Genomic DNA, 57671 nt, shown 5'->3' on the forward strand with positions numbered 1-57671 from the left:
CGTACTAATATATTATTTTCATTAAGTATATATATCCCATCAACCACATCAATTCATTTCGGACAGTGTTTAATCATATACTGTCCTTCATCTTTCTCTTTTTTGCGTCGTTTGTCCCAACCTTTCCTTATACGAGTAGACTTTAGACAAGACTCTTCGTAAGAACGTTCGGCGATCATGGTGCAAAAGTTAGACTATTAGAGTGCTTGCGGCTAATGATAAGCCGCTTCTCAAGATTATACAGTTCGATTTGAGCACGATCTAATTGAGAAATTTACTCGACACACTTGAAAGGTTTTTCGCGAGAGAACCGATCGAGACTTTCAACGATGAGTACCGAGCCTTTCGCTATGTCACCACCATTAACACGCTTGAAAAATCGTCCGAATCCTGCACTCTCATGCCAATGTTCGGCTTTGAATGCTGAACGCCCTTCATCGATAATTAGCTCGTAGTCTGGATCGAAATCCTGCACTGGGGCATTATCTTCAAAATACTTAATGAGCAGTGATTCCTGATGGTTTAGGCCATCGCCGGATACCTGTTGCTCTGAACTTACCCTGATATAGAGGTAACATTTTTTCATGAAAGACGATGCTCAAAAAAGTTTGCTTAAGCTCTATGGTATCAAAAATTGTGACACCATCAAAAAAGCACGCCGCTGGCTGGAAGAACAGGGTGTGGCATATCACTTTCACGACTACCGCGCCGACGGGCTGGACGAACAGCAGCTGCGCGCTTTCGTAGAACTTTTGGGCTGGGAACCGCTGCTGAACACCCGCGGCACCACCTGGCGCAAACTGGACGAAGCGCAGCGTAACGCCTGTGACAATGCCGATGCGGCCATCGAACTGATGCTGGCCCAACCGGCCATCATCAAGCGCCCGCTGCTGAGCGACGGCAAGGGGCATGCTCTGCTCGGTTTCAACGCCGACAGTTATCAGCAATTTATTTCCGAGGTGGCCGCATGATTTGCCCGGTAATCGAACTGGCCCAGCAGCTGATCAAACGCCCTTCCCTCAGCCCGCACGACGAAGGCTGTCAGGCGTTGATGATTGAACGTCTCGAGGCCATCGGCTTCACCGTTGAGCCCATGCCTTTCGGCGATACCCTGAATTTTTGGGCCTGGCGTGGCGAGGGGAAAACCCTGGCTTTTGCCGGCCACACCGACGTGGTGCCGACCGGCGACGAGAAACGCTGGGACAACCCGCCGTTTGAGCCGACCATCCGCGACGGCATGCTGTATGGCCGCGGCGCGGCAGATATGAAAGGCTCACTGGCGGCCATGGTGGTGGCGGCCGAGCGGTTTGTGGCGGCCAATCCTCATCATCAGGGGCGTTTGGCATTCCTGATCACCTCCGATGAAGAGGCCAGCGCAACCCACGGCACGGTTAAAGTGGTCGAAGCCCTGATGGCGCGCAACGAACGCCTGGATTACTGCCTGGTTGGCGAGCCATCCAGTACCGAACGCGTCGGTGACGTGGTGAAAAACGGCCGTCGCGGCTCAATCACCGCCAACCTGCACATTCACGGGATTCAGGGCCATGTCGCCTATCCACACCTGGCGGATAACCCGGTACATCGTGCCATGCCGGCGCTTAATGAGCTGGTGGCGATAGAGTGGGATCGCGGCAATGAATTCTTCCCGCCGACCAGCATGCAGATCGCCAACGTGCAGGCCGGCACCGGCAGCAACAACGTGATCCCGGGCGAGATGTTCGTCCAGTTCAACTTCCGTTTCAGCACCGAATCGACCGACGCGACGATCAAACAACGCGTGGAAGAGCTGCTCGAGCGTCATCAGCTGAACTACAGCATCGAATGGCGTCTGTCCGGTCAGCCGTTCCTGACCGCACGCGGCGCATTGGTGGATGCGGTGGTTAACGCCGTCGAACATTATTCCGAACTGACGCCGCAGCTGCTGACCACAGGCGGGACTTCGGACGGTCGCTTTATCGCCCAGATGGGGGCTCAAGTGGTTGAACTGGGGCCGGTAAACGCCACCATCCATAAGGTTAACGAATGCGTACACGCCGCCGATCTGCAACTGCTGAGCCGCATGTATCAGCGCATCATGGAGCAATTGATCGCATGATCACGCCAGAAATGCTGACCGGGCGATCGACCGACCATCTGGCACCGCTGAGCGGCAACCACCGCATGCAGCCCGCCGCCGTGACCGCGTTTCTCGCCATGCAGCAGGCGGCACTTGCCGCCGGGTTTAATCTGCAACCTGCCAGCACATTTCGTGATTTCGAACGGCAACAGGCGATCTGGAATGGAAAATTCTGCGGCGAGCGACCAGTATTAGATAAGGACAGTCGACCGATCGACATCATGCCGCTGTCTGCCGCCGAGCGCTGCGAAGCGATTCTGCGCTGGTCGGCCTTACCGGGAGCCAGCCGCCATCACTGGGGCAGCGACCTGGATGTCTACGATCCCTCGCTGTTGCCCGAAGGGCAAAAGCTGCAGCTGGAGCCGTGGGAATACGAGCAGGGCGGCTACTTTTACCCGCTCAATCAGTGGCTGACGGCACACATGGCCGAATTTGGCTTTTATCGCCCGTTCACCGAAGACGGCGACGGCGTGGCGGTGGAACCCTGGCACCTGAGCTACCGCCCGCTGGCGCAGGAAGCCGAACATCTGCTGACGCCGGCGCTGCTGTTGGCGGCCTGGAAAGATAAGGATATTGCCGGTGCTCAATGGCTTGAAGCCCATCTGCCAGCGATATTTTCGCGTTTTATACGCGCTGAAGGAAAGGAGTGAATATGGAATGGTTAGCGGACTACTGGTGGATTATCCTGCTGATTCTGGTGGGAATGATCATCAGCGGGATCAAAGAGCTGCGCCGCGTCGACGTGAAAGGCTATCTGGCCGATAAGCCGAAGCTGCCGCCACACCGCGACAACAACGCCGAGTGGGACGACGAAGACGATTGGCCGAAGAAAAAATGACATCAGGGCGCATCATGCGCCCTGAAGCTTATTTAAAGGCGATCAAATCGCCACGCTTGCCAAACAACGCTTCTTCCCAGTAACGCTGCGGCACGTAGTAATGCAGCCGTTCAAGCGCACTGTCCATCATGCCCTGGTTAATGGCGTGTCCTACATCATCTTCCACATCCAGCGTAAAATCGACGCCGTTGGCCTGTAGCCGTTCTGCCGCCGCCTGGGCATGTTGCACCGAAATCACCGCATCCTGTTCGCCGTGGATCAAATGCACCACGCTGTCACCGAACGCCTGGTCGGGCAGGCTGGCAAAGCGCCCGCTGAAAGCCACCACCCGGCCGGCCAACCTGGGCTCCACCTTCAGAGCTTCCAGTGCCATGATAGCCCCCTGAGAGAAGCCCACCAACGCCGTGCCGGCGTCATTCACGCCGCTGTGTTGCTGCCAGTAACGCACGGTTTCGACAAACTGCGGCATCACTTCGGCAATGCGCTCGGCGCGGTTTTCTTCGGTTACGTCCTGTACTGAAAACCACTGGCGGCCGCTGCCGTTACCAAAAGCAGAGGGACCACCCACGCTGACCACCAGCGCCTGCGGGAATTCTTTGGCGAAATAACGGCCAATCTCCCCCATCGCTACCGGGGTATCGCCGACACCGTGAAACAGCAGGATCAGCTGCGCAGCCGGTGTTGCCGGGCTCTGGACAACGAAATGCTCATGTTTCATCGGTGACTCCTCGCGTGATTAAGATCCAGTCCGGCGCCAGATGCCCCGGTTTCTGCCAGCTACTATACGCCGCTGAGAAATCAGGAAAATCGGGTTTTATTGAGCAACATCTTCAATTTATTGCAACGACTGCGACCACGCTTTCCAGCGTAGGCCGTGCTGAGCATCCAGCTGTTCGAGCGCCAGTCCCGCCTCCTGACGCCAGCGGCGCAGTAGCAGTTTCTGTCCGCTCAAGCCAAGCAGCTCCACGCAAATTGCCGCCGTCAACTGCTGCTGCAGATGCATGCGCAGCGCGGGCAGCGGCAAGGGACTGGCCAACAGCAGACGTTGCAGCGCCCCCAGGCTGGCCTCCAGCGGCCGGTGAGCAAAGGCAAATCCGGCCAGCTCACGCCAGTCGTCCTCCCCCAACTGGGTATCGCCGTCATCGCCGGGGATCTCTATTTGCAGATCAATACGTGGCTGCAACCAGCGCCAGTCACGCGCCAGGTGCTTATGGGCCGCATGGCGCAACGCCTCGCCCTGTTCGCTCAACGGCAGGATGGCCATTGCGGTATAGCAACCGCTGCTGGCCTCGGTCTTGCTGCCGATGCGAACCAGTTCAAAACCGCAAGATTGCCAGAAACGCCACAGCGGCTCGGTGTAGCCAAAGCTGACCGAGAGATAATCCAACCCTTGGGCCAGCTCGCGCTGCTGTGCGATCAGGTCGCGAGCAATGCCCTGTTGGCGCAGTGCGGGTAACACCGCAATGCGGGTGATGCGCCGCGATCGTAGCGTCGGTGCCCACCATTGGCCCCCGTGTGCCGCCAGCGATTGTGCCACCAGGTTGCCACGTGGACGCCGTCGACCGGCCCAGACTTCGTGCGCCAGTTCGGCGCTCAACCCGCCTTCTTCCACCAGCCACAGGGCACCGACAACTTCATCGTCTACCTGAGCCAGACCAAAGTGCATGCCCGGCGCGTCCATCAACCGCCGTAAATCCAGCGGTGAAGTACGGTAATGGGCGCTGCTCAACAAAGCGTAAAAACGCGCTAGCCTTTGCGGGTCGGCGCACAGCATGGCTTGCTCAGCCCCGCTGATGCTCACCGGCTTATCCGTTACCTGCCAGGAAGGTTGCTCGTTAAACAGCAACGCGTTATCTATGATGCGCTCCAGCGCATCGCCCTGCGCCCAACGCATCGGTTGATCTAACCCCAATGACTGATACGCGGGCAGTCCGGCGCAGAATTTAAGTAAAAAACCACGGCCGGTGCCTTCATAACCCTGCACCGTGGTGGTCAGCAAAACTCGCGGGAAATAGCTCACCAGTTGCTGCAGCTGCGGGCCGGGTATCGCCGCCGCTTCGTCCACCAGCAGCCACCCTACGTCGCTGACGTCCTGTTCACGGCAATGGGCCAACAGCGCATCCGGTGCCCAGAATTGCGCACGCCCCTGCGCCCATTCGGCAGCGACTTCGGTAGCGGCGCGGCTCGGACCGACCAACCAGCAGGTCTGCGAGGTGTTCGCCACCAGCATTCCCGCCACCGTTGACTTGCCGCGCCCACGTGCGGCGGTCAAAACCCAGATGCCCGACGCCGCATTCAGTAATTGTGCCAGCAGCCGCTGCTGCTTGGCGGTGGGTTGGCCATCCGGTGCCTGCCACTGCGGGCGCAACAGCAATGGTGCCAGCGTCAGCGCCTCACCCTGCCGCCAGACGGTGACTTCGCTGTCCGCCGCCAGATGCCGCTGCAGATGATGAATAAAATTCGAGGTAGTGATGGGCTGCGGACAATCGCTCCAGCGCAGGCTGTCGTGATCCGGTTGCTGAGGCCACTGCTGCCACGGCGGCGTCAGCAACAGCAGCCAACTGCCGGCTCGCAGCGTGCCCGACAGCGCGGCCAGGGCTTCAACATCCAGCCCTTTCGTCGCATCAAACACCGCGTGCAGGCGTTCTTGCCCCAGCAGCGTCCGCACTGCACCGCTCGCCACTGCCTGCAGACCCGGCGGCGGGTTTTCCCCCACCCAGGGCCAGTCGCCCGGCAGGGTATCCGCCAGTTGTAGTGCCTGCTGGCGACACCATTGCGGCTCGCCACCGATCACCAGCAGGCGCCTGATGCCCTGCTGCTGCATAAGTTGTTGCATTGCCAGTAACATAACCGTGGATCCAGACCTGAAAAAAATGCCGGAGTCAGGCTCCGGCATTGCATGTTAACGGGATGCGAAGGTGTTGCAGGTGTTAGGATCGCCGCTGTCGAAGCCCTGTTTAAACCAGGTGTAGCGCTGCTGCGAAGTGCCGTGGGTGAAGCTGTCCGGCACCACGCGTCCCTGCCCTTGCTGCTGCAAACGGTCGTCGCCGATCGCCTGCGCAGCGTTCAGGGCCGCCTGCAAGTCGCCCTCTTCCAACATCTGCTGTTTCTCGGCGTATTTGCCCCACACGCCGGCAAAGCAGTCCGCCTGCAGTTCCATTTTCACCGACAGGCGGTTCACTTCCGCCTGGCTGGCACCCTGCTGCATCTGACGCACTTTCGGCTCGATGCCCAACAGGTTTTGCACATGGTGGCCGACTTCGTGCGCCACCACATAAGCCTGGGCAAAGTCACCGCCGGCCCCCAGCTTGGTTTTCATATCCTGATAGAACGACAGGTCGATATACACCGTTTTGTCACCCGGGCAATAGAACGGCCCCATCGCCGCCTGGCCGGTGCCGCAACTGGTACGGGTTACGCCGCGATACATCACCAGTTTGGGTGGCTGATAGGTTTTGCCCATGCGCTGGAAAACTTCTTTCCAGTTATCTTCGGTAGACGCCAGCACCACCGAGGTAAATTTAGCCAGTTCATCGTCTTTTGGACTGATGCTGGCGCTTTGTTGCTGAGTTTGCGGGCTCACGTCCCCACCGTTCAACAACGGCGAGAGATCGATGCCGTAATAGCCGGCCACCAACACCACCACCAGAATGGCGATACCGCCCTTGCCGCGAGGAACACGAAAACCGCCACCGCCGCCCCCCAGACCTGAAGACTGCCCGCGACGATCCTCAACATTGTCACTTTCCCGACGCCCTTGCCAACGCATAAATAAACTCCAGATTAGGTTTTTGTCATGTTACGTTGATCATTATAAGTGCTGAGCAGCGGAGGAAATGTAGAATTTTTCCGGAAATGCAGTCTGAGAGAAATATTGCAGGGGATAACGGGGCCGAATGACCCCGTAGAGCGCGAAAACGCTTAGTCGAGCTTGACGCCGATGCGACGGGCCACTTCTTCGTAAGCTTCGATCAGGCCACCCAGGCTCTGGCGGAAGCGGTCCTTGTCCATCTTGTCCAGGGTGTTTTTGTCCCACAGGCGGCTGCCGTCCGGCGAAAACTCATCGCCCAGCACTACTTCGCCGTTGAACAGGCCGAACTCCAGCTTGAAGTCGACCAGGATCAGGCCGGCGTCGTCAAACAGCTTGCTCAGCACGTCGTTTGCCTTGTAGCTCAGCTCGCGCATGCGCGCCAGGTGCTCTTTGTTCACCCAGCCGAAGGTTTCACAGTAGGATTCGTTGACCATTGGATCGTGCATGGCATCGTTTTTCAGGAACAGGTCGAACAGCGGCGGGTTCAGTACCAGGCCTTCTTCAATGCCCAGACGCTTCACCAGTGAGCCGGCAGCACGGTTGCGGATCACGCACTCGACCGGCACCATGTCCAGCTTCTTCACCAGCACTTCGTTGTCTGACAGCAGGCGTTCCATTTGCGTCGGGATGCCGGCCTCTTCCAGTTTGCTCATAATGAAATGGTTAAACTTGTTGTTCACCATGCCTTTGCGATCGAACTGCTCAATGCGCTGACCATCCAGTGCTGACGTATCGTTGCGGAACTCCAACACCAGCAAATCAGGGTTTTCGGTGGTGTAGACGGTTTTTGCCTTTCCGCGATACAACTCAGCTAGCTTTTGCATCTTACATACTCCAATAAGAGAATACCCTTCACCTTTCAAACGACAGCGTTGTTGGCTGCCACTTGAAATCTCTTGGGTATAGAATTTATACAATTAATTCTTTAACAACACACATGGGTATATTGTGCCAAACCTGCGACGCAAACGATACCGTATTAGACAAAGAAAAAGGGGCCGTAGCCCCTTTTCAATCAGTTAACGCTGGTTTTACTGAATGCTGCCTGGAAGGCCGCCACCAAGCCGTCATTTTGCGACTGGGTCAATGGCTTCCCTTTAGGATCGATAAATTGCAGGCTGGTGCGGTTGTTCAAGTCCCCGACCTGCAGTTTGTAGTCGCCCTCTTTCAGTTCAGGATCCTTGGCGCCCAACGCATCCCAATCGCTTCCGCTCAGGGATTTGTAAGTTACGGCGACGGTGCCCTGCGGACGGCTGCGGTCACCCACTTTCATCCCCAGTTTCTCCAGCGCCGCAGGCAGGCGATCCCACACTACGGTGTAAGGGCCGCGCACGACCAGCATCGGCAGGCCGGTGTCATCGGCGCTGCTCTGTACGTCCAGCGCGCCGAAGCGGTTGGCCGTCTGGCTGCTTGCCAGGTTGTCCTGCTTGTCCAGACCTTCTACGATGGTGTTCATCATCATGCCGTTGTAGCGCTGCACTTCAGACGGGTCGGTAATCTGTTCGGTTTTACCCTGCTGCTGCAGGCCCACGGTTTTCACCGTCAGCGCCTGCTGGTAACCCTGCTGTTGCACGCTGATCTGGTAGCGACCTTCGTACTGGTTGTCTTCATCCAGACGGTTCCACTTCACCCAGTCGGTGGTCAGCGTCTGACCGGCGTCCTGACGTGAGGCGATTGCGATATTTTTCGTCTGCAGCATGCTGACAACGCGCGACCACAGGTTCTGGTTCTGCGGGTTATTTTCCAACAGCAGCGTACCGCTGTCGCCGGCATATTGCGCGCGTGAACCGCTCAGCAATGCCAGTGGCTGCACCGGCGGACGAATATCCAGTTGCTTGCCGACGCCGCCTTTCAGCGTGGTGGCCGGAACATCATAATTACCGCTTTGCACCGGCAGGATCATACCGGCTGGAGCGTTCAGTGGCTTGAGCACCGACGCATCGAGGTAAGACTCATCGCCGCTCACCTGGCGTTTGTAACGCTGATCGGTGGTGCAGGCGGCCAGCATCATAACCAGCGAAATACCCACGACTTTTGCTACCGTCGACTTTTGCAATGAATAAACCATCAAATTTCCCTTAGAGTTACAGCAAACCGGCGCTTTTCAACGCGCGTTCCACTACCGGACGGGCAGCGTCGGTCAACGGCGTCATAGGCAGACGCATCGTATCGGTTGCCATCAATCCCAATGCCTTACAGGCCCATTTCACCGGAATTGGGTTTGCTTCTACAAACAAATCCTGATGCAACGGCATCAAGCGCTGATTTAAGCGGCGTGCCTCAGCAAAGTCGCCCTGTGCTGCCAGCGCGCAAAGCTGCGCCATTTCACGCGCCGCCACGTTGGCCGTCACGGAAATCACCCCTTTGCCGCCCAGTTGCATGAAATCCAGACCGCTGGCGTCATCGCCGCTCAGCAAAATGAAATCTTCATCATCAAGCAGCACTTGGATCTGACTTACACGACTTAAGTTCCCTGTTGCCTCTTTAACAGCAACAATATTCTTAATTTTTGCCAAACGCGCAATCACCGGCGGCAGCATGTCACACCCGGTGCGCGAAGGCACGTTATAGAGGATCTGCGGCAGTGCAGTGCTTTCGGCAATCGCCTTGAAGTGCTGGTACAGCCCTTCCTGAGTAGGTTTGTTGTAGTAAGGCGTGACCGTCAGGCAACCCACTACGCCGGTATTTTCAAAGCGCTGGGTCAGCGAAATGGCTTCGGCGGTGGCGTTGGCGCCGGTACCGGCGATCACCGGAATACGGCCTGCGGCCAGTTCCAGCGTCTGCAATACCACGTCAACGTGCTCGTCATGGGCAAGCGTTGCGGACTCGCCGGTAGTCCCTACGGAAACGATGGCCGCAGTTCCACTGGCTACATGATAATCAATCAATTTTTTTAGGCTCGCGCGATCGACAGCACCTGTGTCGTCCATCGGCGTAACCAGTGCAACAATACTTCCCGTAAACATTGGCCGTCCCCTCCACAAACAAGTCACTCATGGTACTTTTGCTGCCTATCCAAAAGCAAGCAAACAACGGCGTTGTAAGCGCTTGGCAGGCGGTTTTTTTTATGTTTACCATGGTAACCCCATTGAGCACGACAGGAAGCTCCATTTTGCCTAAGCCAGATGAACACTATCTCGTGATTACCGCGCTCGGCGCCGATCGCCCCGGAATCGTCAATGCCATCACTCGCCACGTCAGCAGCTGCGGGTGCAATATCGAAGATAGCCGTCTGGCCATGCTGGGTGAAGAGTTCACTTTCATCATGCTGCTTTCCGGCAGTTGGAACGCCATTACCCTGATCGAATCAACCCTGCCGCAAAAAGGCGCGGAGCTGGAACTGCTGATTGTGATGAAGCGCACCAACTCGTCGCACGAAAGACCGCCGATGCCGGCTACGGTGTGGGTGCAGGTGGAGGTGAAAGACTCGCCGCACATCATCGAGCGCTTTACCGATTTGTTCGACTCCAGCCAGATGAACATTGCCGAGCTGGTATCGCGCACCCAGCCTGCGGAAGGCGACCTGCCGCCGCAGCTGTATATCCAGATCACCGCGCACAGCCCCGGCAATCAGGATGCCTCAAATATTGAACAAGCCTTTCATCGCCTATGTACAGAATTGAAAGCACAAGGCAGTATTAGCGTTGTGAACTATCCACAGCATGATGAGAAAGATGGAGAGTAGTGATGAGCCCATTGAAAGCCGGTGACACAGCGCCGAAGTTTAGTTTGCCTGACCAGGACGGTGAGGAAATTAATTTGGCCGACTTCCAGGGACAGCGAGTGCTTGTTTATTTTTATCCCAAGGCGATGACGCCGGGCTGTACCGTACAGGCCTGCGGTTTGCGGGATAACATGGATGACTTGAAAAAAGCGGGTGTCGAAGTTCTGGGCATCAGCACGGATAAACCAGAGAAACTGTCGCGTTTTGCCGAGAAAGAGTTGTTAAATTTCACGTTGTTGTCTGATGAGGATCATCAGGTAGCGCAGCAGTTCGGCGTTTGGGGTGAGAAAACCTTCATGGGGAAAACCTATGACGGCATTCACCGCATCAGCTTCCTGATCGACGCCAAAGGCAAGGTTGAAAAAGTGTTTGATGATTTCAAGACCACCAATCATCACGACATCGTTCTGGATTACCTGCAAAAATAATTCTCACGAAGCGCAGCGGCCTGCTGCGCTTCGTTATCCCCGCTTATTCCTGTTCCGTTTCTACCCGCAGTTCGTCCGGCCAGGCATGGATCACCGCCTTCACCAAGGTTGCCAGCGGGATAGCGAAGAACACCCCCCAGAAGCCCCACAGCCCGCCAAAGACAATCACCGACAGAATAATCACCAGCGGATGCAGGTTGACCGCTTCAGAGAACAGAATCGGCACCAGCAGGTTGCCATCCAGTCCCTGCACCACCAGATAGGCGACGATCAGCGTCCAGAAATCGGCGCCGACGCCCCATTGGAACATCGCCACCACCACCACCGGAATGGTCACCAGTACCGCGCCGATATAGGGGATCAGCACCGAGAAACCGACCAGCACCGCCAGCAACAGCGAATAACGCATATCCAGCACCGCGAACACCAGATAGGTCGCCACCCCGACGATCACCATCTCCAGCACCTTACCGCGAATGTAGTTGGTGATCTGCTGGTTCATTTCGATCCACACCTGCCCGGCCAGCCCGCGGTTGCGTGGCAATACCCGGCGCACCGCATTGAGCATCTGTTCCTTGTCCTTCAACAGGAAGAACATCATCATCGGGACCAGGATCAGATAAATCGCCAGCGTCAGCAGGCCCACCAGCGACGCCAGCGAGAATTTCACCACCGACTCGCCCATGCCCGACAGGCGTCCGCGCAGGTTCTCCGCCATCATGTCGATGATGCCGGCATCCACCAGCGCCGGGTAACGCTTCGGCAACGTCGCGGCGAAGTTATAGAACTGGTTGAGCATGCCCGGCAGATCGGTCATCAGGTTGATGCCCTGTTGCCAGGCGGTCGGCGCCACCACGAAGACCAGCAGCATCGCGATACCGGCAAACAGGATCATCACCATGCTTGCCGCCCAATTACGCGAACAGCCGATGCGCTGCAACCGCGCGGTCGGCCACTCCAGCAGGTACGCCAGCACGATGGCCACCAGCAGCGGGGTCAGAATGCCATGCAGAAAATAGAGAATGAGGAACCCGGCGAGCAGGATCACCAACAGCGCGATGGCTTGCGGATCGGTAAAGCGGCGGCGGTACCACTGTAATAACATCTCCAGCATCAGAGAGGGCTCCTAGAGGTTTGACTGGCAGGCATTGCTGTTCCTGTAATAAGTATTATTGACCCTACGCTGGCTAAGCCAAAAGAGGAAAGGCTGAAGGCCGGGTATTCAGCGTATGGTTGTACCATGCCGCCCCTTCGCCATCCAGCGATTGTCAGCACAGACAGGGGGGAAAGAAAATGATCGATTTACTGCGGGGAAAATCGCGGCGGTTTAGCTGTAGGCCAAACCGCCGCTATGCCATCAGGCCTGAGAAGATCAGAAGTCGTAAGTCAGCGAGGCTTTAAGGGTGCGCGATTGCCCCTGGAAGATATAGGTGCCGTTGCTCTCCACGCTGGACCAGTACTTCTCGTTGGTGACGTTATCCACGCCAACACGCCAAACCATGGTGTTTTGATCCGCGTTCATACGCATGCGGTAGCGCACCCCGAGATCCAGCGTGGTGTAACTGTCGAGTTTCTTGGTGTTCGCCGCATCGGCAAACTGCGAGCCGGTATGGCGAACCCTGGCGGTCGCGGTCAGGCCTTCAACCGGTTGAATGTCATACTCGGCGCCCATCACCATATAGAAATTCGCAACGCCGATAGCATCCTTGCCGTCGTTGGTGCCGTTTTTGGTTTTGGTCAACTCGGGTGACAACCAGGTGGTGCTGCCGTTAAGGCGTAACCCGAGCATCGGCTCACCGAACACGTTCAGTTCCACACCGCGGTTACGTTGCTCACCATCCAGCGCATAATAATTCTCGCTGTTGAGCATGGCCGAAGGTTTCTTGATTTCAAACAGCGCCAGCGAACCGCCCACACGTTCGAAATCAACCTTCACCCCTACTTCATTTTGTTTGGAACGGGCGATGCCGGTGCTCTGGCCGAAGTTAGTGGCTTCCTTCGGCGCATTGCTCCCCGGCTGCAACGCTTCGGTATGGTTGGCGTAGAACGACACATCTTCCCACGGCTTGTACACCAGACCCAAGGTGGGCATCCAGCGGCTTTGGGTATAACGGGACGAGGTATCCTCCAGACCGGTGGCGTTGCTGTAGTTGCGCACCACCACTTTTTGATGGCGCGCAGCTGCGGTTAACAGCACGCGATCGCTAAAGAACCCCAAAGTATCACTGAACAGCCAACCCTGGGTGCGATTACGGGCGGTGGTTAACGGATCGGAATAGTTGCCGCCAAAGTAAGCGTTATCCGGCACCGCCACATCGTGATTGTCGTAAATATTGGTCGTCGGGTTGTTAGCCGACATGCGCCAGGCGGTTTTGTCGCGTTTGATTTGCGCAGAGTAACCCACGTTGACCTTGTGCGAGACATCCCAGGTATTGAATTCGCCGCTGACCCCGGCCATGCCGCTGAACGCATCGATAATACGGTTGGTGTCCAGACGCCCTACCGTGGCGTCACCGTTGGCATTAATCAGCTTGGGTGCGCTGTAGAGCCCGGTTTCATGGGCATGCTGCGCGCCCAGCCCTGTGTAGACCTTCCAGCGTTGAGTGAGGTCATATTCCGCCTTCACCATACCGAATTCGTTTTCGATATCGCTGTAGCCCCATTTCTGGCTGTAATTCTTGGCCGGATCCGGCACCGCAGGAATAAAATCAACGCCGCTGATGTTGACCCCCATGGTACCGCCATGGAAAGTTTTTTTCTGATAACCGAAATCCAGCGAGGTGCGGAAGCGATCGCCACGGTAATCCAGCCCCACCGAGGCCAGCGTGGTACGGCGTTTATCGTCGTTGGCGGCAGCTTCACCTTCACGATGAACCAGATTAACGCGAGCCCCAAACTGGTTGTCGTCACCAAAGCGGCGGCCTACATCCAGCTTGCCACCGACCTGAGAGTCAGAGGTGTAATCGATGCCCACCTGCGTGGTAGGCGTCTCTTCCGCGCGTTTGGGTTCGAGGTTTATCATACCGCCCACCCCACTGGTGGCTACGCCGTTGAGCAAGGCGTTAGCGCCTTTGAACACCTCCACGCGCTCCAGCATTTGGGTATCCATAACCTGACGCGGTACCACGCCCGACAGACCGCCCATGGTCATGTCGTCGCCATCCAGTTGGAAACCGCGAATGCGGTAGGTTTCGGCGAAGTTGCCGTAACCCTGCACCGCCTGAACGCCCGCGTCATTGCTGATGACATCGGCAATGGTTTTCGCCTGTTGATCCTGCACCAGCTTCGCGGTGTAGCCGACCACGTTAAAAGGTACGTCCATGGCTTTTTGTTCGCCCAGCATCCCCAGACGTCCGCCATGCGCGATTTGCCCATCGAGATAAGCGGGAACCAGATCTTCGCCGCCGGCTTTAAAGTCGCTCTCTTTGGTGGCCTGAACCACCAGGGTTTCTTCCTGATTTTTTTTGCTGCTTTCTGCCGGAGCGGCCAGCGCCCCCTGGCTTACCGCACCGATGGCCAGCGCCAATAACGTCAGGCGTTGCGGAAATGATGTTGAACTGGTGTTGTGCATAATTCACTCATGTACGAGGAGAAGTGGAACAAAAATGGCCCGTTACCGGGCCGGTGTGGCTTATTTATTTAAATCAATGCGAACGACGCTGTCCGGCCCCTGAGTAGAGTGATCCTTATTAAAGGGCTGTTTGACGGTGACAAACAGCACCTGGCCGTCGGCCGAGAGTTGAAGGCTGTTTGGATTTGGCGTTACCGCCCAGCTCTGTTTCACGGCATAGGTTGTGGCATTGAGGCTCAGCACCTTGCCGGACTCACGCTGCGAGAGGTAGATTTCATTGCGTTTGGCATTGAACACCACCGCCAGAGAGTCGCCAACATCCAGCTGCTTGAGCAGTTTTCCAGTGTGGGTATCCAGCACCAGCGTAGTTTTGGCTTTGGAATTGTCGGTCACAAACAGGCGTCCGGTTTCGCTGTCTTCCGCCAGGTTAAGCAGCAGCGCCGGCTTATCGCCCAGCGGCTTCCAGCGTTTTTCGATTCGGTTGTTTTTCGGGTTGATGACCAGAATTTCACCGCTGCCGTTCGCGGCGTACAAACGCTGGGTTTGTTCCGAGTAATGCAGGCCGGTCATCCATTTGCCGGTGTTTTTTATCCGCGCTTTTAATTTCAGCGTGTTGGCATCCACCACCCAAATCAACGCCGGGTCGGCCACTGCGCCTATGTACAGCGTATCTTTGTGCAGCAGAATTTGACGCGCGCCATACGGCAGGCCTTTCTCGTTTCGTTCACTAAACAGCAAGCGGCCTTTCACTTTGCCGTCGGCGGTATTGATCGCGCTGATGCCGCCGTCCAGGGAGTTAGTGACATAAAGAGTTTTGCCATCAGGGGAGATCTGCATGGCGAAGTTTTTCAGGTCGGTGTGGGTAGCGCCGAGCGTTTTCAGCGTTTTCGCATCCAGCTTATAAACCACCCCGCCCTGCACATCTTTAAAACCTTCGGAACTGGCCACGTACAAGGCATCGCCCACCGGCGTCAGCGCCATCTCGTACAGACCCTCCGCCAGATCGCGTCTAACCACGTTGTCGGCAGATTGAGCCGCCGGAGCGGCAGGTTGGGCAACCGGGGAAGCAGCGTTTTGCTTAGGGGCGACACAGCCGCTCAACGCCAGTGTCATCACCACGGCGAGCGCAGAAACTTTCATCTTCATCAGGAAATCCTTGGCCATATAAACTGATTGAGTGGAGGCTCTTGCGGATTATTTTTGGCTTTCTCAACAGGAGAAATGAGCTCCACCGTACATTCTCAATGTTTCCTTGTGACTGGGGGTCACTTTATCGCAGGCGGCTGGACCGCCTCAGTTACGAATAGCAAAGAGAATAATAATCATACTCATTACTTTTTTGGCAGGCAAATGCAATTGGTCCGCTTAATCATGCGAAAGCACCATAAAGCGAATACCCCCATCGTTCACATAATGATTCCGCCGCATTGGCAAACGAGACGATAAATGGTCATGCTGTAAGGCTATCTCATCCTCATGTCTGACCAAGGAGAATTTATGTCAGTTTCAGCCCGTAACCAGTTATCCGGCACCGTGTCTGCCGTCGCTAAAGGCGCCGTTAATGACGAGGTGGAAATCACTTTGCCGGGCGGCGAGAAGCTAGTCGCTATTGTGACGGTGCAAAGCCAGCAGTCGCTTGGCCTGGTCACCGGAAAGGAAGCGGTGGCGCTGATTAAGGCCCCCTGGGTTATTTTGGCTTCGGAAGACTGCGGGCTGCGTTTCTCCGCCCGCAATCAATTCGCCGGGGAAGTCAGTGCAGTTGAGCAAGGGGCGGTGAACAGCACCGTGCACATTAAAACGGATGCCGGTTTCAAACTGACCTCGGTGATCACCAATGAAAGCCTGCAAGAGATGGCGTTGAAGAACGGCGCTCGAGTCATCGCTCTGGTCAAAGCCTCTTCCGTACTGCTCGCCGTCAGGGCATAGTTTCAGGGCCCTTTCAAGCCCGCATCGGCGGGCTTTTTAGTGGGCAAGTGCTTGGGGCATTACTTTATCCCTTGCTCGACAAGCAGCCCGACGGCGATCAACACCATGGCCGCGCCGGAAAAACGGCTGACAACCCGTGCAGCCTGCGGGCGCGTCTGCAGTACCGACTGCGAGCCATACCCCACGATCAAATAAACCAACCCGCAGCTGATCAGATGCAACAGGCCAAGCGCGAGAATTTGGGTCGGGATCGACCAACTGGCGCTCGCGTCGGTGAACTGCGGCAGCAGAGCCAAAAACAGCAGAAATACCTTGGGATTCAGGCCGCTGACGCAAATGCCCTTGCCGGCCCAACGCAGCCAGGAGCCGGACGCCTGCGCATCGCCGGCGCTCGGCGTCGGGGGATTGCGCAGCATGTTGATGCCAATCCAGAACAGGTAGCCGGCCCCCAGCAGGGTGAGCGCCGTAAGAGCCATAGGATTGCCTGTCACCAAAGCGCCCACGCCTGCCGCCACGATCGCAATAGCGATAAGGTGCCCACACAGCAACCCTGCCACCGCAGGCAGCACTACCCGTCCACGAATGCCGGCCGAGATGATATACGCCCAGTCCAGACCCGGCGTAATCACGAACAGAATCGAAACGGCCCAGAAAGCTGCAAAAATGGCCGGCGTCATAAATATCCCCCCCGCCACCGACACCCGGCAGTTTGGCTTATCCATTTAATCACTTGGCGTTCCTCCGGTGGACAGCGTTAACAGGCCGAAAGCCATTTATGTCCAAAGTTGTTCAATTATTGAAAAGAATATCCCCAAGTTGTTAGAATGTGATTTCAATTATTTGCTTATAAATCGCAAATTGAGGGAAATTTTTCCAAATGGACAAGATTGACCGCAAAATCCTTGCTGAACTTCAGTTTGATGGGCGTCTTTCTGTTACCGACCTGGCTGACCGAATTGGGCTGAGCGTTTCCCCCTGCCACCGCCGGGTGCGAGCGCTGGAACAATCTGGCGTGATCAGAGGCTATCGTGCCCACCTCGATCCCGGCAGTCTGGGCTTTAACTTTTCCGCGCTGGTTTTCGTCACCATGCGGGAAGGGGATCGCCAGGCTGTTGAAGCCTTCGAAAACGCCATGGTGGATATTCCCCAGGTTATCCAGGCGCAGCGATTGTTCGGCGATCCCGACTACCTGTTGCATGTCATCGCCCGCGATTTACCGGCTTTTCAGCGGCTTTACGACGAACAGCTTTCCGCCCTGCCCGGCGTTCAACGCCTGACCTCCACGCTGGTGATGAAAAGCGTGGTGCAGGACCGGCCCTTTCTGCCGTTGTAGATCCCAATCAAATCCAGAAGGATACAGTTATGAACAGTGGTTTCGAGGACTCAAAAGCCTTGTACATCGGCATATGCACGGTGGTAGGCGATGCCTTCCTGGCGTTGGCCAATGAAGAGCATGAAACGCAAAAAGCAGACGTGATTAATGAGCTTAAAACGGCGATTACCCGCGAAGGTCGGGATGTCAATCTGGATGAAGCGCGCGAATTGGCGATTGAGTGGCTGGAACGATAGGTAACGCCGGTTACGTTGCTTTTGCGGGGTTAGCAGGGCCATAACCGCCTTCCGGGCTGCCGTTCTGGCAACAAAAATGGGAGCGTTTCCGCTCCCATCAGATTATTGACAAAGGGGGATAAAAGCATGGTTTTTCCCCCTTTGTGTTATCAGCCGAAAATCAATAAATTGATTTTCCTGATTTATTTTCAAAATCTTTGGTGCCTGCCGCCAAACATTATATGTTTGCAGTCTCATGGGAGCGTTTCCGCTCCCATCGGCTATTCAGGGCACAATCACGTAATCGGGATTGGCAACGGCGAACAACGCCTGCCGATCCGCTGCCGGTGGATAAATCCACTGTGTATTGATTTCCTGTTTGATCTTTTTGCCCTCTTCGCGCGTAAAGCGCACCTGACGATCCCAGCCTTCGGTGTAGAGCGCGCCCCAGGGCCCAAGATCAAGACAGGTAACATACTTCGGCTGGCTGTAAGGGTGCAGCGGCAAACCTAACAGTTCCGCAGCAGCATTGTGACCGGCCACGCGCCCCAGACTCATCGCATGCTGACAGGTCATCAGGTTATGATTGCCCAGCTCGTCGGTCGCCGCTTTGACCGTGTCCCCGGTGACAAAAACGCCGTCCATCGCAGGCGCATGCAGGAAAGCATCACCGACAATACGTCCGGCACTGTCGCGCTCACCCGGGATTTGTTCAACCAAGGGATGCGCCCGTACCCCGGCGGCCAAAATCACCGTATCGGTGGCAATGCGCTCACCGCTCGACAAAGTCACGCTGCCTGCGTCAATCCCCGTAACGCGAACCCCGGCTCGAGATTCAACGCCACATTCTTCCAGTGCCTGGCGGATCACCACCGCAGGTTCAGCCCCCATGCCGGCGCCCACTTCGGCCGCCGTATCGACAATCACCACTCGAATATCGACTTGGTTGCCCAAAATGGCACGTAAGCGCATCGGCATTTCAGCGGCGCTTTCCAGCCCGGTAAGCCCCCCGCCGACCACCACCACGGTATTGCGTGCCGGGGTATCCGGTTGAGTCGCCAGCGCTTTTAAATGGGCATCCAGTCGTTGTGCACTTTGCAGCGTATCGACATTAAAACCATGCTCGGCAAAACCGGCAACCGCAGGCACGAACAGTTTGCTGCCGGTTGCCACTACCAGGCGGTCATACGCCAACTGAAGTTTTTTCCCCTCGGTGCTCTCCACCACCAGCGTCTTGTTTTCGCCGTCTATCTGCTCAACCAGACCGGCCAGATGACGAACGCCAATCGCAGCGAGCTGTGCCGAGATGTCCGGACTCATATTTTCCAGTACGGCCTCGTACAATCTTGGGCGGATCGTGACGTTCGGGGTCGGCGAAACCATCGTCACCTCAACGCTCTGTTCCTTACCGGCAAGCGCTACGGCTCGCATGGCGGAGACGGCGGCCCAAAACCCGGCAAAACCAGAACCGGCGATCACTATTTTCTGCGTCATGGAATGACTCCTTCAAATACCTGTTGTCGAGCGCCTGAGGTGTTTTTCAGGCGAATTTTACCGCTCCGCCCCTGAAAAAGGGTGCAGAAGGGTGACCGCCTGTGGCACACAGGCGGGTAAAAACATCAGAGAAATTACGGGGGCGTTATTGCGACTTGACGCGGGCGGGCTTGCCGCTGCGAGTGGTGCGCTCGCTCAGGCGTTCATCAAGCCAGATGTTGACCTCGCCAAAGAACCCTTCTGGCGCCTTGCGCCCAAATCGAGAGGCGACGGTGCCCAGCGTTTGTACCGCCAGCGCATCGCGCATCGCCTTTTCGGCCTGCAGCATCACCGCATGGATCGCACACTTGCCTGATACGGCCCAGTCAGGCGGGCTGTCGTCGAACACTGCGCAGCGACCGCGGACTTCCTGGCAATCGAACAACGGCTTGTGCCCTTCGATGGCATCGATAATTTCCAGGAAGGTGATCTCCTCTGCCGGACGGGCCAGCCGATACCCACCGCGCACGCCTTCGCTGGCGGCGACGATCCCCGCCTTCTCCAGCTTGGGGAAAATCTTGGCCAGGAAACTGGGTGAAATCCCCTGCAATTCCGCGAGATCGCGACTGCTTAGCGCGCGTTGATCCTCGCCGACCAACCAAAGCAAACAGTGGATGCCGTATTCAACGCTGGTAGTGATGTAAGCCATATTAAGTTTGCGCTGCACTCTTGAATTCAATAACGCAGACTATATTAGTCCACGTTTATTCTGTCAATTAAAACACGGACAAACTTTGTCTTTGTTTTTCATGGTGGCGAAAAAAATGCATCGACGAGGCCCAAGGCCGTTGATCGTCAAGGGAAGATCCCTAAGTGAAAATAAAAAATTCTGTTTGATTATTGCCGAACAGAAGTTTCCTTGTCGCTGCCGGCTGACTATGATGTTATCTGCCGGCGGGGCGCCGCAACGCGTGCATTTTTGTGAGCTAACACGCTTTCGCACTGATTGTTCTGGCGAGACCGGAAGCGAAGAAGAACTCTTGTGTGATGCTGACGTCTTAGAAATGACTATTTAAGGGAAAGGCCTGACTATGACCACCCGGTTGACCAAAACAGCGATTGCAATAATGTTGCTCGGCACACTCAACGCCACGGCGCTGGCGCCGGTGCAGGCGGAAACCCAGGATCAACTGCCGGATATGGGCACCTCTGCGGGGGGAACCCTAAGCATTGGCCAGGAACTGGCGATGGGTGATTTCTATGTGCGTCAGCTTCGCGCCAGCGCGCCCCTGATCAACGACCCCCTATTGACTCAATACATTAACCAACTGGGTAACCGGTTGGTGGCGAGCGCCTATTCGGTACGCACGCCGTTTCATTTTTATCTGGTACGCAACGACGAGATCAACGCCTTCGCCTTCTTTGGCGGTAACGTGGTGTTGCACTCAGCCCTGTTCCGCGAAACCGACAACGAAAGCCAACTCGCCTCGGTACTGGCGCACGAAATCTCGCACGTGACTCAACGCCACCTGGCGCGAGCGATGGAAGACCAGCAACGCAACGCCCCGCTGACCTGGGTAGGCGCCCTTGGCTCCATTCTGCTGGCGATGGCCAACCCGACCATGGGGATGGCAGCGTTGAGCGGCACTTTAGCCGGCACCCAGCAAGGCATGATCAGCTTTACCCAATCGAACGAACAGGAAGCCGATCGTATCGGCATACAGGTACTGCAACGCGCCGGGTTCGATCCTGAAGCCATGCCCGACTTTTTGCAGAAGCTGTCCGATCAATCGCGCTACGCCTCCAAACCGCCGGAAATGTTGCTGACCCACCCCCTGCCCGACAGCCGCCTGTCCGATGCACGCAACCGAGCTAACCAGATGCCCAAACACCTGGTGCAGTCCACGCAGGATTATCTGATGGCCAAGGTGCGTTCGCTCGGTATGTACAGCTCAGAGGGGTACGGCCTGCGTGAAGAGCTGCTCGATACTTACAGCAAAGGCAACGTACGCGAACAGATGGCAGCCAAATATGGCCGCGCCATTTTGTTCTATGAGGCCAAAAAGTATGACGACGCCCGCAACATCATTCAGCCACTGCTGACGCAAGATCCGAAAAACGTCTGGCTGATCGATCTGATGACCGATATCGACCTCGGTCAGAAACGTGTGCCGCAGGCGATTGCCCGTCTGCAAGCCGCCAATGCCGCCCAAAGTAACAACCCGGTGCTGCAACTCAACCTGGCCAACGCCTACGTGGAAGGTAACCAACCGGCGCAGGCGTCAAAAATTCTTAACCGTTACACCTTCGCCCATCCGGACGATCCCAACGCCTGGGATCTGCTGGCCCAGGCCAGCGCCGCACAGGGACTGCGCGATGAAGAGCTTTCCGCCCGTGCCGAGAGCCTGGCCCTGACCGGTCGTCTCGACCAGGCCATTGGTTTGCTCAGCAATGCCAGCTCACTGCAAAAACTCGGCAGCCTGAAACAGGCGCGTTATGATGCGCGTATCGACCAGCTGCGCCAGCTACAACAGCGTTTCCGTCAGTACCAGCGCAGCTGATTTTCATAAAGGATGAAGTTAAATGAAAAACGTCACTATTTACCACAACCCGCGCTGCTCCAAGAGCCGTGAAACCCTGGCGCTGTTGGAACAGCATGGCGTGAAGCCTGACGTGGTGCTGTATCTGGAAACGCCGCCGTCGGTAGACCAGTTGAAGAAACTGCTGAAAGAACTGGGGTTCAGTTCCGCACGCGAGCTGATGCGCAAGAAAGAAGATCTGTACAAGGATTTGAAGCTGGCGGATGAAAACCTGAGCGAAGCCCAACTGTTGCAGACGATGGTGGACAATCCAAAGCTGATTGAGCGTCCTATCGTGGTCAAAGGCACCCAGGCACGTATCGGCCGACCGCCAGAACAGGTGCTGGAGATTTTGTGAGTTTAGCCAGGGCGCTCGTTTAGAGTGCCCGAAATGGCTCTGCTACAGCCCGAGGATCTCTTTCACAAACGGGATAGTCAGCTTGCGTTGGGCGGTGATCGAGGCGTGATCGAGTTGATCCAGGGTCATAAACAAGGTACGCATTTCGCGATCCAGCCGCTTGAGCAGGAAACGACCGACGTCTTCCGGCAGTTCAAAGCCGCGCAGTTTGCCACGCAGTTGCAGGGCCAGCAGTTTTTCTTCATCCGACAGCGGCTGTAACTTGTAGATTTGCCCCCAGTCCAGGCGTGAAGCCAGGTCCGGCAGGTTCAGATTCAATTGGCGCGGCGGCCGATCGCCGGTGATGAACAGGCGCGTGCGGCCTGTTTCCAGAATGCGGTTGTAGAGATTAAAGATCGCCATTTCCCACTCTTCGTCACCGGCGATGCATTCGATATTGTCGATGCATACCAGCGCCAGCTGCTCCATCCCGTCCAAGACTTCCGGCACGAAATAAGCGCGCTTGTCCAACGGCACATAACCCACTGCTTCACCGCGCTGCGAAAGCTCCGCACAGGCCGCATGCAACAGGTGACTGCGCCCACCGCCCTCGCGTGACCAGAAATAGATATAGCTGCCATGTTCCTGACGAACGGCGGACTGGATCGCGCTCAATAGGGATGGGTTCTCCCCCGGATAAAAACTGGCAAAAGTCTCATCATCGGGAAGATAAAGTGGCAGTGAAAGCTGTGCCGGCGTATTCAGAAAAGCACCTCAACCAAAACTGGCAGGAAAACGCGGTCAGTCTATCACAGAAAACAGGCTCTGTTGAACCGGCAGGATTTTATGCCGTAATAGTGAACAACGATCGCCGATAAAGTTAAATTTCTCTACGGCCAGCGTCAGTGAAATTTGTATTTTATCTAACACTTATCCTAGTATAGAAAGGCGAAACGCAATCTCCTTAAACAAGGTTTCTACAAGGATATAGACAATGAAAGTATGGAATAAAGTGCTTTTGGCCTCAATCATTGGGCTATTGCTTGCCGGCTGCGATGACTCATCCAAGGTCGACGCCAATCTTGAAAAAGCCAAAGACAGCGCCGAGCAGATGAAAGATGCCGCACAGAAAAAAGCGGACGATCTGACCGATAAAGCCGCCGCGGTGGCCAAAGACATCAAACAAGAGGCCACCACTCAGGCCGATCAATTGAAAGACAAGGCCTCGGCGATTAAAGACGATGCCGCCAAGCAGGCAGATGCCATCACCAATGATGCGAAAGCCAAGGCTGACGCCATCAAAGAAGATGCCAGCAAGCAAAGCCAGCAGTTGGTCGATCAGGCTAAAACCATTAAGAACGATGCCATTAATGGTGCCAACGATCTGACCGAGCAGGCCAAAGCGAAAACCGAAGCGATTAAAAACAGCGCTGAGAATAAAGCGGAAGAATTAAAAAGTGATGCCGATGCAGCAGGGAAAGAAAATACCCCGCCGGCCGCACAACAATAATACTTAGCAGCAAAAGAAAGGAGCAGTAAATGGGGATTATTTCCTGGATTATCTTCGGTCTGATCGCCGGTATTTTAGCCAAGTGGATTATGCCAGGCAAAGACGGCGGCGGTTTTATTCTGACCGTCGTCCTGGGTATCGTCGGTGCCGTGGTTGGGGGCTATATCAGCACCTTCTTTGGCTACGGCAGAGTTGACGGTTTCAACTTCGGCAGCTTCGTGGTGGCGGTGATTGGCGCTATCGTGGTGCTGTTTGTATACCGTAAAATCCGCAGTTAATTTATTGCACATCAACAAAACGGGCAGCCCATTGGCTGCCCGTTTTCCTTACTACTTCTGCTCGGCCGACTCGTCCGGCGCTTCGATCACTTCTTCTTCCTTGCGGTACAGGCTGATGACCTTAAACAGCAGGCTGAGCCCGATGCCGACGATGGTCGCCAGCGCCATGCCTTTCAACTCGGCAGCACCGATGTGCACCTTGGCCCCGCTGACGCCGATAATCAGGATCACCGAGGTCAGGATCAGGTTTTGCGCCTTGTTGTAATCCACTTTGGATTCAATCAGCACACGAATACCTGACGCACCGATTACCCCGTACAGCAGCAGAGAGACCCCGCCCATCACCGGTACCGGCACCGCCTGGATAGCCGCCGCCAGTTTACCGACGCAGGACAGCAGAATAGCCAGAACCGCCGCGCCGCCGATCACCCAGGTGCTGTAAACCTTGGTAATGGCCATTACGCCGATATTCTCACCGTAGGTGGTGTTTGGCGTTGAGCCGAAGAAGCCGGAAATCACCGTCGAGATGCCATTGGCAAACATCGAGCGGTGCAGGCCTGGGTCACGGAGCAGGTCTTTTTTGACGATATTCGCGGTCACCACCAGGTGGCCAACGTGCTCGGCGATCACCACCAGCGCCGCCGGCAGGATGGTGAAGATGGCGAACCATTCAAAACGCGGGGTGTAGAACGTCGGCAGCGCGAACCAGTGCGCCTCGCGGATCGGGGTCAGATCCACCACGCCCATAAAGAACGACAGCGCATACCCTACCAGCACGCCAATCAGGATCGGGATAATCGCCAGAAAACCGCGGAACAGCACGGAACCCAGGATGGTCACGCCCAGCGTCACCAGCGAGATAGTGATGGTAGTGGTGTCTGCGCTGACGCCGTCAGCCGGCAGCAAGCCCGCCATGTTCGCCGCCACACCGGCCAATTCCAGGCCGATGACCGCCACAATCGCCCCCATCGCCGCCGGAGGGAAAATGACGTCCAGCCAGCCGGTACCGGCTTTTTTAACCAGCAACGCGACCAGGCAAAACAGCACCCCGCACATGATAAAACCGCCCAACGCCACTTCATAACCCAACGGCAACAGCAGCAGCACCGGGGAAATGAACGCAAAGCTGGAGCCGAGATAGGCCGGGATCTTGCCCTTGCAGATAAACAGGTACAGCAAGGTTCCGACGCCGTTAAACAGCAACACCGTCGCCGGGTTAATCTTGAACAAAATAGGCACCAGCACGGTCGCGCCAAACATGGCGAACAGGTGTTGGAAGCTGAGCGGAATAGTCTGGAGTAGCGGCGGGCGTTCGCTTACGCCTATCACGCGACGGGTCATGGATGTTTTTCCTCTAATGACTTTTCGAGTTTTACCCTATGTATTTCAAGTTGCAGCCAGGCGCCCGGCTCGCTCATCTCCAGGTATTGTAGGGGCGCCGCATGCTGCGCCCGCATTAATCGGGGCGAATTTATTCGCCCCCTACAGTAACTGGGGTGAGCTAGTGCAGGTAACAACGCTGTAGCTTGAAAGACGACGAGCATTAAAAAGCCGACTCATCAGTCGGCTTATTTTTGTTTATTTGGTACCAAATATCTTGTCGCCCGCATCACCCAGGCCCGGTACGATGTAGCCCTTCTCGTTCAGGCATTGATCGATGGAGGCGGTGTACAGCTCGACGTCCGGGTGCGCTTTCTCCAGCGCGGCGATCCCTTCCGGCGCGGCAACCAACACCAGCACTTTGATGCTGTTGCAGCCGGCTTTCTTCAGCAGATCGATAGTGGCGATCATCGAGCCGCCGGTCGCCAGCATAGGGTCGACAACCAGTGCCAAACGCTCTTCGATGTTGGACACCAGCTTTTGGAAATACGGTACCGGCTCCAGGGTTTCTTCGTCACGGTAAACGCCAACCACGCTGATACGCGCGCTAGGTACGTTTTCCAGTACCCCTTCCATCATGCCCAGACCGGCACGAAGAATAGGCACAACGGTAATTTTTTTCCCTTTAATCTGGTCTATTTCAACCGGGCCGCACCAGCCATCGATGGTGACTTTCTCTGTTTCCAGATCGGCGGTCGCTTCATAGGTCAGCAAACTACCCACTTCTGAGGCCAGCTCACGGAAGCGTTTGGTGCTGATATCATTTTCACGCATCAGGCCAAGCTTGTGTTTCACCAGCGGGTGTTTCACCTCAACGATCTTCATCATTTTTCTCCTATTAAGGTGGTTTACGGCCAAAAAAATCGCCGGATTATACCTCCTTTTGCCGACTGCGCCACCCACAATAGCCCGATCGGGATCAACAAAAGTTTGAATAACAGTATAGATGACGAAAAAGCGGAGCTGGCTCACAAGCCACTCGCAAACGTTTGCCTGCGCTGTTAGAATTGCCGCGCCTTATTCCGGAATCAATGCCGGAAGCACAGTATTCAAACCGCAAACCGTCGTGGGGATCGCGCAGTGACCGACAAAACCTCTCTCAGCTATAAAGACGCAGGTGTCGATATCGATGCTGGCAATGCATTGGTAGACCGCATCAAAGGTGTAGTAAAACAGACCCGCCGCCCGGAAGTGATGGGTGGTCTGGGCGGTTTTGGCGCCCTGTGTGCGTTGCCGCAGAAATACCGCGAGCCGATACTGGTTTCCGGTACCGACGGCGTAGGCACCAAGCTGCGTCTGGCGATGGACCTGAAACGACACGACACCATCGGCATCGATCTGGTCGCAATGTGTGTGAACGACCTGGTGGTTCAGGGCGCTGAGCCGCTGTTCTTCCTCGATTACTTTGCCACCGGCAAGCTGGACGTGGACACCGCGGCCAGCGTGATCACCGGCATCGCCGAAGGCTGTAAGCAGTCCGGCTGTGCTCTGGTGGGCGGTGAAACCGCTGAAATGCCGGGCATGTACCACGGTGAAGACTATGACGTGGCCGGCTTTTGCGTCGGCGTGGTCGAAAAGTCCGAGATTATCGACGGCAGCAAGGTGCAGTCCGGTGACGCACTGATCGCCCTGGGCGCTTCAGGCCCACATTCCAACGGCTACTCGCTGGTACGCAAAATTCTGGAAGTCAGCAACACCGACCCAACCACTACCGTTCTGGAAGGCAAACCGCTGGCGGACCACCTGCTGGCGCCGACCAAGATTTACGTGAAATCGGTGCTGGAGCTGATCGAGAAAATCGACGTGCACGCTATCGCCCACCTGACCGGTGGCGGCTTCTGGGAAAACATCCCGCGCGTGCTGCCGAAAGGCATGCAGGCCGTGATCGAAGAATCCAGCTGGCAATGGCCGGCCGTCTTCAACTGGCTGCAGCAAAACGGCAACGTCAGCCGTTACGAAATGTACCGCACCTTTAACTGTGGCGTGGGCATGGTGATCGCACTGCCGGAAGAAGCCGTGGAACCCGCCATCGCATTGTTGACCGCAGCCGGTGAAAAAGCGTGGAAGATCGGTAAACTGACCGCTTCTTCTGACGAACAACAAGTGGTCATCAACGGATGAAAAAGATCGTGGTGTTGGTCTCCGGCCAGGGGAGTAATCTCCAGGCGCTGATTGACGCCTGCCAGCAGGGCAGAATTGCCGGCAAGATTGTGGCGGTGTTCAGCAACAGGGCGCAGGCTTACGGTTTGCAACGTGCAGAAGCGGCAGGTATTGCCGCTCATGCGCTGGACGCCAAGGCCTTTGCCGACCGGGCCGCGTTTGACGCCGCCCTGGCGGATGCCATCGACCAATACCAACCGGATCTGGTGGTGCTGGCCGGTTACATGCGCATTCTCAGCTCGCAGTTCGTGCAGCGCTATGCCGGACGCATGCTGAATATCCACCCTTCCCTGCTGCCCAAATACCCTGGGCTGCATACTCACCGTCAGGCCATCGACAACGGCGACAGCGAACACGGCACTTCGGTGCACTTCGTGACCGAACAGCTCGACGGCGGCCCGGTGATCCTGCAGGCCAAGGTGCCAATCTTCCCCGGTGACGAGGAAGACGAGGTGGTTGAACGGGTACAGGCTCAGGAACATACCCTTTACCCGCTGGTGGTGAACTGGTTTGTCGAAGGCCGCCTGGCGATGCGCGATAACGCCGCCTGGCTGGATGGCGAGCGCTTGCCCGAGCAAGGGCATGCGGCAGACTAAAGCGCCAATCTGAATCCTTGCTAAACGGTGCCGCTCACGGCGCCGTTTTTTTTTCGCCGCACCCCATCTCCGACGTTATACTTGCCCACAGTGGCAACCGCCCCCTATCTATAACGACATTAAGGAACCCCCATGTCCAGCACTACCAACGTCAGGCTACGCCCACTGGAACGGGATGATTTGACGTTTGTCCATCAGATGGACAACAACGCCAGCGTGATGCGCTACTGGTTTGAAGAACCCTACGAAGCCTTCGTAGAACTCTCCGATCTTTACGACAAACATATCCACGACCAGAGCGAACGCCGCTTTATCATCGAACACCAGGGTGCCAAGGTCGGGCTGGTTGAACTGGTGGAGATCGACCATATCCACCGCCGCGCGGAATTCCAGATCATCATCGACCCGACGCATCAGGGCAAAGGCTACGCCACTATCGCCGCCAAGCTGGCGATGGATTACGGTTTCTCGGTACTGAACCTGTACAAGTTGTACCTGATCGTCGACAAGGAAAACCCGAAGGCTATCCACATCTACAGCAAGCTGGGCTTTGAAGTCGAAGGTGAGCTGATTGACGAATTTTTCGTTAACGGCGAATACCGTACCGTGCTGCGCATGTGCATCTTCCAGCCGCAGTACATGGCGAAATTCAAAACCGCCGCCAGCGATAAACCTTTGGTTAAGTGACAACAAAAAACCCGCGAAAGCGGGTTTTTACCATCATGATGTTTGGGCTTTTCCCAACGACAGGAAAAGACAGCTGCGGCATCAACCATAGCGCCCGGTAATATAATCCTCGGTGCGGCGCTGGCGTGGTGAAGTAAAGATATCGTCGGTGTCGTTGTATTCCACCAATCGGCCCTGGTGAATAAACGCCGTGTAATCCGATACGCGTGCCGCCTGCTGCATGTTGTGCGTCACCAGCACCACGCTGTACTGCTGCTTCAGCGCGGAAATCAGCTCTTCAATGGTCAATGTGGAGATCGGATCCAGCGCCGAGGTCGGCTCATCCAGCAGCAGCACTTCCGGCTCGATGGCTATCGCCCGTGCAATCACCAACCTTTGCTGCTGACCGCTGGAAAGACGAAACGCATTCTCGCGCAGCCGGTCTTTCACTTCATGCCACAGCGCGGCGGCACGCAGCGAACGCTCCACTGCCTCATCAAGGATCCGTCGGTCACGTACGCCCTGCAGACGCAGGCCGTAAACCACGTTTTCATAAATCGATTTCGGGAAGGGGTTTGGCCGTTGGAATACCATACCGACCCGCCGTCTTAACGCCGCAACGTCAATCTGTGCGCCGCCAATACTTTGACCGTTCAGTTGCAAATCGCCTTCAATCCGGCAGTTGTCCACCAAATCGTTCATGCGGTTGAAACAGCGCAGCAGCGTGGATTTACCGCAGCCGGACGGGCCGATCAGCGCCGTCACCCGGTGCTTGGGAATACGCAGCGAGATACCGTGCAGCACCTGTTTTTCGCCATAAAACAGGTTGAGGTCGTTAACCGCCAGCGCGGTATGTTCATCATCAAGGTGCTGGACATCCAACCGGGGCAAACTGCCTGGCGTCATCAAACTCATTAGGCACTCCCCAAGAATAACATCGTTGTTACTGCGACCATGCTCTGTACCGCTCCCTCAGCGAATGGCGAATGCCCATCGCCGCCAGATTCAAGCCCACCACAATCGCCACCAGCAGGAAGGCAGTGGCGAACACCAGCGGCCGGGCAGCCTCCACGCTCGGGCTCTGGAAAGCCATATCGTAGATCTGGAAGCTCAGGTGCATAAACTTCCGCTCCAGATGCAGATACGGGAAAATATCATCTACCGGCAGCACCGGCACGGATTTCACAACACCCACCAGCATTAATGGTGCCGTCTCCCCGGCGGCGCGCGCCACCGCCAGGATCAGACCGGTCATCATCGCCGGCGCCGCCATCGGCAACACAATACGCCACAGCGTTTCCGCCCGGCTGGCACCCAACGCCAACGAGCCCTGGCGCAACGAAGCAGGAATGCGCGACAGCCCCTCTTCGGTAGCGACAATCACCACCGGCAACGTCAACAACGCCAGCGTCAAGGCAGCCCACAGCACGCCCGGCGTGCCGAAGGTCGGGTTAGGCAACGACTCCGGGTAGAACAGCTGATCGAGCGTGCCGCCAATCATATAGACGAAGAAACCAAGGCCAAACACGCCATAGACAATCGACGGCACGCCGGCCAGATTAACCACGGCGATGCGGATCAGCCGCGTCAGCAGATTATTGCCTGCGTATTCATGCAGGTAAACGGCGGCAATCACGCCAAACGGCATCACCACGATCGACATCAGGATCACCATCAGCACCGTGCCGAAAATCGCCGGGAATACGCCGCCTTCGGTATTGGCCTCTCGCGGGCTGTCGCTGAGGAATTTCTTCACCTGTTCACCCCAGTGCACCAGCTTTTGCGTGGTATTCATCGCGTTGGGGTACCAGGCATCGCGCACCTGGCTTAGCGCAATGGTATGGGTCTGGCCGTGCATGTCACGCAGCAACAGCGCATCACGGTGGCGATCGCGGTTCAAGCCTTCCAGACGATCGGAAAGCAACCGATATTGACGTTGCAGTTCCAGCCGCTCGGCATTGATTGACGCCTGTGCGCGGGCGTCTAGCTTATCTTCCCGCAGCAAGCTTTTCTCTCGCAGACGCAGCGTATCGAACCGCTGGTTAATGCGCGCCATATCGCGAAACTGAATATCATGGGCCTGACGCGAAAGCGCGGCAATCTGCGGCAAACGCTGCAGCAGCGCCTGGCTAAGATTACGGCCGGTCAGCGGCTGACCATCCTCCAGCATACCGGCCAGATAACCGTAGGCGGTGCCGTTGTTATTACGTTCCAGCACCAGCAGATCGCGCGGCGTGCTTTGGCGAACAATGTCACCGGCCAGCAGCGTACGGAAGTCTTGTCCTTCACTCTCGCGGTTGCCCACCTTGATCAGATAGCGCTCAAAACTCTGCGCATTCCCCGGCGGCAGTGCGATACCGGACTCCAGCAGTTGACGGCGCGGGATGCTTTGCTGCTGATACAGCTCGCCGACCATCGTCACCGGCCCTGCGGCGCTCTGATTCAGCTCAAACTGGTAGACCGGGCTGGGCCAGAAATAGCGCATCCCCTGCCCGGCCAACAGCAGCATAATGCCGATCAGCGCCAACAGGCTGACGGCCACCGACCCGGCGGTCAGCCAGATCCACGGCGAACCGCTCTTCACCCAACGCTTCATGCCGCCTCCTGGTTCAGGGTATAGCGCTCACGCAGCCGCAGTCGGATCGCCTCCGCCAGCGTGTTGAAGACAAAGGTGAAAATAAACAGCACCAGTGCAGTAAGGAACAGCACCCGGTAATGGCTGCTGCCGGCGACCGCTTCCGGCATTTCTATGGCGATATTGGCCGCCAGGGCACGCAGGCCCTGGAACAGGCTGCCGTCGATAACCGGCGTGTTACCGGTCGCCATCAGTACAATCATGGTTTCCCCCACCGCGCGGCCAAAGCCAATCATCAGCGCCGAGAAAATGCCGGCGCTGGCCGAAGGCAATACCACGCGCATCACGGTTTGCCACTGGGTGGCCCCCAACGCCAGCGACCCTTGGCTCAGGGTTGCCGGTACGCTGAACAACGCGTCCTCCGCCAGCGAGAAAATAATCGGCACTAACGCAAAGCCCATCGCCACGCCAACCACCAGCGCATTGCGCTGGTCATAATCATCGCCCAGCCAGAAATGCAGGGGCTCGCCGAACAGCTTCACTTCCAGCCAGGGCCCCACGCTAAACGCCAGCCAGACGGTCAATACGATCAGCGGCAACAGGATCAGCAGATCGACGCCCGGCGGCAGACGCCGCGACGCAAACCGGTTCATCAGCGCACCGCAGGCCAGCACCACCGCCGCCAACAGCAAGGGCAGCGACAACACCGCCAGCAGGTAATATTCAATCACCGGCGCCAGCCAGATGCCGGCCACCAGCCCGATCACCACCGTCGGCAAGGCCCCCATCACCTCAATCGCCGGCTTAATCACCCGCCGCAGTCCGGCCGACATGAAATAGGCGGTATAAATCGCCCCGGCCAGCGCCAGCGGAATGGCGAACAGCATGGCATAGGCCGCGGCCTTGAAGGTGCCAAAGATCACCGGCATCAGGCTGAATTTGGCCTGGTAGCTGTCCTCGCCAGAGGTGGATTGCCAGACATAGGCCGGTTCGGGGTAATTTTCGTACCACACCTTGTGCCACAGCGAGCGCCAGGTGACGTCAGGGTAAGGGTTATCGATCGCATAATGTTGCCAGCCCTGTGCCGTTTCCAGCAGCAGGCCGTCACCGCGTGGAGCGAACGCCATCTGCTGTACCCCGGCGCTCAGCCTGCCGTTCAACAGCGGCTGCGGCTGGATGCTGGAAAACAGCGAGAAACCGCCGTCCGGTCTCAGGGTGGCGAACACCCGGCGATAAGGTTCGGCCACCAGCAAATCCTGCGGCTCGGACTGGTGGTCGAAATGCTGCACCGGCGTCAGTTGCCAGCGCCGATCTTTTTCGACATCAAACCATTCGCGTACGCTGCCGTCAGGCGCTTCGATCAGCAACGCGCTGCCGCCAGGCAACGCCGTCAGTTGATAAGGAGAATGTTCGCCAAGCGTACGCGTTTCTTTTAGCTGCAGCTGCGTGTCGTTAATTTGGTAGCGCGCCAGCCGATTCCCCGCCAGCAGGTACAATTGGCGACCGTCGGGCGTCAACACCAGCTGCTGCACCGTACTGCCCAGCGTGATCTCACTTAGCTGCGGCGGGTGGTCGCTGCCGAAACGGCCAAACACCAGTCGGCGATCTTCGGTCACACCGGCCAGAAGGTACTGCCCACGTCGCGCCTCGGCCAACGCCAGCAGCGTTAACGCACGCCCCTGTTTATCCAACGTCAGCGCTCGTTGCCCAAGCGGGAACAACCACTGCGGTGCCGATGCCCCGGCTGCTGCGAAGTCCGCGCTGGCGACGATAAACCGGCCGTCGGCCTGTGCCAAAGCAAACAGATCGCGTTCGCCAGCTGCCTGAGCCAGTAGTTTCGGTTTGGCCAGCAGCGTCTGTTGCGTCAGAGGATGGGCGTTCTGCTGCGTCAGAGGGTAGAACTGCCCCTGCCCCTGCGCATCGATGCGGTAGCCTATCCGTTGCTGCACATCCATACCCAGCGCCAGTGCAGGCGCGGAAGCGGCGATCGCCAGCGGCTTCGCCTGCCCCATCGCCGCCGGTTTAAACAGCGGCAGCACCGCAAACAGCAGGTAAACGAAGATCAGCATCAGCGTCATCAACACCAGCAGCCCGCTGACGGTAACCGCCGCCTGAACGCTACAGTCGATGCGCGCGCGCAGGCGATCCCGGGGATGTTGGTTTACCGTAGTTTGTGCCATGTCTCTCGCTGTCGCTGATGTAAGCAGGCTTGCGCCATAGAATAACCGGGCATCTTATGTCAGTTTTGTGACGTTTGCATGACAAAGTTGCCTACCACTCATATCGAATTTAACGCTGCTTATCAGCATTATTAACCCTATATATTGCTGAGAAATGATGGCAAAGCCGATCATCTGTAGAGATATTTGGCATTATTGTCTTCATTTTATAGCGCTCCGAAATAACCCACGACCCGGATGCCGCAGAGAATATTTTTACGCCTTAAAATGCCTCGCCCCAAGGTAATGGATATGTTGGACTTTCCTGTCAATCTCTCGCAATAATGATGAAGGACACTAGAGCGGCATCCGGGCGCTGCGTCCCGGATCCTTTTCTAAAATTGAACTGGAGTGGCAATGGGTCAGGAAAAGCTCTACATCGAAAAAGAACTAAGCTGGTTATCCTTTAATGAACGCGTGTTGCAGGAAGCCGCAGATAAGAGCAATCCCCTGATTGAGCGCATGCGTTTTCTGGGCATTTACTCCAATAACCTTGACGAGTTCTATAAGGTCCGCTTTGCCGATCTCAAACGACGCATTCTGATCAGCGAAGAACAGGGCTCTGGCGGGGCTTCACGCCATCTGCTGAAAAAGATCCAGGCCAAGGTATTAAAAACCGATCAAGAATTCGACAGCCTGTATAACGATTTGCTGCTGGAAATGGCACGCAACCAGATCTTCCTGATCAACGAACGTCAGGTGTCGGAAAACCAGCAAATCTGGCTGCGGCAATACTTCAAGCAGCATTTGCGCCAGCACATCACGCCGATCCTGATCAACAATGAAACCAACCTGGTGCAGTTCCTGAAAGACGATTACACCTATCTGGCGGTGGAGATTATCCGCGGCACGCGTATCGATTACGCGCTGCTGGAGATCCCGTCCGACAAGGTGCCGCGCTTCGTCAACCTGCCGCCAGAAGCCCCTCGCCGCCGCAAGCCGATGATCCTGCTGGATAACATTCTTCGCTACTGCCTGGACGATATCTTCAAGGGCTTTTTCGATTACGACGCGCTCAACGCCTATTCGATGAAAATGACCCGCGATGCGGAATACGATCTGGTTACCGAGATGGAATCCAGCCTGCTGGAACTGATGTCTTCCAGCCTGAAGCAGCGCCTGACCGCCGAGCCGGTACGCTTTGTTTATCAGCGCGACATGCCCAATGAAATGGTGGAACTGCTGCGCGGCAAGCTCGGTATTTCCAACTATGATTCGGTCATTGCCGGCGGCCGTTACCATAACTTCAAAGACTTCATCGGTTTTCCGAACGTCGGCAAGGCCAACCTGGTCAACAAACCGCTGCCGCGCCTGCGCCATACCTGGTTCGAAAAATTCCGCAACGGCTTCGACGCCATTCGCGAGCACGACGTGCTGCTTTACTACCCGTACCACACCTTTGAACACGTGCTGGAGCTGGTACGCCAGGCGTCGTTCGACCCCAGCGTGCTGGCGATCAAAATCAACATTTACCGCGTGGCAAAAGACTCGCGCATTATCGAGTCGATGATCCACGCCGCCCATAACGGCAAAAAAGTCACGGTGGTGGTAGAGCTGCAGGCGCGCTTTGATGAAGAGGCCAACATCCACTGGGCCAAGCGCCTGACGGAAGCCGGGGTGCACGTCATTTTCTCCGCGCCTGGCTTGAAAATTCACGCCAAACTGTTCCTGATCTCACGCCGTGAAGGCGACGAGATTGTGCGCTATGCTCATATCGGTACCGGTAACTTTAACGAGAAAACCGCGCGCATTTACACTGACTATTCATTGCTGACCGCCGACGCACGCATCACTAACGAAGTACGTCGGGTGTTCAACTTTATCGAAAACCCGTACCGGCCGGTCACCTTCGACAACCTGATGGTGTCGCCGCAGAACTCGCGTCTGAAACTGTATGAGTTGATCGACAACGAAATTGCCAACGCCGAAGCCGGGCATCCGGCCGGCATTATGCTGAAAATCAACAATCTGGTGGATAAAGGGCTGGTAGATCGGTTATATACCGCCTCCGGCGCCGGCGTAAAAATCCGCCTGTTGGTGCGCGGGATGTGTTCTTTGATTCCCAACCTGCCGGGGATCAGTGACAATATTCAGATAATCAGCATCGTCGACCGTTATCTGGAACACGATCGGGTTTACGTTTTCGAAAACAAAGGTGACAAACTGGTTTATCTGTCCTCTGCCGACTGGATGACCCGTAACATAGATTACCGCATCGAAGTCGCGGTCTCGCTGCTGGATCCAACGCTGAAACAACGGGTTCTGGATATTCTGGAAATCCTGTTCAGCGACACGGTCAAAGCGCGTTACCTCGATAAAGAACTGAGCAACCAGTACGTGCCGCGCGGCAACCGCCGCAAAGTCCGTTCTCAGGTTGCCATTTACGAGTATTTAAAAGCTCTGGAACAACCAGGACAGTAGGCCAGCAACTATGCCGCTAAAAAGCACTGCAACGAACAAACCGCAGGAAATCGCTGCCATCGACCTCGGGTCGAACAGCTTCCACATGGTGATTGCCCGCGTCGTCAATGGCGCCTTACAGGTATTGGGGCGTTTAAAACAGCGGGTCCACCTCGCCGATGGATTGGACAGCAACAATGTGCTCAGTGAAGAGGCAATAGAACGTGGCCTGGCTTGCCTGGCGCTGTTTGCCGAACGGCTGCAAGGTTTCCCGGCGGATAACGTCACCATCGTCGGTACCCATACCTTGCGCCAGGCGGTGAACGCTGAAGTGTTCCTCAAGCGTGCCGCCAAAGTGATCCCCTACCCGATCGAAATCATCGCCGGGCAGGAAGAAGCGCGTCTGATCTTTATGGGCGTGGAACATACCCAACCGGAAAAAGGCCGCAAGCTGGTGATCGACATCGGCGGCGGTTCAACCGAACTGGTGATCGGCGAAGATTTTGAACCCCTGCTGGCGGAAAGTCGCCGCATGGGCTGCGTCAGCTTCGCCCAACAGTTCTTCCCTGGCGGGGAAATCAGCAAAAACAACTTCAAACGCGCACGTCTGGCGGCAGCACAGAAGCTGGAAACGCTGGCCTGGCAGTACCGTATTCAGGGCTGGCAATATGCTCTGGGCGCGTCGGGCACCATCAAGGCCGCGCACGAAGTGCTGGTGGCGATGGGCGAAAAGGACGGTCTGATCACCCTCGAGCGGCTGGAAATGATGGCGGAGCAGGTGCTGCAGTTTAAAAACTTCAGCGCAATGAGCCTGCCGGGGCTGTCGGAAGACCGCCAGTCGGTGTTTGTGCCGGGCTTAGCCATCCTGTGCGGCGTGTTCGATGCGTTGGCGATCCGCGATCTGCGCCTTTCCGACGGTGCGCTGCGCGAAGGCGTGCTGTACGAGATGGAGGGCCGTTTCCGTCATCAGGACATTCGCAGCCGCACCGCCAAGAGCCTGGCCGATCACTACAATATCGACCGCGAGCAGGCAAAACGGGTGCTGGATACCACCGAATTGCTGTATGCGCAATGGATGGCCCAGAACACCAAGCTGGCGAACCCACAGTTGGAAGCCTTGCTGAAGTGGGCCGCGATGCTGCACGAAGTGGGGTTGAGCATTAACCACAGCGGCATGCATCGCCATTCGGCTTACATTCTGCAAAACACCAACCTGCCGGGCTTCAATCAGGAGCAGCAGTTGCTGTTGGCGGCGCTGGTGCGCTTCCATCGCAAAGGCATCAAGCTGGAAGAACTGCCGCGCCTGAACCTGTTCAAGAAAAAGCATTACCTGCCGCTGATCCAACTGTTGCGCCTGAGTACCCTGCTCAACAACCAGCGCCAGTCGACCACCACGCCGGAAACGCTACGCCTGAGCACCGACGATAACCACTGGACGCTGCGCTTCCCGGCCGGTTATCTGGCGCTGAACAACCTGGTACAACTGGATCTCGAACGTGAACAGGCCTACTGGAACGACGTCGTGGGCTGGAAACTGATTTGCGAAGAGGAAGGTTCGCAAGACGAGCAGCGCTCTGCCTGAGTCTGTTGCCCCCGTTCTGCGGGGGCGACAATCAAGGTTGTTTCGATAACAATGCCGCTAACGGCTGCGGTTCGCCGACAAAATACCCCTGCATATAGTCCACGCCCACCCCTTTCAACGCGACCAACTGCTCCAGGCTTTCCACGTATTCCGCCACAATGGTCAAGCGCTTCATTCGCGCAACTTTACAGATAGACGAGATCACCTGAAAATCCACCGCGCTGGTCAGCATGTCGCGCACGAAACTGCCGTCGATTTTCAGCATGTCGACCGGCAACATCTTGAGGCGATCGTAACCGGCATAGCCGGTGCCAAAATCATCCAGCGCAATACGACAGCCCATTTCACGCAGCGCCTGCAGGTTGGCGCCGGCGTAATCCGTATTCTGCAGCAGATGCGACTCGGTCACCTCTAACGTCAGCTGATACGGCTCGATACGGTACTGCTGCAACAGGTTGTCTACATCCTGGCTCAGCATCGGTCGGCACAGCGAAGAAGGCGACAAATTCACAGCAAAGCGCGCACTGGGCAGATCGATACGGTGCTGGTCCATAAACTTCAACGTATTACGCAGCACCCACAGATCCAACCGATAAGCCAGACCGAACTCATGCGCCACCGGCAGAAAATCATTCGGCGATATTATGTTCCCCAGATCGTCGCGCATCCGCAGCAGGATTTCATAATACCGGTCACCGCGCAGGCCCTCGATCGGCTGCGCCATCAGGATAAATCCGTCGTTATCCAACGAACGCTGTACCCCGTGCAGTAACGCCACCTTGCGTTTGACTTCATCCTGAACCGCATTGCCGCTATTTTGCACGCTCTCCGGCTTGCCGCTGGTGAGAGAAACCTCCGCCAACGCGCTGAGCTCCCCCAGCAGCAGGTAGAGATGTTCAAAACCGGGCACCACGCTGCAATAGCCTAACCCCAGCGGGGGATGGAGCGGCAAACCGTTCCATACCAGGCGGAATTTCTCCAGCGCACGGTAAATCTCCTCGACCTTTTCTTCGCTGTTGCCACCGTCCACCCGCAGCAACAAATCGTAGCCCGGCAAATGGTAAACGCCCTCCCCTGGGGCCAATACCTGATGCAGCAGCGCCGCCAATTGCTGTTTGAAACGAATGCGCAACTGCATGCCATAGTTACGGCTCAGCAAATCCAGTTCGCTGACGCGCAGAAAACACAGGGTTGAAGGCGGGGACTGAGCCAGATCACGCTTGAGGGCGCGCAGGTTAGGCAGGCCAATCACCGGATCTTGCAGCGAGGCGCTTTGTGCCCTGGCGTGGCCTAACCGCTGGCGAGTATTGAGCGCCGACATCAGGAAAATGCACAGGGTAAACAGCACCATCATCGAAGAGATGACCGCCAAGTTATGCAACAGATTGTCGGGCTGTGAAGCACCGGGATAATGAAAAAACAGCACCAACAGAGTGGCAGACCAGATAAGGCAGTTGAATTGATAGCCAAAACGTATCGCACCGTAGAGCATTACCGGCAACAGTAAGACCAATCCGTACCCCCCGAGCAACAGGGGAATGGCTTCTTTGGCGTGATGGGACAGCACCGTCACCATCCCCACCAGCACCAACAGCCACAGCGACAGCTCTTTTTTATCGACGTTTGGCGCCATTTCACGACCAAAGCGGCGCCAGAGCTTCAGGGCGAAACGGGGTTTATTCAAGATGCGCAACATGATGTAGAGCAAGGGCATGGCAGAGAGGCAGCCCAGCAGCAGCGCCTGAAAATTGACCAACGCCATCAGATAGCTGTTATCACCGGGCATCATCCCGAGTTCGTCGGGCAACCCGGCAAAGGCGACCAGCAGTTTCAGGCCGAAGACAAACAGCAGTGCCGGTAACACCACCAGCCAGATTAGCCGCTCCTTCACCAGCGCCGCGCCTCCCGGCGCCGCACACCAGCGGCGTTGCGTTTGCCTGCGATACCCCAGCCAACACAGGCTCAGGCAAAACAGGTACAGCAGCGTCACCAGCAAGCCACTTTCCAGGCCCAGCCGGTGGGCGTAACGCAGCATGATCGAGAGGGCTATGCCCGGCAGCGCCCGCCAGTCGTAGACCATCAACAGCGCAATACAGGCGGTGAGCGGCAGATAGAGCAAATAGACTTTGCCCTCGGGCAGCATGATCCGCGGCGACAGCCACCCCGCGAACGGGATCAATAACAGGCTCCAGAGGAGGGGACACCCCCACCAGCGCTCGCGTAAATGCTTCCAGAATATTGGCTTGATCATAAAAATAACGAGTCCGTCAGGGCGTAATTCCATTCACGCGTTCGGGTAATAAGGCAGGTTCCTTTTCGTACCTCTATCCATTCATGAGGCAAGCTGAAAGTATCATATGCGACAGGAGAATGGCGGAAATTTTAGGCGCCAGGCAGGGGGGAGGCTTGACTCCGATCAACCAAAGAGGAAAAGTTGGGTAAAAATGTGTAAGCCTATTTTTTGTCTTATCTTAAGCTGCTGATCCGACAGATAAAGCCAAACTTAAGCTAAACGGCGGCGAAAAACCGGGTTTGGCTGTCCGGAAATAAATAGACAATATTTGTCATCAATGGCTAGAATTCCGTTTACACTCTATCGGCCTGCATCAGCGTTCAATATCTCTATAAATTTCAAGTGGCCGCCGCACGGGCCAGCGTGAAAGATGGCGGGCATAACACAGGAAACCGGCATGCCGGGTGATATATGCGTAAAAAATCCACCGGACAGATGACCAAAATAGTGCTGTTTGTCAGCTTTATCATTTTAGTCGGCCGTCTGCTGTATGCCGCGGTCGTCGCGGTGCCCCACCATCAGGAAAAAAAACTCGCCCCTCAGCAAAACACCACTGAGATGAGCGACGAAAACCGGGACATCACCCCCTGAACCCACGGATTCAAGTTATCCCGCAGGGCTTGCGAATAGTTAAGCAGCCTGCCGTCGGCCAGTATCTCGGCGCGCCAGACCCCTTACTTATTCCTCAGCAACTGCTCCCATTTCATAAAAATGACGCCTGCATTCACTATGCTCTCCAGTCCAGAGCAGGTCTGTAAAGATCACTGAATGCCAGTAAGGAAGACCATGTCAGCTGCAACGCATAACGTTAAAAAAGTCGCTGAGTATCGCCAGCGCATTCTTTCTCTGCTGTTGAACAACAAAGATCTGGTCGATGGCATTCTCGGCCGACCGGGGGATGAAAACGCCCTCAGCAAAAGCGAGCTGCTAAACCAGACTGCAGAAATCACCGGCTTGCTGGACGACATGCACGCCGCTGACCTGGCAGACCTGCTGGAAGCGCTGCCCCAGGACGAGCGCCTGGCACTGTGGCGGCTGGTGGGCAACGCCAAACGCGGTCAAACGCTGGTGGAAGTCGCCGAACCCGTATGGGACAGCCTGATCGAAGAAATGAGCGACAAGGACCTACTCAAAGCGATCAAGACGCTGGACGTCGATGAGCAGGCCTATTTGGCGCAATACCTGCCGCGTAACCTGATGGGGCGCCTGTTGACTTCGATGGAGCCGGAGCAGCGCGCGCAAGTCCGCGAGATGATCCACTACGGCAAGGACACCGTCGGCTGGATGATGGATTTTGAACTGATCACGGTGCGCCCCGACGTCACTATCGGTACCGTGCATCGCTTCCTGCGCCTGCGTAAAACCATCCCGGAGGCCACCGACAAACTCTTCGTCACCGATCGTAAAAATACCCTGCTGGGCGAACTGCCGCTCACCGCCGTGCTGCTCAATGATCCGGAGACCCTGGTCCAGACGGTCATGGACAGCGATCCCACCCGTTTTCAACCGGAAGACAAGGCCGAAGCGGCAGCCAGCGCATTCGAACGTTATGACCTGATCAGCGCCCCGGTGGTCGACGCCAAGGGCAAGCTGATGGGCCGGTTGACCATCGAGGAAATCGTCGACGTGGTCAATGAAGAAAGCGACAGCAACCTGCGCCGCATGGGGGGCTTAAGCCCGGAAGAAGACGTGTTTGCCCCAGTCAGCAAGGCGGTGAAAACCCGTTGGGCATGGCTGGCGATCAACCTGTGTACCGCGTTTATCGCCTCACGTGTCATCGGCCTGTTCGAACACACCATTTCCCAACTGGTGGCGCTGGCGGCGTTAATGCCGATCGTAGCGGGGATTGGCGGCAACACCGGCAATCAGACCATCACCATGATCGTGCGTGCGCTGGCACTGCACCAGATTGAGGTCGGCAACATTTCCCGCCTGATGCTCAGGGAGCTGGGGGTGGCCATCATCAATGGCGTGGTGTGGGGCGGCATCATGGGCATAGTGACTTGGTTGCTGTACGGCGACTGGGCGATGGGCGGCGTCATGACGCTGGCGATGATCCTCAACCTGCTGGTGGCCGCGCTGATGGGGGTGGTGATCCCGATGACCATGATCAAATTGGGGCGCGATCCGGCGGTAGGTTCCAGCGTATTGATCACCGCACTGACCGATACCGGCGGCTTCTTTATCTTCCTCGGGTTGGCCACCTTGTTCCTGCTTTAAATCTCCTGAAGGCCGGCCCCGCGCCGGCTTTTGCGTTTGCTCACTAAAGCTGTCTGATTCAGTGGGTTTTATTGCCACGCTGTACTACCCTTTGCCAATAAACTTTCCATCTCATTCGCGTCATGACCTCGTTCAGTGACAGATGCCAGAGTTAAGGGTTGTCTATGGATATCAGCGCACCGAATCATCTCATCACGCGCCAGGGCGCCTTGTTGACGCACAGCCTGCTGGCGGCATTGACGGTATTTTTACTGGCATTGCTGTGCCTGACGCTGTCGAACGAATCCAGCCACTTTACCCCTCTGTGGTTCCCTACCGCCGCCATTATTGCCGTGCTGTTCCGCCACTCGCCGCGCCAGTGGGGGTTACCGCTGCTGGCATGCGGGATTGGCATCGTGACCGCCAGCGTCACGCTGTTCGGCTTTAGCTGGTTCCCGGTAAAACTGACCCTGATCAACCTGCTGGAAGCGGTGGTTTGCACCCTGCTGTTACGCCGCATGCTGCTGACGGACGATCCGCTGAACAGCCTGGCCAGTTGGCTTAAGTTCGTCGTCTGCGCGGTGATCTTCACCCCTTTGTTCAGTGCCCTGCTGGCCGCCTGGTGGGTTCCCGCCCCGGGACACACTTTCTGGCACCCCTTCAGCACCTGGTTTATTTCGGAGGCCATTGGCGTCCTGTCGCTGACGCCCATCGGGCTGGTGTATCGTCGCCGCATGCTGGATACGCTGAATCTGTATACCCTGCTGCTGACGTTGATAGTCGCGCTGACCTTCAGCTATCTGGCACTGAGCTACCTGCCCTTTCCGTTCACCTTCGTCATTCTGCCGCTGCTGTGGGCGGCAATCGCGCTGCCGCGGCTCGAAGCTTTCGTCATCTGCTTTTGCACCACGCTGATGATCACCGTGATGATTTCCGTCGGGTTGCTGCATTTTCATGCGCCCCTCGGTCCCTTCAGCGATATCGAGATTTACCTGCCTATCCTGTTGATTTTGATCCCGGCACATTCGATGGCCATGGTGATGCACGCCTTCCGGGTGGAGAAACAGCATATCGTCGAGAGTGAAACTCGCTTTCGTAATGCGTTGGAGTATTCGGCCATCGGCATGGCGCTGGTATCGCCGCAGGGGAAATGGCTGCAGGTCAATCAGGCGTTGTGCAAACTGCTCGACTATACCCCCGAGGCTCTGCGACGCCTGACTTTCCAGGAAATCACCCACCCGGACGATCTGAACGCCGACCTGACGCAACTGCGCGATCTGCTCGACGGGCATATCAGCAGTTACACCCTGGAGAAACGCTACATCCGCAGCGACGGCGAACACGTCTGGGCGCTGCTGGCCGTATCTTTGGTGCGCGATGCCGAAGGGCTGCCGCTGTATTTTATTTCGCAGGTGGAAGACATCAGCGAGTTGAAACGCACGGCCGCAGAGAACCACCGTCTGATGGAGCGCATTACGCTGGCGAATAAAGTGGGCGGCATCGGCGTTTGGGAATGGATGATGCACGGCGAAGAGCTCACCTGGGACAAGCGTATGTTCGAGCTTTACGACGTCAGCCCGGAGCAAACGCCCACGCTGTCGCTGTGGCGCACGCTGTTGTTGCCGGAAGATCGCGAACGGACCGATCGTGAGATGAGCGTTCTTCTCCAACAACCGGGGCCCTTTATCATGGAGTTCCGGCTGCTCACCCGCGAGGGAAAAGTGCGGCATATTCGCGGCCAGGGCAATGTCATTCTGGATCCACAGGGTACGCCGCTGCGCATGATCGGCACCAATATCGACATGACGGAGGTCCGTAATCTGACCGAAGCACTGCACGAGGAAAAAGAGCGCCTGCACATAACGCTCGATGCGATCGGCGAAGCCGTGATATCCACCGACGACGAAATGCACATTACCTTTATGAACCCGGTGGCCGAGCAGATGTGCGGCTGGCCACTCAGTCTGGCGATCGGCATGCCCGTCGCCGGCGTGGTACGCCTGACCAACGGGAAAGACGGCGAAGAGGTAGAAAACCCGATCCAGTGCTGCCTGCAGGAAAACCGAGCGCTGCCGGCAGACTATGCCCTGGTGCTGCATGGGCGCGACGGCCGCTGCTTCGATATTCAACAGTCAGTTTCACCGTTGAAAACGATCGACGGCAACGTCATGGGGGCGGTGATGGTGTTGCAGGATGTCACGGCCTCACGCGAACTGATGCAGAAGTTGAGTTACAGCGCGTCCCACGATGCCCTGACCACGCTGCCCAATCGCACCAGTTTTGAAAAACGCCTGAAGGCCGCTATCGCCAATGCCACTGAAAAACGGCTGCAGCACGCGCTGGTGTTCCTCGATCTCGACCGTTTCAAGGCGGTCAATGACAACGCCGGCCACGCCGCGGGCGACGCGCTGTTGAAAGATCTTTCTCTGTTGATGCGGCACCATCTGCGCAACAGCGACTGCCTGGCCCGGCTCGGCGGCGATGAGTTCGGGCTGATCCTGTTCGACTGTACGCGGGAACAGGCCCAGTCGCTGATGCAACAGCTGGTTAATCACATCAGCCAGCATCCGTTCTTTTGGGAAGGGAAGATTTACCACGTCGGCGCCAGTGCAGGCGTAACCCGTATTGATGCCTACGCCGGCAAGAGCAGCGAGCTGCTGGCGCAGGCGGATATTGCCTGTTACACCGCCAAGCATCGCGGACGCGGCCAGGTTTATCTCTATGAGGCGCGTCAAAAAATGATCCTGGAACGTCAGCATGAACTGCTGACGCGTCAGGAAGTGACGGACATCATCACCGATGGGCAATTATTGCTGCATGTCAGGGCGGTCGCACCGCCAAAAACGCCGTTGGCGGTCAGTTTCTATCAGTTGAAACTGCAGGTAAGGAGTCAGGACGGTCAGTCGCTGGCGAGCGACGATTTTATCTCCGCCGCCCGGCTATACGGCCTGACGCAAGAAATTGACCGCTGGATCATCGGGCAGATACTGACGCAGCGCGCCCCTGATATTGCCCGCAAGGGATTGTCCATCGCGCTGCCGCTGGCAACCGACAGCCTGCTGGACGCCAGCTTCCAGAAGGATCTGCTGGCAGCGCTGGACGCATCTTCCTTGCAACCAGGGGCATTGTTGCTGGCGGTCGATGACGCAGTGGTGCTGGAGCACGCCGACATTTGCAGGCCGTTCCTCCAGCAGTTGCAGCAACGGGGCTGCAAGCTGATCGTTAACGGTTTTGGCCACAGCCTCAGCGCCTTTGACGAGTTGCATGGCCAAAAGATTGACTATATCCGCGTCGACGAACGCTTTATCACCAACGTGCATTGCAACCAGATGGACGAACTGATGGTTTCAATGCTCAATGGGGCGACGCATCGGGTGCAAGCTCAAACGCTGGCAGGTCCTGCACACCAACAGGTCACGCTGCACACCCTGCAGGCCATTGGCATCGATTTGTCGGACGGCGACGCCATCGCACTGGAACAGTCGCTGACCGAACTGCTCAGCGGCGGTTACTTTGGTATCCGCTAATCTGCATCGCCAAACATCAAAATGACATCCTTGCCTTTCGAGCTGCGGCATAACGCCGCAGCTCGCCCATCACGCATTTTTTGCTTAGCCCGCCTGAGGTTAGTGGTATAACTAACAGGTCAAAGTTAATCGCTTGCATAACACCTCGATACGGAAATCAGCACGCGAATTAATTTTCTCCCGCTCTATACACCTAACTTGCTCAGGGATGAATGGCTATGAAAAACGAGTGGTTTGCCGCCAGAGAGCTGACCGGTATTGCAGGACTGCCCTCCTCGCCACAGGGGATCAACTTGAAGGCCCGCCGCGAAGGCTGGCTCAGCCGTCGGCGCAAAGGCGTACAGGGCAAAGCGGTGGAATACCACATCAACAGCCTGCCGATCGGCGCGCGCAGCTTGCTGATACTGCAAGAAGATCCTGCTGAATACCAGGTTGAACGCCAGGATCCGCTGGCGGTGTGGATTGAGTATTACCATCACCTGAGTGAAAGCGAGCGCGAGAAGGTACTGGCCTTCCTGATGCGAGAAGGAATAGACGGCCTGCTGACGCGCATTGCCGCCAAAGACTAACCCGCAGCCGCTACCCGGCGCCCTCCATTGACGGTGCCCAGCCATCGTTATGCCACAGATGCAGCGTGGCGTAGGAACGCCAGGGTCGCCAGCTTTCGGCATAGCGCTCAATCTGGCGTGGCGTCATGCTGGGAAAACGCTGTTTGATCAGATAATCCCCCGCCAGGAACACGTCCGGCCACGACCAGGCGCGCATGGCGATGTAGCTGGCGGTCCAACTGCCAATCCCCGACAGCGCGGTCAGTGCCTTGATCCCCTGCTCAATATCCAGCACGTTCTCCAGTTGCAATCGCCCTTCGGTAACCGCCTGCGCAATGCCGATTAACGCCGCCGCTCGTTTCAGCTGCACCCCCAACGGGCGCAGCGCCTCAGGCTGTAGTCGCGCAATCTGTTCGGCAGTGGGAAAGACGTGGGTAATACCGCCATAAGGCTGATCCAGCGGGGTGCCCCAGAGTTCAGCCATTCGTCCGGCAAAGGTCGCCGCCATTTTGACGCTGACCAACTGCCCGAGCACCGCGCGGGTCGCCTGTTCGAATGCATTGATGCAGCCGGGCAGACGCAGCCCCGGCGCATCGGCAGCCAACGGCCCCAACGCATGGGCGATTAGATCTGGCGCGGCATCGAGGTCAAACAGTTGGCGAGTGCGCCGCAGCACCTCCGTCGTCACCCGGCTCAGGGAAGGGGCAATTTCCACCCGCACCCGATTGCTCGCCGCTTCCGGCTGCACGCTGACCCAGCCTCGATATTCAACGCCGCCCTGAGTGATGGCTATCGCCCGCAGGTACTGCTGCCCCTCAACCCTTTCCACACCGCTCACCGCACGGGTTTGCAAGAAACCCAGCATGCGCGGCCAGTCATACGGCGGCCGGTAGCCCAGGTGAAACACCAGCCCGCTGGCGACGGTACGTTCGTTTCGGCCAGTACTGCTGCGCAGCGCCGAGGGGATTAACCGGTAACGCGCCTTAAACAGTTCGTTAAAACGCCGCAGGCTGCCGAAACCGGCGGCAAAGGCCACCTCGCTCAGCGGCATATCGGTATCCGCCAACAGGCGCTTGGCCTGCAACAGCCGGTGCGACTGGGCGTAATCAATCGGGGATGCACCAAACTGATCGGCAAAGATACGCCGCAGATGACGATCGGAAATGCCCAGCCGCGCCGCCAGTTGCTCGCAACTGTGCTCCGACAGGTACCCCTGCTCAATCAGCTGCACCGCCACCTGAGCATAGCGATTGCCGAGGTCGATCAATGCCAGCCCCGGCGCCAACTCCGGCCGGCACTTCAGGCAGGGCCGAAATCCCGCCAGCTCCGCCGCTGCCGCACTCGGGTAAAAAGTGCAGTTTTCAATTTTTGGCGTACGGGCGCTGCACACCGGGCGACAGTAAATACCGGTCGACGAAACGCCGACGAAGAAGCGACCGTCAAATTTGCGATCGCGCGCACTCAGTGCCTCATACAACGCCTGCTGTTGGTTTTTCATGGCCACGCTCGGGGTCAGTTTTTTGTGCATTATGCGACTCGATGAGCACGCTGACGTGCGGGATTCGGACATTAAGTTAAGCATGCCGGTACGTTCGCCGCTAAATTTTTCGTCAGTTACGCGCTCTCAGATTGCCCGAGGGCCAAGTCTCGGGTAAAGTCGCCCCCCTTCATTGGCATGGGGATAGAGAAAAGACATGTTTATTGGATTCGATTACGGAACGGCCAACTGTTCCGTCGCAGTGATGCGAGATAACGGCCCTGAGCTGCTGACGTTGGAAAACAACGAACCCTACCTGCCGTCGATGCTGTGCGCCCCGACGCGCGAAGCCGTGAGCGAGTGTTTGCACCACCACTGGCAGGTGCCGACCGCCAGCGAGGAAAACCAGCAGCTGCTGCGCCGGGCAATCAACTACAACCGCGAAGAAGACATTCCCGTCGGCAACGACAGCGTGCTGTTCGGCCTGCAGGCGCTGGCGCACTACGTTGAAGATCCGGAAGAAGTGTATTTTGTCCGCTCGCCGAAATCCTTCCTCGGTGCCAACGGCCTGAAGCCACAGCAGATCGCGCTGTTTGAAGATCTGGTGTGCGCCATGATGTTCCACATCAAGCGTCAGGCGGAAAACGTGCTGCAGGACAGCATCAGCCAGGCGGTCATTGGCCGTCCTATCAACTTCCAGGGTATCGGTGGCGAAGAGGCTAACCGTCAGGCGCAGGGCATTTTGCAACGCGCTGCGGAGCGCGCCGGCTTCAAGGACATTGAATTCCAGTTCGAGCCGGTCGCCGCAGGCCTGGATTTCGAAGCGACACTGAGCGAAGAGAAAACCGTGCTGGTGGTGGACATCGGCGGCGGGACGACCGACTGTTCGGTGCTGTTGATGGGCCCGCAGTGGCGTGACCGTGCCGATCGTCAGCAAAGCCTGCTGGGGCACAGCGGTTGCCGGGTCGGCGGTAACGACCTGGACATCATGCTGGCGTTCAAGCAGTTGATGCCGTTGTTCGGTATGGGCGGCGAAACCGAAAAAGGCATCGCCCTGCCTGCGCTGCCTTACTGGAACGCGGTCGCCACCAACGACGTCCCGGCACAGATCGACTTCTACAGCGCCGCCAATGGCCGCATGCTGCGCGATTTGATCCGCGATGCCGCCGAACCGGAAAAGGTTAAGCGCCTGCTGAAAGTGCACCAGCAGCGCCTGAGCTACCGCCTGGTGCGCGCGGCAGAGGAGAGCAAAATCGCCCTGTCGGCACAGCAAAACATCAGCGCTCCGCTGGCTTTCGTCCAGACTGACCTGGCGGAAACCATCAGCCAGGATCAGCTTGCCGAGGCCATCTCACAGCCGCTGCTGCGCATTCAGGAACAGGTCAGCGCCGCGCTGGCCAGTAGCCAGACTGCACCGCAGGTGATTTATCTCACCGGCGGCAGCGCACGCTCCCCGCTGTTGCGCGCCGCGCTACAACAGCAGTTGCCGGGCATTCCTATTGTCGGCGGCAACGACTTCGGCTCGGTCACCGCCGGACTGGCTCGTTGGGCGCAGACGCTGTTCCGTTAAGGGCCCAAGAGCGTGGCATATCAATGCCGCGCTCTGCCGCCAAGCCATCCGTTGCAAAAACAGGTACTGTATCGGTTGGGACAACAATCATGGCGGGAGCAACAATGCTGATCGTTTTTTCCGGGCTGCCCGGCAGCGGTAAAACTACGCTGGCACGGGCGTTGGCCAGCGCATTGCCGGCAATGTATCTTCGAATCGATACCCTTGAGCAAGCCATCCGCAACAGCGGTTCCCTGGCCGGTGACATCGGTCCCGCCGGCTATTTTGCCGCTTATGGCGTGGCCGAGGACAACCTGCGTCTGGGCCATACTCTGATTGCCGACTCGGTCAACCCGCTGCCGGTCACCCGTGACGCCTGGCGTAAGGTGGCGCAAAGGGCCGGAGCAGCCTGCTTCGAGATTGAGGTGGTTTGCTCCGACAGTAGCGAACACCGTCAACGGGTTGAAACCCGCGCCGGTGACGTTACCGGGCTGCGGCTTCCCAACTGGCGCGATGTCACTGCTCACGATTACACGCCCTGGAAGGAGCCGGTGGCCCGTATCGATACCGCGCACCGGTCAGTAGAAAGTTGCCTGGCACAGTTGCTGACGTTGATTAACACCGCCCGCAGCTGATGCTCGTCACCAGGCGCTGGCCTCGTTCAGGCTACGGATATCCTCGGCATCCAGCCGCAGCCGGGTAGCGCTGATCAGCTCATCCAACTGTTTTAGCGACGTGGCGCTGACGATCGGCGCGGTGATGTCCGGCCGCGCGATCAGCCAGGCCAGTGAGACCTGCGTTGGCGAGGTGTGGTGTTTTTCCGCCACCCGATCCAGCGCCGCCAGAATCTTGAAACCGCGTGGATTAAGGTATCGCTCAACGATGGTGTCGCCACGTTGGCTCTTGCCGATATCTTTTTCGCTGCGGTATTTGCCTGTCAGGAAACCGCTGGCCAGCGAGAAGAAGTTAATCACGCCCAATCCATGGCGCTGCACTACCGGCGCCAGGCTACGTTCATACTCCTCGCGCGCATAAAGATTGTATTCCGGTTGCAGGGTCTCATAGCGCGCCAACCCATTCTGCTCACTGACTTTCAACGCCTCCTCCAGACGATCGGCCTGATAGTTGGAAGCGCCTATCGCCCGCACCTTGCCGGCCTTGATCAACCCATCAAACGCCGCCAGGGTTTCCGCCAACGGCGTGTCCCGGTCATCATCGTGTGACTGATAAAGGTCGATATAGTCGGTCTGCAAACGACGCAGGGAATCCTCTACCGCCCGTTGGATATAGCGTGGCGACAGCCCCTGCTTACCCTCGCCCATCGGCTTGCCGACTTTGGTTGCGATGATCACCTGGTCACGCTTGCCGCTCTTTTTCAGCCACTGGCCAATGGTGGTTTCCGATTCGCCGCCCTGATTGCCCGTCACCCAGCTCGAGTACACGTCGGCGGTATCGATAAAGTTGAGCTGATTTTCCACCAGCGCATCCAACAGGCTGAATGAAGTTTCGCGATCTGCCGTCCAGCCAAACACGTTGCCGCCGAAGGTTAATGCCGGCACTTTGATGCCCGAACGGCCCAGTTCTTTATGACTCATTGCATGCTCCATGGAGTTGATGATTCGCAGGTTAATTATTAGCGCGAAAGCAGGAAATCCGCTAAAACGCATTCGCTATAAGCCGGATGGCAACGCTTATAAACATAGCAGGATTAAATCTACAACTTATTCGGACAATGCTGACGGTTCCTCCATATTTCCTTCATTTTTATGCCGTCTTTCCTCGCTAAACTAGTATTCTGTAAGGAGTGTAACTTTTTTGGCAATGAGTGCCCGCACGCCTGCCTTTTGGAGAGATTTTCGCCACCATGAATGCAAAAAACCCACGTCGTTCACTGTTACTGCGCCTGTTGGTGGTGGTTATTGTGGCTATTGCCGCCGTGCTGATCTGGCGTCACTTCAGCACTCCGCAATCTGCCGACAATGCCGCACCGGGTGCGCGTCACGCCGCCGGGGGAAAAGCAGTCGCAGGCGGGGGACGACGGGGAGCCCCCATGTCACCGGTACAGGCGGCAACCGCCACGCAGCAGACGGTGCCGCGCTATCTTTCCGGGCTGGGCACCGCCACCGCGGCCAACACCGTGACCGTCACCAGCCGGGTCGATGGCCAACTGATGGCGATCCACTTTACCGAAGGGCAGCAGGTCAAGGCCGGCGACCTGCTGGTTGAAATCGATCCGCGTCCGTTCGAGGTGCAGCTGGCTCAGGCACAGGGCCAACTGGCCAAAGATCAGGCCACCCTCGCCAACGCCCGGCGCGATCTGGCGCGTTATCAGCAATTGGCCAAAACCAATCTGGTCTCGCGACAGGATCTGGACACCCAGCTGTCGCTGGTGCAACAGACCGAAGGCGCGATCAAAGCCGATCAGGGCTCCGTCGACAGCGCCAAGCTGCAAATCACCTACAGCCGCATCACCGCTCCGATTGACGGTCGTGTCGGTCTGAAGCTGGTGGACGTCGGTAATTACATCAGCAGCGGCAGCACCACCGGCATTGTGGTGATCACCCAGACGCACCCTATCGATGTGGTATTTACCTTGCCCGAAGGCAATATCAGCGATTTGATCAAAGCGCAAAAAGCCGGCCCGGTCAGCGTCGAGGCCTGGGATCGCACCAACCAAAACCTGCTGGCAACCGGTTCGCTGTTGAGTCTGGATAACCAGATCGACACCACCACCGGCACCATCAAACTGAAAGCGCGCTTCACCAACGAGGACGACGCGCTGTTCCCCAACCAATTTGTCAATGCTCGCCTGAAGGTCGCGACGCTGCTGGATGCGATCGTCATTCCGACAGCCGCCTTGCAGATGGGCAACGAAGGCAACTTCGTCTGGACCCTGAGCGAAGATAACAAGGTCAGTAAACACCTGGTGACCACCGGCGTACAGGACAGCCAAAAAGTGGTGATCAACGCCGGCCTCAACGTCGGCGATCGGGTAGTGACCGACGGCATAGATCGCCTGACCGAAGGCATGCAGGTTGAAGTCGTCACGCCGCAGGCTACCCCGGCCGCAACCCGGCCTACCCACTCACCGCGCACTCAGGGGAAATCCTGATGCAGGTGATACCACCTAACGCCGGCGGCGGCCCATCCCGCCTGTTTATTCTGCGTCCGGTTGCCACCACGCTGTTGATGCTGGCGATCCTGCTGGCGGGGATTATCGGTTATCGCGCGCTGCCGGTGTCTGCGCTGCCGGAAGTCGACTATCCGACCATTCAGGTGGTCACGCTGTATCCCGGCGCCAGCCCGGACGTGGTCACCTCGGCGATCACGGCCCCGCTGGAGCGCCAGTTTGGCCAGATGTCCGGCCTCAAGCAGATGGCGTCGCAAAGCTCCGGTGGCGCCTCGGTCGTCACCTTGCAATTCCAGCTTGAGTTGCCGCTCGACGTCGCCGAACAGGAAGTGCAGGCGGCGATCAACTCCGCCACTAACCTGTTGCCGAACGATCTGCCCTACCCGCCGATTTACAGCAAGGTTAACCCGGCCGATCCCCCGATCCTGACGCTGGCCGTGACCTCCAGCGCCATGCCGATGACCCAGGTGGAAGACATGGTGGAAACCCGTGTCGCGCAGAAAATATCTCAGGTCACCGGCGTCGGACTGGTGACGATTTCCGGCGGCCAGCGGCCGGCGGTACGCGTGAAGCTTAATGCTGCGGCCGTTGCCGCCTACGGTCTGGACAGCGAAACCATCCGCACCGCCATCAGCAACGCCAACGTTAACTCTGCCAAGGGGAGCCTGGACGGCCCAACGCGTTCGGTCACCCTTTCGGCCAACGACCAGATGAAATCAGCCGACGACTACCGCCAGCTGATTGTCGCCTACCAGAACGGCGCCGCGATTCGTCTGCAGGATGTCGCCACCATTGAACAAGGTGCGGAAAATACCCGGCTGGCGGCCTGGGCCAATAAGCAGCCGGCCATCGTGCTCAATATTCAGCGTCAGCCAGGGGTGAACGTCATCACCACCGCCGACAGCATCCGCGAGATGCTGCCCCAGTTGATCAAAAGCCTGCCGAAGTCAGTCGACGTCAAGGTGTTGACCGACCGCACTACCACTATTCGCGCCTCGGTCAGCGACGTGCAGTTCGAGTTGCTGCTGGCGGTCGCGCTGGTGGTGATGGTGATTTACGTTTTCCTGCGTAACGTACCGGCCACCGTGATCCCCAGCGTCGCCGTACCGCTGTCGTTGATCGGCACCTTCGCCGCCATGTACTTTTTGGACTTTTCGATCAACAACCTGACGCTGATGGCCTTGACCATCGCCACCGGCTTCGTGGTCGACGACGCCATCGTGGTGATCGAGAACATTTCGCGCTACATCGAAAAGGGCGAGAAACCGCTCGATGCCGCATTAAAAGGCGCCGGTGAAATCGGCTTCACCATTATTTCACTGACCTTCTCGCTGGTGGCCGTACTGATCCCGCTGCTGTTTATGGGTGATATCGTCGGCAGGCTGTTCCGTGAGTTTGCCGTAACGCTGGCGGTAGCCATCTTGATTTCCGCGGTGGTTTCGCTGACGCTGACGCCGATGATGTGCGCGCGCATGCTAAGCCATGAATCCCTGCGCAAGCAGAACCGTTTTTCCGCCGCTTCCGAACGCTTCTTTGACCGGGTCATCGCCCGCTACGGCAAATGGCTGAAAACCGTGCTGAATCATCCCTGGTTGACGCTAGGCGTGGCGTTCAGCACGCTGGTGCTCACCGTCCTGCTTTACCTGCTGATCCCGAAAGGGTTCTTCCCGGTACAGGACAACGGTATTATTCAGGGCACGCTGGAGGCGCCTCAGTCGGTGTCGTTCAGTAATATGGCCGAGCGCCAACAGCAGGTGGCGGCAGAAATCCTCAAGGATCCGGCGGTGGAGAGCCTAACGTCGTTTGTTGGCGTCGATGGCAACAACGCCACGCTCAACAGCGGTCGTCTGCAGATCAACCTCAAACCCTTGAACGAACGCAGCGATCGTATTCCGGCCATCATCACTCGTCTGCAGCAGCAGAGCGCGCAGTTCCCAGGCGTGAGGCTGTATCTGCAACCGGTGCAGGATCTGACCATCGACACCCAGGTCAGCCGCACCCAGTACCAGTTTACCCTGCAGGCCATGTCGCTGGACGAGCTCAGCCTGTGGGTACCGCAGCTGATGACGGAATTGAAACAGGCACCGCAGTTGGCGGACGTCACCAGTAACTGGCAGGATCAGGGGCTGGTGGCCTACGTGAACGTCGATCGCGATTCGGCTTCTCGCCTCGGCATCAGCATGAGTGACGTGGATAACGCCCTGTACAACGCTTTCGGCCAGCGGTTGATCTCCACCATTTACACCCAGGCCAATCAGTACCGCGTGGTGCTGGAACATGACGTCAGCACCACACCGGGCCTGGCGGCGTTAAGTGAGATCCGCCTGACCAGCAGCAACGGCACCATCGTGCCGCTGAACACCATTGCCAAAATCGAAGAGCGCTTCGGGCCGCTGTCGGTGAACCATCTCGATCAATTCCCGGCGGCTACCATCTCCTTTAACGTGGCCGGCAATTATTCACTCGGGGAAGCGGTTGACGCCATCACCCTGGCGGAAAAAAATCTCGATATGCCCAAAGACATCACCACCCAGTTCCAGGGCGCGACGTTGGCGTTCCAGGCGGCGCTGGGCGGCACCCTGTGGCTGATCCTGGCGGCGGTGGTGGCGATGTATATCGTGCTCGGCGTGCTGTATGAAAGCTTTATTCACCCGGTCACCATTCTTTCTACCCTGCCCACCGCCGGGGTCGGCGCCTTGCTGGCGCTGATGATGGCCGGCAGCGAGCTGGACGTGATCGCCATTATCGGCATCATTTTGCTGATCGGCATCGTGAAGAAAAACGCCATCATGATGATCGACTTCGCGCTGGCCGCAGAACGTGAGCAGGGGATGTCGCCGTACGATGCCATTTATCAGGCCTGCCTGCTGCGCTTTCGACCGATACTGATGACCACGCTGGCCGCGTTGCTGGGCGCGCTGCCGCTGATGCTCAGCACCGGTGTCGGCGCGGAGCTGCGACATCCGCTCGGGGTTTGTATGGTTGGCGGGCTGGTCATGAGCCAGATCCTGACGCTGTTCACCACTCCGGTGATCTACCTGCTGTTTGACAAGCTGGCGCGTAATACTCGCCGTCAGCCGGATGTGCAGGAGCTGCCGTGAAATTCTTTGCCCTGTTCATCTACCGGCCGGTGGCCACCACGCTGCTGACCCTGGCGATTGCCATCAGCGGCGTGATAGGGTTTAGCCTGCTGCCGGTTTCGCCGCTGCCGCAGGTCGACTATCCGGTGATTTCAATCAGCGCTTCGTTGCCGGGTGCCGATCCGGAAACCATGGCCTCGTCGGTGGCGACGCCGCTGGAACGCGCTTTGGGCCGAATAGCCGGGGTCAATGAAATGACCTCGATGAGTTCACTGGGCAGCACGCGCGTCATTTTGCAGTTCGACCTCGACCGTGATATCAACGGCGCCGCCCGTGACGTGCAGGCGGCGATCAACGCGGCGCAAAGCCTGTTGCCCACCGGCATGCCGAGCCGCCCGAGCTACCGTAAGGTCAACCCGTCCGACGCGCCAATCATGATCCTGACGCTGACCTCCGACACCTACAGCCAGGGCCAGCTTTACGACTTCGCTTCGACTCAGCTGGCGCAAAAAATCGCCCAAACCGAAGGAGTGGGCGACGTCTCGGTCGGCGGCAGCTCCCTGCCTGCGGTGCGGGTCGAACTCAACCCAAGCGCGCTGTTCAATCAGGGGATCTCGCTCGATGCGGTGCGCCAGACTATCAGTAACGCCAACGTGCGCAGGCCGCAGGGCTCGGTAGACAATCAGCAACAGCGCTGGCAGATCCAGGCCAACGATGAATTGAAAACGGCCGAAGCTTATCGCCCACTGATTATCCACTACAACAACGGCTCGGCGGTGCGCCTGAGCGACGTGGCCGAGGTCAAGGACTCGGTCCAGGACGTACGTAACGCCGGGATGACCGACGCCAAGCCGGCGATTATTCTGGCCATCAGCCGGGCGCCGGACGCCAATATCATTGAAACCGTCGATCGCATTCGCGCCGAATTGCCCGCCTTGCAGGACAACATCCCGGCGTCGATCCAATTGAATATCGCGCAGGACCGTTCGCCAACCATCCGCGCCTCACTGGCGGAAGTGGAACAGTCGCTGGTTATCGCCATCGGACTGGTGATCCTGGTGGTGTTCATCTTCCTGCGGTCCGGCCGCGCAACGTTGATCCCGGCGGTGGCAGTACCGGTATCGTTAATAGGTTCCTTTGCCGCGATGTACCTGTGTGGTTTCAGCCTGAATAACCTGTCGCTGATGGCGCTGACCATTGCCACCGGCTTTGTGGTCGATGACGCCATCGTGGTGCTGGAAAATATTTCGCGCCACGTCGAAGCCGGCATGAAACCTCTCAACGCCGCGTTGCAGGGGGTGCGGGAGGTCGGCTTTACCGTGCTTTCGATGAGCGTGTCGCTGGTGGCGGTATTTATCCCGTTGCTGCTGATGGAAGGCTTGCCCGGCCGGCTGTTCCGCGAGTTTGCAGTTACCCTTTCGGTCTCTATCGGGCTATCGTTGATCATCTCCCTGACGCTGACGCCGATGATGTGCGCTTATCTGTTGCACCACCAGCCGGCGCGTGCGCAGCGGCGCATTCGCGGCTTCGGTAAAATGCTGCTGGCGCTGCAAAAAGGTTATGGGCGCTCACTGAGTTGGGTGCTCGGCCATTCGCGCTGGGTGCTGGCCCTCTTTCTCGCCACCATCGCGCTCAATGTCTGGCTGTATATCAGCATTCCGAAAACCTTCTTCCCGGAGCAGGATACCGGTCGCCTGATGGGCTTTATCCAGGCCGATCAGAGCATCTCTTTCCAGGCCATGCGCGGTAAGCTGGAGGATTTCATGAAGATCGTGCGTGAAGATCCGGATGTGGAAAACGTCACCGGTTTCACCGGCGGCTCGCGCACCAACAGCGGCTCGATGTTTATCTCGTTAAAACCGCTGTCGGTTCGCAGCGATGACGCACAGAAAGTGATCGCCCGACTGCGTGCCCGACTCGCGAAAGAACCGGGTGCCAGCCTGTTCCTGATGGCAGTGCAGGATATCCGCGTCGGTGGCCGACAGGCGAACGCCAGTTACCAATACACGCTGTTGGCGGACGACCTTGCCGCATTGCGCGAATGGGAACCGAAGATCCGCATCGCACTGGCCGCCCTGCCGGAGCTGGCAGACGTCAACTCCGATCAGCAAGACAAAGGCTCGGAAATGGACCTGGTTTACGATCGCGAGA

Annotated in this window: 49 protein-coding genes (1 of these 49 running past the window's edge); 27 read left to right on the forward strand and 22 right to left on the reverse strand. The window is 57.3% G+C overall.

What is annotated here, in order from left to right:
• Positions 1–274: 274 nt before the first annotated feature.
• Positions 275–586: a recombinase family protein gene (locus tag H5P17_RS18880; protein ID WP_182824564.1), complete on the reverse strand. Its 312-nt coding sequence runs from the start codon at positions 584–586 to the stop codon at positions 275–277.
• Between H5P17_RS18880 and H5P17_RS18885 the strand changes: the two genes are divergently transcribed.
• Genes H5P17_RS18885 through H5P17_RS18900 form a run of 4 tightly spaced genes read left to right on the forward strand, consistent with a single transcriptional unit; the run spans position 585 to position 2954 of the window.
• Positions 585–971, forward strand: coding sequence for an ArsC family reductase (locus tag H5P17_RS18885; protein WP_182824566.1), 387 nt, complete (start codon positions 585–587; stop codon positions 969–971). The two genes, H5P17_RS18880 and H5P17_RS18885, sit on opposite strands and share 2 nt — an antisense overlap.
• A complete protein-coding gene (gene dapE / locus H5P17_RS18890; protein WP_044554669.1) occupies positions 968–2095 on the forward strand; it encodes a succinyl-diaminopimelate desuccinylase in 1128 nt (375 codons plus the stop codon). Before H5P17_RS18885 ends, dapE begins: the two co-directional genes overlap by 4 nt.
• Positions 2092–2766, forward strand: a complete 675-nt coding sequence (locus H5P17_RS18895; RefSeq protein WP_182824568.1) for a M15 family metallopeptidase — start codon at positions 2092–2094, stop codon at positions 2764–2766. The genes dapE and H5P17_RS18895 overlap by 4 nt, the downstream gene beginning before the upstream one ends.
• Before the next feature lie 2 nt (positions 2767–2768).
• A complete protein-coding gene (locus H5P17_RS18900) occupies positions 2769–2954 on the forward strand; it encodes a YpfN family protein (RefSeq protein ID WP_020828048.1) in 186 nt (61 codons plus the stop codon).
• Positions 2955–2982: 28 nt separating this feature from the next.
• Here H5P17_RS18900 and ypfH read toward each other — a convergent pair whose 3' ends face one another.
• The 6 genes from ypfH to dapA all read right to left on the reverse strand — a co-directional run bounded on the left by ypfH (position 2983) and on the right by dapA (position 9731).
• The gene (gene ypfH, locus H5P17_RS18905) at positions 2983–3672 is read right to left on the reverse strand and encodes an esterase (protein WP_182824569.1); all 690 of its coding nucleotides are present in this window, start codon (positions 3670–3672) and stop codon (positions 2983–2985) included.
• Between the two features lie 117 nt (positions 3673–3789).
• Entirely contained in the window at positions 3790–5802 is a 2013-nt protein-coding gene (locus H5P17_RS18910) for a tRNA(Met) cytidine acetyltransferase TmcA (protein ID WP_182824571.1), read from the reverse strand.
• 54 nt (positions 5803–5856) lie between these two features.
• Entirely contained in the window at positions 5857–6723 is an 867-nt protein-coding gene (locus H5P17_RS18915) for a neutral zinc metallopeptidase (RefSeq protein WP_012146218.1), read from the reverse strand.
• 152 nt (positions 6724–6875) lie between these two features.
• Complete coding sequence (gene purC, locus H5P17_RS18920) at positions 6876–7589, reverse strand: phosphoribosylaminoimidazolesuccinocarboxamide synthase (RefSeq protein ID WP_020828051.1); 714 nt, start codon at positions 7587–7589, stop codon at positions 6876–6878.
• Positions 7590–7780: 191 nt separating this feature from the next.
• Entirely contained in the window at positions 7781–8833 is a 1053-nt protein-coding gene (gene bamC, locus H5P17_RS18925) for an outer membrane protein assembly factor BamC (protein WP_020828052.1), read from the reverse strand.
• A gap of 16 nt (positions 8834–8849) precedes the next feature.
• On the reverse strand, positions 8850–9731 hold the full coding sequence (dapA, locus tag H5P17_RS18930) for a 4-hydroxy-tetrahydrodipicolinate synthase (protein WP_182824573.1): 882 nt from the start codon (positions 9729–9731) through the stop codon (positions 8850–8852).
• 110 nt (positions 9732–9841) lie between these two features.
• Between dapA and H5P17_RS18935 the strand changes: the two genes are divergently transcribed.
• Both H5P17_RS18935 and bcp read left to right on the forward strand, forming a co-directional pair.
• The gene (locus H5P17_RS18935) at positions 9842–10450 is read left to right on the forward strand and encodes a glycine cleavage system transcriptional repressor (protein WP_220496911.1); all 609 of its coding nucleotides are present in this window, start codon (positions 9842–9844) and stop codon (positions 10448–10450) included.
• Between the two features lie 2 nt (positions 10451–10452).
• The gene (bcp, locus tag H5P17_RS18940) at positions 10453–10917 is read left to right on the forward strand and encodes a thioredoxin-dependent thiol peroxidase (RefSeq protein WP_182824577.1); all 465 of its coding nucleotides are present in this window, start codon (positions 10453–10455) and stop codon (positions 10915–10917) included.
• 43 nt (positions 10918–10960) lie between these two features.
• Here bcp and H5P17_RS18945 read toward each other — a convergent pair whose 3' ends face one another.
• The 3 genes from H5P17_RS18945 to H5P17_RS18955 form a co-directional block, all read right to left on the reverse strand.
• Complete coding sequence (locus H5P17_RS18945; protein WP_044554663.1) at positions 10961–12031, reverse strand: AI-2E family transporter; 1071 nt, start codon at positions 12029–12031, stop codon at positions 10961–10963.
• A 258-nt stretch (positions 12032–12289) separates the two neighbouring features.
• Positions 12290–14488, reverse strand: a complete 2199-nt coding sequence (locus tag H5P17_RS18950) for a TonB-dependent siderophore receptor (RefSeq protein WP_182824579.1) — start codon at positions 14486–14488, stop codon at positions 12290–12292.
• A 60-nt stretch (positions 14489–14548) separates the two neighbouring features.
• Positions 14549–15634, reverse strand: a complete 1086-nt coding sequence (locus H5P17_RS18955) for a YncE family protein (protein WP_044554658.1) — start codon at positions 15632–15634, stop codon at positions 14549–14551.
• Positions 15635–15985: 351 nt separating this feature from the next.
• On the opposite strand from H5P17_RS18955, the gene H5P17_RS18960 reads away from it, so the two are divergent.
• A complete protein-coding gene (locus tag H5P17_RS18960) occupies positions 15986–16414 on the forward strand; it encodes a molybdopterin-binding protein (RefSeq protein WP_044554657.1) in 429 nt (142 codons plus the stop codon).
• 59 nt (positions 16415–16473) lie between these two features.
• Here the strand turns inward: H5P17_RS18960 and H5P17_RS18965 are convergent, their stop codons facing one another.
• A complete protein-coding gene (locus H5P17_RS18965; protein WP_182824636.1) occupies positions 16474–17091 on the reverse strand; it encodes a LysE family translocator in 618 nt (205 codons plus the stop codon).
• 200 nt (positions 17092–17291) lie between these two features.
• Between H5P17_RS18965 and H5P17_RS18970 the strand changes: the two genes are divergently transcribed.
• Both H5P17_RS18970 and H5P17_RS18975 read left to right on the forward strand, forming a co-directional pair.
• Positions 17292–17747 carry an Lrp/AsnC family transcriptional regulator gene (locus H5P17_RS18970; RefSeq protein WP_020828061.1) on the forward strand — a complete coding sequence of 152 codons (456 nt, stop codon included), beginning with the start codon at positions 17292–17294 and terminating at the stop codon, positions 17745–17747.
• A 29-nt stretch (positions 17748–17776) separates the two neighbouring features.
• Positions 17777–17983, forward strand: a complete 207-nt coding sequence (locus tag H5P17_RS18975) for a DUF2767 family protein (RefSeq protein ID WP_020828062.1) — start codon at positions 17777–17779, stop codon at positions 17981–17983.
• A 264-nt stretch (positions 17984–18247) separates the two neighbouring features.
• Here the strand turns inward: H5P17_RS18975 and H5P17_RS18980 are convergent, their stop codons facing one another.
• Positions 18248–19456: an NAD(P)/FAD-dependent oxidoreductase gene (locus H5P17_RS18980; RefSeq protein WP_182824581.1), complete on the reverse strand. Its 1209-nt coding sequence runs from the start codon at positions 19454–19456 to the stop codon at positions 18248–18250.
• A 145-nt stretch (positions 19457–19601) separates the two neighbouring features.
• Positions 19602–20144, reverse strand: coding sequence for an Rrf2 family transcriptional regulator (locus H5P17_RS18985; RefSeq protein WP_044554708.1), 543 nt, complete (start codon positions 20142–20144; stop codon positions 19602–19604).
• 382 nt (positions 20145–20526) lie between these two features.
• On the opposite strand from H5P17_RS18985, the gene H5P17_RS18990 reads away from it, so the two are divergent.
• Positions 20527–21996 (forward strand): M48 family metallopeptidase, encoded by a 1470-nt coding sequence (locus H5P17_RS18990; RefSeq protein WP_182824583.1) that lies wholly within the window; start codon positions 20527–20529, stop codon positions 21994–21996.
• Between the two features lie 22 nt (positions 21997–22018).
• Positions 22019–22372: an arsenate reductase (glutaredoxin) gene (arsC, locus tag H5P17_RS18995; RefSeq protein WP_182824585.1), complete on the forward strand. Its 354-nt coding sequence runs from the start codon at positions 22019–22021 to the stop codon at positions 22370–22372.
• A 42-nt stretch (positions 22373–22414) separates the two neighbouring features.
• Here the strand turns inward: arsC and hda are convergent, their stop codons facing one another.
• Positions 22415–23116: a DnaA inactivator Hda gene (gene hda, locus H5P17_RS19000; RefSeq protein WP_044554653.1), complete on the reverse strand. Its 702-nt coding sequence runs from the start codon at positions 23114–23116 to the stop codon at positions 22415–22417.
• A gap of 229 nt (positions 23117–23345) precedes the next feature.
• On the opposite strand from hda, the gene H5P17_RS19005 reads away from it, so the two are divergent.
• On the forward strand, positions 23346–23861 hold the full coding sequence (locus tag H5P17_RS19005) for a hypothetical protein (protein ID WP_044554652.1): 516 nt from the start codon (positions 23346–23348) through the stop codon (positions 23859–23861).
• Positions 23862–23890: 29 nt separating this feature from the next.
• Positions 23891–24139 (forward strand): GlsB/YeaQ/YmgE family stress response membrane protein, encoded by a 249-nt coding sequence (locus tag H5P17_RS19010; protein ID WP_002487967.1) that lies wholly within the window; start codon positions 23891–23893, stop codon positions 24137–24139.
• Positions 24140–24190: 51 nt separating this feature from the next.
• Here the strand turns inward: H5P17_RS19010 and uraA are convergent, their stop codons facing one another.
• Together uraA and upp are read right to left on the reverse strand one after the other, a co-directional pair.
• The gene (gene uraA / locus H5P17_RS19015) at positions 24191–25480 is read right to left on the reverse strand and encodes a uracil permease (protein ID WP_020828071.1); all 1290 of its coding nucleotides are present in this window, start codon (positions 25478–25480) and stop codon (positions 24191–24193) included.
• A 237-nt stretch (positions 25481–25717) separates the two neighbouring features.
• Positions 25718–26344 carry a uracil phosphoribosyltransferase gene (gene upp / locus H5P17_RS19020; RefSeq protein WP_020828072.1) on the reverse strand — a complete coding sequence of 209 codons (627 nt, stop codon included), beginning with the start codon at positions 26342–26344 and terminating at the stop codon, positions 25718–25720.
• A gap of 255 nt (positions 26345–26599) precedes the next feature.
• Here upp and purM point away from each other — a divergent pair, with 255 nt between their 5' ends.
• From purM to speG, 3 genes are all read left to right on the forward strand, one after another.
• Positions 26600–27640 (forward strand): phosphoribosylformylglycinamidine cyclo-ligase, encoded by a 1041-nt coding sequence (gene purM / locus H5P17_RS19025; protein WP_182824587.1) that lies wholly within the window; start codon positions 26600–26602, stop codon positions 27638–27640.
• Positions 27637–28275 (forward strand): phosphoribosylglycinamide formyltransferase, encoded by a 639-nt coding sequence (gene purN / locus H5P17_RS19030; protein ID WP_182824589.1) that lies wholly within the window; start codon positions 27637–27639, stop codon positions 28273–28275. Before purM ends, purN begins: the two co-directional genes overlap by 4 nt.
• Positions 28276–28407: 132 nt before the next feature.
• Entirely contained in the window at positions 28408–28962 is a 555-nt protein-coding gene (gene speG, locus H5P17_RS19035) for a spermidine N1-acetyltransferase (protein ID WP_044554649.1), read from the forward strand.
• Between the two features lie 81 nt (positions 28963–29043).
• Here the strand turns inward: speG and pstB are convergent, their stop codons facing one another.
• Genes pstB through H5P17_RS19050 form a run of 3 tightly spaced genes read right to left on the reverse strand, consistent with a single transcriptional unit; the run spans position 29044 to position 33696 of the window.
• Positions 29044–29856, reverse strand: coding sequence for a phosphate ABC transporter ATP-binding protein PstB (gene pstB, locus H5P17_RS19040; RefSeq protein WP_044554648.1), 813 nt, complete (start codon positions 29854–29856; stop codon positions 29044–29046).
• 28 nt (positions 29857–29884) lie between these two features.
• Positions 29885–31537, reverse strand: coding sequence for a phosphate ABC transporter permease PstA (pstA, locus tag H5P17_RS19045; RefSeq protein ID WP_182824591.1), 1653 nt, complete (start codon positions 31535–31537; stop codon positions 29885–29887).
• Entirely contained in the window at positions 31534–33696 is a 2163-nt protein-coding gene (locus H5P17_RS19050; protein WP_182824593.1) for an ABC transporter permease subunit, read from the reverse strand. Before H5P17_RS19050 ends, pstA begins: the two co-directional genes overlap by 4 nt.
• Positions 33697–34092: 396 nt before the next feature.
• On the opposite strand from H5P17_RS19050, the gene ppk1 reads away from it, so the two are divergent.
• Complete coding sequence (gene ppk1 / locus H5P17_RS19055; RefSeq protein ID WP_044554645.1) at positions 34093–36156, forward strand: polyphosphate kinase 1; 2064 nt, start codon at positions 34093–34095, stop codon at positions 36154–36156.
• A 10-nt stretch (positions 36157–36166) separates the two neighbouring features.
• Complete coding sequence (ppx, locus tag H5P17_RS19060) at positions 36167–37717, forward strand: exopolyphosphatase (protein ID WP_044554644.1); 1551 nt, start codon at positions 36167–36169, stop codon at positions 37715–37717.
• A gap of 31 nt (positions 37718–37748) precedes the next feature.
• Here ppx and H5P17_RS19065 read toward each other — a convergent pair whose 3' ends face one another.
• Positions 37749–39896 carry an EAL domain-containing protein gene (locus H5P17_RS19065; protein WP_255477955.1) on the reverse strand — a complete coding sequence of 716 codons (2148 nt, stop codon included), beginning with the start codon at positions 39894–39896 and terminating at the stop codon, positions 37749–37751.
• 525 nt (positions 39897–40421) lie between these two features.
• On the opposite strand from H5P17_RS19065, the gene H5P17_RS19070 reads away from it, so the two are divergent.
• The 4 genes from H5P17_RS19070 (at position 40422) to H5P17_RS19085 (ending at position 46305) form a co-directional block, all read left to right on the forward strand.
• A complete protein-coding gene (locus H5P17_RS19070; protein ID WP_182824597.1) occupies positions 40422–40601 on the forward strand; it encodes a YfgG family protein in 180 nt (59 codons plus the stop codon).
• A 195-nt stretch (positions 40602–40796) separates the two neighbouring features.
• Positions 40797–42230: a magnesium transporter gene (gene mgtE / locus H5P17_RS19075; RefSeq protein WP_182824599.1), complete on the forward strand. Its 1434-nt coding sequence runs from the start codon at positions 40797–40799 to the stop codon at positions 42228–42230.
• A gap of 164 nt (positions 42231–42394) precedes the next feature.
• Positions 42395–45736, forward strand: coding sequence for a diguanylate cyclase (locus tag H5P17_RS19080; protein WP_182824601.1), 3342 nt, complete (start codon positions 42395–42397; stop codon positions 45734–45736).
• A 218-nt stretch (positions 45737–45954) separates the two neighbouring features.
• On the forward strand, positions 45955–46305 hold the full coding sequence (locus H5P17_RS19085; protein WP_044554640.1) for a DNA-binding protein: 351 nt from the start codon (positions 45955–45957) through the stop codon (positions 46303–46305).
• Positions 46306–46315: 10 nt separating this feature from the next.
• On the opposite strand, the gene alkA is transcribed toward H5P17_RS19085, so the two are convergent.
• A complete protein-coding gene (alkA, locus tag H5P17_RS19090; RefSeq protein ID WP_182824603.1) occupies positions 46316–47812 on the reverse strand; it encodes a DNA-3-methyladenine glycosylase 2 in 1497 nt (498 codons plus the stop codon).
• A gap of 166 nt (positions 47813–47978) precedes the next feature.
• On the opposite strand from alkA, the gene yegD reads away from it, so the two are divergent.
• Entirely contained in the window at positions 47979–49331 is a 1353-nt protein-coding gene (yegD, locus tag H5P17_RS19095) for a molecular chaperone (protein ID WP_182824605.1), read from the forward strand.
• Between the two features lie 104 nt (positions 49332–49435).
• Positions 49436–49945: an AAA family ATPase gene (locus H5P17_RS19100; RefSeq protein WP_182824607.1), complete on the forward strand. Its 510-nt coding sequence runs from the start codon at positions 49436–49438 to the stop codon at positions 49943–49945.
• Between the two features lie 6 nt (positions 49946–49951).
• Here H5P17_RS19100 and H5P17_RS19105 read toward each other — a convergent pair whose 3' ends face one another.
• Positions 49952–50905: an aldo/keto reductase gene (locus H5P17_RS19105; protein ID WP_182824609.1), complete on the reverse strand. Its 954-nt coding sequence runs from the start codon at positions 50903–50905 to the stop codon at positions 49952–49954.
• A 269-nt stretch (positions 50906–51174) separates the two neighbouring features.
• Here H5P17_RS19105 and H5P17_RS19110 point away from each other — a divergent pair, with 269 nt between their 5' ends.
• The 3 genes in view from H5P17_RS19110 to mdtC are tightly spaced (each overlapping or abutting the next) and all read left to right on the forward strand, a layout consistent with a single transcriptional unit that may run on beyond the window.
• Complete coding sequence (locus H5P17_RS19110; RefSeq protein ID WP_182824611.1) at positions 51175–52422, forward strand: MdtA/MuxA family multidrug efflux RND transporter periplasmic adaptor subunit; 1248 nt, start codon at positions 51175–51177, stop codon at positions 52420–52422.
• Entirely contained in the window at positions 52422–55541 is a 3120-nt protein-coding gene (locus tag H5P17_RS19115) for an MdtB/MuxB family multidrug efflux RND transporter permease subunit (protein ID WP_182824613.1), read from the forward strand. The genes H5P17_RS19110 and H5P17_RS19115 overlap by 1 nt, the downstream gene beginning before the upstream one ends.
• Positions 55538–57671, forward strand: partial view of a multidrug efflux RND transporter permease subunit MdtC gene (mdtC, locus tag H5P17_RS19120; RefSeq protein ID WP_182824615.1) — the 5' portion only. 947 nt of this gene lie beyond the right edge of the window; the window shows 2134 of its 3081 coding nt (coding positions 1–2134); it begins with the start codon at positions 55538–55540; the stop codon falls past the right edge of the window. The genes H5P17_RS19115 and mdtC overlap by 4 nt, the downstream gene beginning before the upstream one ends.

This window comes from Serratia sp. OS31, from assembly GCF_014164835.1.
Taxonomy (GTDB): domain Bacteria; phylum Pseudomonadota; class Gammaproteobacteria; order Enterobacterales; family Enterobacteriaceae; genus Serratia; species Serratia liquefaciens_A.

What these genes read in the sequence shown, in the direction of transcription:
- H5P17_RS19115 (WP_182824613.1), top strand. Translation starts at nt 52,422, where the DNA reads ATGCAGGTGATACCACCTAACGCCGGCGGCGGCCCATCCCGCCTGTTT.
- pstA (WP_182824591.1), bottom strand. Translation starts at nt 31,537, where the DNA reads ATGAAGCGTTGGGTGAAGAGCGGTTCGCCGTGGATCTGGCTGACCGCC.
- H5P17_RS19085 (WP_044554640.1), top strand. Translation starts at nt 45,955, where the DNA reads ATGAAAAACGAGTGGTTTGCCGCCAGAGAGCTGACCGGTATTGCAGGA.
- H5P17_RS19010 (WP_002487967.1), top strand. Translation starts at nt 23,891, where the DNA reads ATGGGGATTATTTCCTGGATTATCTTCGGTCTGATCGCCGGTATTTTA.
- ppk1 (WP_044554645.1), top strand. Translation starts at nt 34,093, where the DNA reads ATGGGTCAGGAAAAGCTCTACATCGAAAAAGAACTAAGCTGGTTATCC.
- H5P17_RS18975 (WP_020828062.1), top strand. Translation starts at nt 17,777, where the DNA reads ATGAACAGTGGTTTCGAGGACTCAAAAGCCTTGTACATCGGCATATGC.
- mgtE (WP_182824599.1), top strand. Translation starts at nt 40,797, where the DNA reads ATGTCAGCTGCAACGCATAACGTTAAAAAAGTCGCTGAGTATCGCCAG.
- bcp (WP_182824577.1), top strand. Translation starts at nt 10,453, where the DNA reads ATGAGCCCATTGAAAGCCGGTGACACAGCGCCGAAGTTTAGTTTGCCT.
- speG (WP_044554649.1), top strand. Translation starts at nt 28,408, where the DNA reads ATGTCCAGCACTACCAACGTCAGGCTACGCCCACTGGAACGGGATGAT.
- H5P17_RS18960 (WP_044554657.1), top strand. Translation starts at nt 15,986, where the DNA reads ATGTCAGTTTCAGCCCGTAACCAGTTATCCGGCACCGTGTCTGCCGTC.
- H5P17_RS18885 (WP_182824566.1), top strand. Translation starts at nt 585, where the DNA reads ATGAAAGACGATGCTCAAAAAAGTTTGCTTAAGCTCTATGGTATCAAA.
- uraA (WP_020828071.1), bottom strand. Translation starts at nt 25,480, where the DNA reads ATGACCCGTCGCGTGATAGGCGTAAGCGAACGCCCGCCGCTACTCCAG.
- H5P17_RS18990 (WP_182824583.1), top strand. Translation starts at nt 20,527, where the DNA reads ATGACCACCCGGTTGACCAAAACAGCGATTGCAATAATGTTGCTCGGC.
- pstB (WP_044554648.1), bottom strand. Translation starts at nt 29,856, where the DNA reads ATGAGTTTGATGACGCCAGGCAGTTTGCCCCGGTTGGATGTCCAGCAC.
- H5P17_RS18880 (WP_182824564.1), bottom strand. Translation starts at nt 586, where the DNA reads ATGAAAAAATGTTACCTCTATATCAGGGTAAGTTCAGAGCAACAGGTA.
- purN (WP_182824589.1), top strand. Translation starts at nt 27,637, where the DNA reads ATGAAAAAGATCGTGGTGTTGGTCTCCGGCCAGGGGAGTAATCTCCAG.
- H5P17_RS18915 (WP_012146218.1), bottom strand. Translation starts at nt 6,723, where the DNA reads ATGCGTTGGCAAGGGCGTCGGGAAAGTGACAATGTTGAGGATCGTCGC.
- H5P17_RS19105 (WP_182824609.1), bottom strand. Translation starts at nt 50,905, where the DNA reads ATGAGTCATAAAGAACTGGGCCGTTCGGGCATCAAAGTGCCGGCATTA.
- yegD (WP_182824605.1), top strand. Translation starts at nt 47,979, where the DNA reads ATGTTTATTGGATTCGATTACGGAACGGCCAACTGTTCCGTCGCAGTG.
- H5P17_RS18980 (WP_182824581.1), bottom strand. Translation starts at nt 19,456, where the DNA reads ATGACGCAGAAAATAGTGATCGCCGGTTCTGGTTTTGCCGGGTTTTGG.
- H5P17_RS18950 (WP_182824579.1), bottom strand. Translation starts at nt 14,488, where the DNA reads ATGCACAACACCAGTTCAACATCATTTCCGCAACGCCTGACGTTATTG.
- H5P17_RS18910 (WP_182824571.1), bottom strand. Translation starts at nt 5,802, where the DNA reads ATGTTACTGGCAATGCAACAACTTATGCAGCAGCAGGGCATCAGGCGC.
- H5P17_RS19005 (WP_044554652.1), top strand. Translation starts at nt 23,346, where the DNA reads ATGAAAGTATGGAATAAAGTGCTTTTGGCCTCAATCATTGGGCTATTG.
- H5P17_RS18955 (WP_044554658.1), bottom strand. Translation starts at nt 15,634, where the DNA reads ATGAAGATGAAAGTTTCTGCGCTCGCCGTGGTGATGACACTGGCGTTG.
- H5P17_RS19110 (WP_182824611.1), top strand. Translation starts at nt 51,175, where the DNA reads ATGAATGCAAAAAACCCACGTCGTTCACTGTTACTGCGCCTGTTGGTG.
- H5P17_RS18985 (WP_044554708.1), bottom strand. Translation starts at nt 20,144, where the DNA reads ATGGCTTACATCACTACCAGCGTTGAATACGGCATCCACTGTTTGCTT.
- H5P17_RS19100 (WP_182824607.1), top strand. Translation starts at nt 49,436, where the DNA reads ATGCTGATCGTTTTTTCCGGGCTGCCCGGCAGCGGTAAAACTACGCTG.
- bamC (WP_020828052.1), bottom strand. Translation starts at nt 8,833, where the DNA reads ATGGTTTATTCATTGCAAAAGTCGACGGTAGCAAAAGTCGTGGGTATT.
- H5P17_RS18935 (WP_220496911.1), top strand. Translation starts at nt 9,842, where the DNA reads ATGGTAACCCCATTGAGCACGACAGGAAGCTCCATTTTGCCTAAGCCA.
- H5P17_RS18895 (WP_182824568.1), top strand. Translation starts at nt 2,092, where the DNA reads ATGATCACGCCAGAAATGCTGACCGGGCGATCGACCGACCATCTGGCA.
- H5P17_RS18965 (WP_182824636.1), bottom strand. Translation starts at nt 17,091, where the DNA reads ATGACGCCGGCCATTTTTGCAGCTTTCTGGGCCGTTTCGATTCTGTTC.
- H5P17_RS18945 (WP_044554663.1), bottom strand. Translation starts at nt 12,031, where the DNA reads ATGCTGGAGATGTTATTACAGTGGTACCGCCGCCGCTTTACCGATCCG.
- ypfH (WP_182824569.1), bottom strand. Translation starts at nt 3,672, where the DNA reads ATGAAACATGAGCATTTCGTTGTCCAGAGCCCGGCAACACCGGCTGCG.
- H5P17_RS19070 (WP_182824597.1), top strand. Translation starts at nt 40,422, where the DNA reads ATGCGTAAAAAATCCACCGGACAGATGACCAAAATAGTGCTGTTTGTC.
- dapA (WP_182824573.1), bottom strand. Translation starts at nt 9,731, where the DNA reads ATGTTTACGGGAAGTATTGTTGCACTGGTTACGCCGATGGACGACACA.
- arsC (WP_182824585.1), top strand. Translation starts at nt 22,019, where the DNA reads ATGAAAAACGTCACTATTTACCACAACCCGCGCTGCTCCAAGAGCCGT.
- dapE (WP_044554669.1), top strand. Translation starts at nt 968, where the DNA reads ATGATTTGCCCGGTAATCGAACTGGCCCAGCAGCTGATCAAACGCCCT.
- ppx (WP_044554644.1), top strand. Translation starts at nt 36,167, where the DNA reads ATGCCGCTAAAAAGCACTGCAACGAACAAACCGCAGGAAATCGCTGCC.
- upp (WP_020828072.1), bottom strand. Translation starts at nt 26,344, where the DNA reads ATGAAGATCGTTGAGGTGAAACACCCGCTGGTGAAACACAAGCTTGGC.
- H5P17_RS18900 (WP_020828048.1), top strand. Translation starts at nt 2,769, where the DNA reads ATGGAATGGTTAGCGGACTACTGGTGGATTATCCTGCTGATTCTGGTG.
- alkA (WP_182824603.1), bottom strand. Translation starts at nt 47,812, where the DNA reads ATGCACAAAAAACTGACCCCGAGCGTGGCCATGAAAAACCAACAGCAG.
- H5P17_RS19080 (WP_182824601.1), top strand. Translation starts at nt 42,395, where the DNA reads ATGGATATCAGCGCACCGAATCATCTCATCACGCGCCAGGGCGCCTTG.
- H5P17_RS19050 (WP_182824593.1), bottom strand. Translation starts at nt 33,696, where the DNA reads ATGGCACAAACTACGGTAAACCAACATCCCCGGGATCGCCTGCGCGCG.
- purC (WP_020828051.1), bottom strand. Translation starts at nt 7,589, where the DNA reads ATGCAAAAGCTAGCTGAGTTGTATCGCGGAAAGGCAAAAACCGTCTAC.
- H5P17_RS18970 (WP_020828061.1), top strand. Translation starts at nt 17,292, where the DNA reads ATGGACAAGATTGACCGCAAAATCCTTGCTGAACTTCAGTTTGATGGG.